Below are 44,086 nucleotides of genomic sequence, written 5' to 3' on the forward strand. Positions count from 1 at the left end.
TCCATTCTAACTTATTTTGGCCGTTTTGTCTGTCTTAATTTCTGGTATCATTATAATGCATACTGTTATAGTTAGTTATATTTAGCTTCAACTTACAAATAAGTAATTGACCTTTTACATGGAGGAGAAAAATGAAGTTTAATTTGAATGGCGAAAAAAAATTAAAATTTAAAATAGCATTACTTGCTTATATACTTTTGATTTCTGTTGTCCGCTTGGTAATTTTCTTTGCATCGGAGCCTATTATCTGTCCCGATACACAGTCTTACATAGATTTGGCAACTATGATTTCCAAGCTCGACTTTTCCGATTTCGACGGACTTAGAACCCCGGGATATCCGTTTATTATATTGTTATGCGGATTAAACCTAAAAATTGTTGTTTTTGCTCAGATGTTAATGGGGGTATTAATATCATATTTTATAGCTTCCACCGTTTACAAATTTACAAATAATACGGTATTATCCCTTATTGCTTCTGGCCTCTATTCGCTGTTTATACCGTTCTTATTCTTTGAAATGGCCATTTTAAGCGAAATTACGGCGGCTTTTTTCATACTTCTAAGCTTTGTTCTGTTTGCCAATATGATTAAGAATAATGATGAAAACAGAGTCTTGTTAAAAATGATATCTATTATAGTTATTTCATGTATGGCGGCATTGACAAGACCTATTTATTTTGTGTTGCCGTTATTGTATACCGCATTTTTCATACTTATTCTTGCAAAAAGAAAACATAAATTTCCAAGAATACTCTTATATTCTTTCGTGAGTCTGATACCCTTGTTTATCTCAATAGCGGGATGGTCCTTCGTGAATTTAAAATACAACAATACGTTTAGCATAGCCACAGGGCGCGGATTTGCCTTTATGGAAATGGCTGGTGATTACATTGAGCTTGCTCCCGATGATTATCCATATAATATTATCAAAGAAATATATATAAGAGAAAGAGATGAAAATATTCAAAACGGGAATCCCCATATCGATACTATATGGGGAATAACGGACGAGCTCATGGAGAAAACCGGACTTAGTTATGAGGAGCTGGCGCAAAAAGTCAAGGATATGTGTATAAAAGTTATGCTGAAGAAGCCGGATATATATATTAAAGCTATAATAAGATCGGAAATTAATTTCTGGAAGACATTCGGAATACTTATAAGGACAGAGACAAATGTGCCTAGGCCCATCAAGCTTGTTAATATTATCCAAAGATACATTTTGATTTTGGTGCAAGTACCTTTTATAATAGCGCCGGTAGTGTTTTTCATTAGATGGAGAAAAATAAAGGATTTTGCAAAGCATAAAGCTTTGATTTCTTTCTCTTTTACATACATTTTGATTGTGGGTGTGTCAATTTTGATATCCCTTGTCGAGGGCGGTGAAGGCAGATTTGCAATGCCGACATTTCCGCTTCTTATAATAAGCACTTTTGCATTTTACAACTTGGTTTTACAAGAAAAAAGTTATATTAAAATCATTTCGACATTGAGGAAAAATGCTGCTTGATATAAGCATTTTATGATAACAATCGACTTTTTGCAAAAAGCTTTTACCGATATATATTTAAACGCATATTCAAATTTGAATATGCGTTTAATAATTTGATATATAATTTTATAAAAATTTATTTGTTTCTCTCATATATAATTCTAAGACCCTCCAATGTGAGAAGTCCGTTGATTTCATCTATTGTTTCCGACTCACTGGCAATAAGCCTTGCCAACCCTCCGGTGGCAATAACTTTTATATTGTCTTCCTTCATTTCCTTCTTCATGCGCCGCACTATATAATCAACTTTTCCAACATATCCGTATATAATTCCCGACTGCATACTTGAAACTGTATTGCGCCCTATTACCGTATCAGGCTTTACAAGGTCTATTTTAGGAAGTTTTGCCGTCTTCTGAAACAATGCTTCTGCAGAAATCTTTATTCCCGGACAGATTACTCCTCCAAGATATTCACCCTTTGAAGAAACCGCACAAAAAGTTGTAGCAGTACCGAAGTCAACAATAATAAGAGGTCCGCCGTATATTTCACACGCCGCCACTGCGTTAATTATTCTGTCTGCTCCCACTTCTCTCGGGTTTTCATACTTTATGTTTATTCCCGTTTTGATTCCCGGTCCTACAATCATCGGTTCCAGCTTAAAATACTTTCGTATGGCATGCTCGATAGAATACATTATAGGCGGTACCACAGAAGCCACAACTACCGCTTCAATCCTATCAATAGCAATCTTTTCATAGTTGAGAAGACTTATAATAAACATGCCGTATTCATCGGAAGTCTTCCCCTTGCTTGTCTCCATTCTCCAATGATTCAAAAGCTTTTTTCCGTCATATACTCCAAACACAGTGTTGGTATTTCCAACATCTATAACCAAAATCATTTCAACCACATCTCCAAATGTCTAAACTCCAAGTCTCATACTCTTGATTTCTTTTATTTCAAGCATTATTTCCTTTTCAATTCTTTCGATATCCAGCTTAATATCTTCCACAGTTTCTTCAGACTTCATTCTGCCCGAATCCCTGTAAGAATATCCGCTGTTTTGCATACCGCCGGATCTCGCCTGCGCACTGTCTTTCCTGGCTCCGTTTCCTTTTAAAAGGTTGTTGTCTCTATAAGGGTTTTTTGCATTGGCATTTTCCCTGCCAAGCTTATTGTCTTTTGAATTCGGCTTGTTATCCTTTGCATAATTTCCATCTTTATTGTAATTGTCTTTGTTGCCGTTACCCTTGTTTAAATAATTACCTTTGTTTGGACCCTGCTCGCTGTTGCTTCTTCTATTGTTGTGATAATCCTTTCTTCTGTTGTTTCTGTTGTTTCCGGCATTTCTATTTGCACCGCTACTCCCACCGCCGTTATTGCCACTCTTTACGTTACTTACGCTGTCGCCGCTATTGCCATTATTACCGTTGATATTATCAACCACTATGAATCCCCCTTCTGGAATAAGTATCTCTCCCTGCTCTGGTCAAGATAAAATCTTCTTCAAAATTGCAAATCTTAATCATTATCGTCATAATCACAATTCCAATAAAGCTTTTGCATTCAAGCCTAAAATGGCATCTTCTGTATCCTTGTCAAGATTAAGGCTCTTAAGCTTTAAAAGCGACTCCTCCTGGTCCATCCATGGAGAATCTGTCGCAAAAAGAATCCTCTTTTTGTCATGGTTCTTAATAATCCTCTTTGCCTGTTCGTCATCCATAAAATCCAGACTGTATGAAGTATCCAAATAAATGTCGGTTCCCACCAAAAATCGTTCTACATCGTCCCAGAAGGAATAGCCTCCCATATGTGCAGCTACAACTTTGCATCCCGGAAATGTCCGAACAATCTTTTCAAGCCTTTCGGGTGTTGCATGATACGGCTCAGGAAGGCCGATATCCACACCTGCATGGAATATTACTATAAGGCCCAATCCAAAAGCTGTTTCATAAATCGGAAACATCTTTTTGTCATCCACAAAAAACTTCTGATAGTCAGGATGAAATTTAATGCCTTTAATTCCCATACCCTTTATCCTGAAAAGCTCTGTTTTCCAATTTTCATAATCCGGATGAATGCTTCCGAAAGCAATAATCTCCTCATCCTGAATTTCGGCGGACCAATCATTGATATTTTCAGTCTGCGTTGCCTTTGTTGCAATAGAAAGAACAACCGATTTCGATATACCGGCCTTTTTCATTGATTCCTTTAATCCGCCTATTGTCCCGTCAACTCTTGGAGGAATACCGGCGTTCGCAGCAAGCTGCGATATAGCTCTTGGAGCAAGCTTGTCAGGAAAGCAGTGTACATGAAAATCAATAACCACTGTGCAACTCTCCCCATATCTAATGTTAAGATAAATGATGTTTAATTTGTATAATCAAAATAATCAAATCTATCTATAGAAATCTGTGCACTATGTATATCCTAAAAGTCCCCTCACAGAAACCTCCCCAGACAAAACTTCTCTTACCGTTCCGTCACCTTGCTTTACTATAAGTCTACCATTTTGGTCTATATCCTCCGCAATTCCGGTATACTGATCTTCCCTGTACTTTATAAGCACTTCTTTTCCCAACGTCACGGAATACTTTTTCCATTCTTCAATAATTACACCGGCTTTGCCTTTATTAATTATGTCATATACTCTTTCCAGCTCCGACAATATTGCTTTTACAAGATGACTTCTTCTAAATTCGGAAATGTCGAGCCCTTTCTTTTCTTTTAAATAAATCCCCAAGGATGTGGCCCTGTCTCTTATCTCTTCCGGGAAATCGGATTTTTCATGGCTAAAGTTCATTCCAATTCCAAGGACAAGGAAATTGATTCTTTCCATCTCCATACTCATTTCGGTAAGGATGCCACAAACCTTTTTTCCGCCTAAAATTATATCGTTAGGCCATTTTATCCCGGCATCTATATCCATCTCCTTTTTCAATGCAGAGACTACTGCCACCGACGCAGCAAGGGTGATAATCTGAACATCCTCCAACCCTACAGCCGGACGCAGCACAACAGACATCCATATTCCCTTCCTGTCCATGGAATCCCAGCTTCTACCCAGCCTTCCCCTTCCCCTGGTCTGGCGTTCGGCCAAGACAACAGTACCGTCATCGCAGCCGTCTTGGGCAAGCGTTTTTGCATGGTTGTTGGTTGAATCAACCTCAAAAAAGCAGTGAATATCTTTGCCGATAATATTGGTGTCAAGACCTTCTTTGATCTCCCACGGATTAATTATATCAGGGACATAACATAATTTATAGCCCTTTTTTGAAGAAGAATCAATAACATAACCTTCCTTTTTTAGCTCATTTATACATTTCCACACAGCCGTCCTTGACACCCCAAGGATGCTGCTCAGCTCTTCGCCGGAAACATAATCATGTTTTGACTCTTTTAATTTTTTTATAATTATTTCTTTCACTTTTACCATCTCTCACTAAACCCAAATGTCAGGCTTTTTCGCCAAAAAGTTTTTGCCTGTTTTTTTATCCAGAAAAACAACTACTTCGCTTCCTTCATCCTCTATTTTTTCTAATTTGCCTTTATTTTCTAAATAATGGTAGAAATAGTACAACATTATATCATTAATATTAGGATAGTCTTCTTTTAAGTTTTCAACAGCATTGTTTATATATAATTCCTCAGAATTATCAAATAAAACAGGGGAATCCAGCCTTTTATTCAAAAGACTTATGTGTTCGCTTATAACAGTGCTTGTAACAAGGCACTCCGGAAGCCTGTACAGCCCAAAAGTATAATCTTTAATCGGCACAATCGAGTCAAGATAAAGCTTCATCACTTCCGGACGGTTAAGGCCAACCTCATACAAATATTTGTCAGCCACAAAGCAGTACTCGGAAGGCAGCTCAAGCTTAACACACCTTAATCCTTCAGACCTGTATTTCTCCATGTCGTCTTTAGGATTTAGAAGCGCTGATATGCATTTCATCTTGGTATTTTCTATAATTACTTCTTTGTCGAAATACTCTGACAGCTTCAAACCGCACTCTACAGCATTTTCAACTTCCTCTTTGGGGATGTAGTAGTATACTTCTACCATAAAGATACCTCCAAAAACCTTATCTTTGCAGCATACCGAACTAATTCAATTATCCTAATTATATTATTTTAGCAAGCTCCATGCAAATCAAAAATTGTTATTTTTTTGTATAACCTTACCCCGTCCCTGTCACTGCATTTATCCAATGCTTCCCGGATATTTACGCCATAAAGCTCTTTCTTATCACAAATCTCCATTAACGGAATTAAAACAAACGCCCGTTCAAACATTCTAGGATGGGGAACTGTAAGACGGGGCGTATCAAACTTCAAATCACCATAAGCAAGAATATCAATATCAATCGTCCTAGGCCCCCAGCGAATTATCCTTTCCCGTTTTAAAAGCTTCTCTATTCCCAAAAGTTCCTCAAGGAGCTCCTCTGCCTTACGAGATGTGGCAATTTGTGCGGCCATGTTTAAAAACCGCCCCTGCTCGGTATATCCCACAGGTTCAGTCTCGTAAATATTCGAAATTTTTTCAAGGCTAACATCGGAAATAGCAAAAATACAGTTTAAGGCATCAAGCAAATGTCTTTCCCTGTCTTCTATGTTTGAGCCCAAAGATAAAAATACCCTATATTTCATTGGAAAACCTCTCTATTTCCACTCCAACCCATTCAAACTCCCCTTCTATGGGAGCATCAGGCTTTCGAACCCGGACAACCACCCAGTCTATTTGCCTAAATGTCGACAAAATTTCCCGGGAAATGATATGGGCAAATCTCTCAATTAGTCGAAATTTATTGTTTTCATTTATATTTTTTATAATATCATATATTTTCGAATAATCCACCGTTTCTTCGAGGTCGTCGGTTTCTCCGGCTTTTTTCAAATCCAAAAAAGCCTCAACATCAATATAAAAATTTTGTCCCTTCTCCCTCTCCTCTGGGAAAACCCCGTGATAGCCGTAAAATTTCATGTCTTTTAATATTATTTTATCCATAACAGCCCTATCTCCATTTTATTCCATATTATGTAAAATCAAACCCTTACCATAGCATCGGTCATCCTTGCAACCCGCACCATTTCTTTTACATCGTGAACTCTTACAATATCCGCCCCGTTGGCAATACCAAGGGTAATGGTTGCGGCAGTACCCTCAAGCCTTTCATTTACAGGCAAATCTAAAACATTTCCTATAAGGGACTTTCTTGATGTTCCGAGAAGAACCGGAAGGTTTAGGGTATTTAGCTCCCTCATTCTTCTCATTACCTCAAGATTATGCTCCAAAGTCTTTCCAAATCCTATCCCGGGGTCAATGACCATGCTCTCTCTGGTAATTCCCGCCTTTTCAGCTATCTCAATACTCTTTCGCAAAAACCTTATAATGTCGCCCATAAGGTCCTTGTACTCCTTGGTATCGCTGTTGTGCATCATAATTACCCCAGCACCGTGCTTTGATACAACCTCTGCCATGCCAAAATCCCTCTGGAGGCCCCAAACATCATTTACAATACAGGCTCCTGCACAAAGGGCTTTCTCTGCAACCTGTGCCTTGCTGGTGTCGACCGATATAGGCACATTGAGCTCCTTTGACAGCCTTTCAATTACCGGTACCACCCGGTTTATTTCCTCCAAGGCATCAACCTGCTGATATCCGGGTCTTGTCGACTCTCCGCCCACATCAATTATATCGGCACCGGCCTCCACCATTTCCCTGGCCCTTTTTACTGCACTTTCAATCTCAAGATACTTTCCCCCGTCGGAAAAAGAATCCGGTGTGACATTGAGTATTCCCATAACATATGTTTTTTCGCCTATGGGCAATCTATACTTTCCGCATTCAAAATATTCCGGCTTCCCCTTTTCCAATCCCTCAAGGAGCCTTTGAATTTCATGGGCAATTTCCTTGAGACTTCCGCCATGCATTTGAAGCTTGTACACAAGTCTGTTAAACTGGCTATATGTACCCATCAAAAGAACATCGGAGCTTTCCGCGCTAAAATCCGCCACGCCTCTGTTTACTGCAACATCACCGCCCTTGCCCAGCATCTCCTGCTTGATTGTGTTCGCCTCAAAAGTGCTTACGTCTTCAAGCTTTACCGCAATAGATAATGCTTTGGGCGAAAGCCATGTCATGGCCGATGCATCCACACCGATTTTTCGAATCTCTTCTCTTGCTTCATGCATATCATTTATATAAACAATTCTTGCATTTATCATAAATCCCACATCCTTTTTTAAAAATGCTCGGAAACTAAAAATATCTGATTTCAGCCGAAATCCCCGAATCATCCACCTTTAAAAGTGCATATGAATATTGTTTCTGTGTCCTTTTGTCGGTGGGTGAGCCAGGATTTACGTATAATACGCCGTCTATTTTTTCGTTATAGGGTATGTGGCTGTGTCCGAATACCACACAATCCACCTTGTCCCTTGCAAACATTGCCATTGCCCTTTTTAACGCGCTGCCTCCGCCATTTCCATGAGTTATACCTATTTTAAATTCACCTACGCTTATTATCTTTTTAATGCCAAGCTTGTCGTGCATATAATAGTCATCATTATTTCCCGCCACAGCCTCAACCGGTGCTATCTCTTCGAGTTCATATATTACATAGTCCTTTAAAATATCCCCGGCATGAATTATAAGCTCAACACCACTAAGCCCGTCCAAAAGTTCTTTGGGCAGGTTCTTTATCCTTCCTCCTATATGCGTGTCCGATACCACTCCTATTATCATAAACCCTATTTCAACCATCCTTAAATGTATTTTTAAATATCTCTTCCATATCCTCTTTAACTACCGTCCGGGCGTTGGACAAAGTACTGTTTTGCTTCATTGCCAGGCCTGCATAAAGCTCAATTTCCTCCTTTGTCAAAAGAGGCTTTGTAGGAATAAGCCTGTCAATTATTTCCCCAAGGGCTTCAATAGAGGCTACACCCAAAAGACTTAAAACATTATCTATTTTTTCTTTGGCTGCCTCATAATTATACTTGAGATATTCCTTTACAAGCATTCCGTTTGCCCTGCCGTGGGGAATATCTTTAAAATATGTGAGAGAATATCCCATGCCATGTATTATTGTAGTTCCGGTGTGGGATATCACCATACCGCCCAGCATTGACATGTATAAAAGCTTTTCCCTCACATCATAGTCAAATTTGTTCTCTACAAGGTTTTGCAAGCATTCGCCGAATATCCTTATTGCTTCCACGGCTAAAATATCGCTAACCGGTGTGCTTCTTCTTCCCAGATAGCCCTCCAGCGCATGAGTAAAAGCATCCAGCGCCGTATCCACCGTTGTCTCATAGGACATGCTTTCGGTGTACCTGGCATCAATGAATGCCACAACCGGAAAAGTATCCTCATTGCCAAAGCTCTTTTTGGTCTTCATGTCATCGCGGGTGAGAATCGAATAGGGAGTAATCTCACTTCCGGTTCCTGCGGTGGTGGGAATAGCTATTATGGGAAGGGGCTTGTTTCCAAATACATTTTTATACAAATCCACAGGCTCAATATCGTTTTTGGCAAGCACCGCTACCGCCTTCGAAGCGTCCAAAGGCGAGCCTCCTCCGATTCCTATAATAAAATCGGCATTAAACTTCCTTGCCGCTTCAGCCCCCTCTTTCACATTTTCAAGAGTGGGATTGTTTAAAACCCTGTCATAAATCTCATAATCAATGCCGTATTCCTCAAGTACAAAAATAACATCCTTAAGGGCCCCGCTTGCTTTTGCGGAGTTCTTTCCCGTGACAAACAAAGCTCTTTTTCCAAAGTCTTTAAATATGCCCTTGTTTTCTTTCACACATTCTCTTCCGAACAAAACCTTTGTGCCTATTTTAAATTTAAAATTCATTTATTTTCCTTCTCCTCTATCGGTAAGTTTATTAACACAACTTGTACAATTTAAGCCAAGAAACTCTTGTTACTTAGAGTATATTAACTTTTGCATATTTATTATTATAATATAAGGGGCAGTATTTTTGAAGGCTTGCCTACGCTTTTTACGGGCTAGATTTATCGACTTTTTTCTATCAATTTTGCGTGAAATAAAATATATAATTTTTCTAAGGGAATAAAAGTCATTAATGATGTTTTATGTGGTATAATTAGATGCAAAAAGTTTCATGCATTACTTGAGAGTAAGAATTTATTAAAAAGAAATGTGGGATAAATCATGCCGAAAAAAATAGGAATAATTGACCTTGGTTCAAACTCTGTAAGGCTCGTTATATTCGAAATAATGCCCAGCGGAGCATTCAGGCTGATTGATGACATTAAGGAAACCATAAGGTTGAGCGAAAACATGATTGACGGCAGGCTGCTCAATGACATCGCCATGCACAAAACCGTCAAAACCGTAAAACTCTATAAAAAGTTATGCAATTCCTACGGCATACCCTGCAATCGCATTATAGGAGTCACCACTGCAGCAGTAAGGAAGGCGGAAAACCGGGATCAATTCCTACGGCTTTTAACCAGCTCCACAGATATTAATTTCAGGCTGATCTCCGGTGAAGAAGAGGCCTCTTATGCTTTCAAGGCAACAATTTATTCTCTTGATATCCGTGAGGGAATTATTGTTGACATTGGCGGCGGAAGCACCGAAATAATCTTTTTTAAGGACAACAGCATAATAAATTCCATATCAATTCCCATAGGTGCCGTCGTCGCAACGAAAAACTTCCTCGGCAAAGACGTTATTTGCCCGGAGAAGCTTTCCCTTCTTGAGGAAAGCATTCGGGAAATGCTGAAAGGTCAAAGCTGGCTTTGGCAAGAAGGAACGAGACCTCTTATAGGTTTGGGCGGAACAATCCGAAGCCTCGGCAAAATCCACAGAAACCGTGTTGGATATCCGCTAAACCATGCCCACAATTATGAAATGAGTATTGGCGATTTTCATATGATATATGATGACCTTGTAAGTATGGACTTAAAATCCCGCAGAAAAGTAAAGGGAATTTCATCTAAGCGGGCAGATATAATTGTAGGCGGACTTGCAATCCTTAAAACCATTATATCAATCTGCTCCCCGTCCCACATCGTAATAAGCGGATTTGGCCTTAGGGAGGGTATTCTCTTTGATTATATCGCCGGCACCAACCCCAAAGTAAAATTCACAGATGCTTTAAGCTTTAGCTTAAGAAACTTTATGGAGCTTTATGGCGTAAGGAAGAATCATGCAAAACACGTTTGCTTCCTTGCTCTTTCCATATTCGATCAGTTAAAATATATCCATGGTTATGGCGAAGATGTAAGAAAGCTTTTGGAAGTAGCTTCCCTGCTGCACGATATAGGTATTTCTATAAGCTATTACGAGCATCACCGGCATTCATTCTACATAATTTTAAACTCCAGACTTACCGGACTTACCCACAGGGAAACTCTGCTTACAGCTGCCATAGCTGCATCCCATTCCGACGACAGTTTCAATGAAGGCTGGCAAACGCGCTATGAAAAAATTCTTTTGCCGGGAGATATCGAGCTGTGGGAGAAGCTTTCCGTCTTCTTAAGACTTGCAGAATGTCTTGACAGAAGCGAGATGGCTGTAATAAAGGCTTTAGAATGCCAAATCCTCGAGGACACGGTCAAAATCCGGACAATAAGAGAAGGGGATGCAGAGCTGGAAATAAGTCTTGCCAATGAACACAGCAATACTTTCCGCAAAGTATTTGGCAAGTACCTTGTAGTAACATAAACAGTTAATTCTATTTTATCGTTGGAGGCGTTTTATGGGAAAGGAAATCGAAAGAAAATTTATTGTAAACGGTGACGCTTATAAAAGCCTGGCAAAAGGAGTACTGTACAGGCAGGGCTACTTTTGCTCGGACACAAGAAGATCTATCAGAGTGCGCGTATTTAATGACAGGGGCTACCTTACGGTTAAAGGACCTTCAATCGGTGCCACAAGGCTGGAATACGAGTATGAAATTCCTGCTGATGAAGCAAATGAAATGCTGGAGTTCCTTTGTGAAAGACCTATTATAGAAAAGCTTCGATACAAATTTCAATTTGAGGGATTCACTTGGGAAATTGATGAATTCCTCGGGGAAAATGAGGGATTGATAATTGCTGAAATTGAGCTTCCCGATGAAAGCACCGTCTTTAAAAAACCCGACTGGATTGGCAGAGAAGTCACCGGTGACCCTAGGTATCTAAATTCAAACCTTATTAAAAATCCTTACAAGAATTTTAAAGAATGATTTAGCATTAAATAATCGTTAAATAATCAGAGTAAATTGGAGCCTTGCCTGTATAAATTGTTTTAACAGGTTCAAGCTCTAATATTTATGCAAAAATGTGCATAAATAATCATTTACATACCGTTAAAATTTATACCCTCACCGGTTATAACGGGATTTACCAGCGGTATCGCCGTGGTGATTTTTTTGGACAGATAAAGGACTTTCTGGGGCTAAAAATTGATGAGGTTCCCTCTGAGTTCTTTCCAAAGCTTGCAAGCTACATATCCAACATAAGCACAATTAATTACCAAAGTGTGATAATAGGTGTAGTTTCCATAGCAATAATCGTCTTGTGGCCAAAAATCAACCGTATAGTTCCCGGCTCGCTTATTGCCATCATAGTAACCACCATTGCATCATTAGCGCTAAAGCTTGACGTTGAAACTATCGGAAGCAAGTTTGGAGAGCTTTCCTCAAAGCTTCCTCCGTTTACATTGCCTAATATTGATGTAAGCACTATTCCCCAATTTATACGTCCCGCATTTACAATTGCCATCCTCGCAGGAATTGAATCGCTTCTTTCGGCAGTTGTTGCAGACGGTATGATAGATGATAAACACTGTTCCAATACGGAACTTATAGCTCAGGGTGTGGCGAATATTGCGTCAGTATTGTTTTGCGGCATACCTGCAACAGGAGCTATTGCAAGAACTGCGACCAATGTAAAAAATGGCGGTAATTCACCGGTAGCAGGAATAGTCCATTCCCTCACTCTTTTGGTCATAATGCTTGTGTTTATGCCTTATGCCACACTAATTCCGCTGTCCACTCTTGCCGCAGTATTAATTGTCGTGGCTTACAACATGAGTGAATGGAAAAGCTTTTTAAGCTTCTTCAAGGCCCCCAAGAGTGACATTATAGTTTTAATCTTGACTTTTTCTCTTACAGTCATTGCCGACCTTGTTGTTGCTATCGAGGTTGGAATGGTCTTTGCGGCTTTTCTGTTTATGAAGAGAATGGCAGATGTTACTCATGTAAAACCCATATCGGATAAAATTGAGGATATGCCCATAGATACCGGCAACCAGTCATTAACGGCAAAAGGATTTCCAAGGATATAATGGTTTACGAAATTAACGGTCCTTTCTTCTTTGGTGCAACGGGAAAACTGGTTGAAAGTGATGGAAAAAATACAGAAAAAACCGCCTAGAGTAATGATACTTAAGATGAGAAATGTTCCGGCGATTGATGCGACGGGGTACTCCTCCTTGTATCAACTTTACAAGAAATGCAGAAAAAATAATATAAGGCTTCTTCTGTCCCATGTTCAGCCTCAGCCAATGAAGGTTCTTGAAAATTACGGATTTATAGAGAAGCTCGGAAGGGAAAACTTATGTCTTGATTTATCCCATGCCCTGTTGGAAACGGGACAGTCTGCATAGTTAATCGGCGCAAGCTTCTTTATTCTTGCGCCAAACTCATCCAATACTCTTTTACATTTCCCACAATAGACTCAAAATGCTCCTTCGGTTTCTTGCTTTCCCATTCTTCAAAATGACTGAAAGTATGCCCTTCGGCAAGCGTAGTTGGAGAATTTCTTTTATCAAAAGGTCCGGACAGCCCCGCCATCCATCCCTTGTCCTTCCATTCATTGTTGCTGTCGCATCTGAACCGGAAAAGATAATATTCCTTATCGTCATCATCAAATATATTCATAAGCTCTATTTCATCCGGCACTCTGCCCAGTTCGGTAGGATAGACAAGCCAGTCCACCATGTTTGACTCTGCAAAGCATTTCTGGTTTCTAAACTCTTCAGGAAATATTTCACTCCTTCCCATTTTCGCAAGAGCATTATAAAACCAGTTTCTCACCTCACTGTTTGCGGCAATATCCATTATATCCTCTTTGGCCGGCTCACACCCGTGTCTTAGCAGTGAAACTGCGGCAAACATCTTCAGTTTCATATCTTTCAGGCTCATCAGTCTCTTTAAGGCCATGGTTATCTCAGGAGCTTTGATATAACCTGCAAGATCAAAATAAACTCCTGCATTGCCCCGCAGCTCAAGGTACTTGGTGTCATCCCAAATAGAGCTGTTTTTTAAAGTGTAGTTCACAACCTTGTCCACCATTTTCAAAATGTCCTGGACTATTCGGCCTTTATATTCACCCAATGACTCTTCGTCAACCAGGTCATTATTAAAATAATATAAGAGAACAAGATATATTTGACATTCAATATCCTTATTTTCGGCAAATTTCAAGATTCCCGGAAACAGTATCTGAGGAAATCTCGGATTCTCCAAAAGGTTTCCGCAAGGCAGATTTTTTAAATTGAGATAGTCTTTTCCCAATACTTTTAAATATGCAATCAGTGCCTGCTCATTTCCATATGTGGCCAAAAATTGCATCACAGATATCTTTGCATTGGGATTTAGCTCATCATATATGTTTTCCACTTTTTTTATGTATTCCACATAGGGTTTATCTGCACAAATATCCACCAATCGCGCAGATACGTCCTGCCATTCATAGGTTGCAGGCGGAAATTTATTCTTAGCCATGTCCAAAACCTTTAAGCCCTGCTCGACGCTGAGCTGCATATTTTCAAGTTTGGATATTGCCTCTTCCCTAATCTCTTCCGATGAGCTGTTAAGTTTTTCATAAAGTTCGTCAATTTCATCTCTTTTCTTGAAAAAATTTATAAGCCCCATATACATCTCTCCCACTTACTTTGATGCAACTTCTACAATCTTTTTTGAACATGTGCATTTTTATACATATAGTTTATCACATATAGTTTATCATGGATGTCATTAACCGAAAATAGAAAAATAATAAAAATTTGATATTAAATTAAAAAAGCAGAATTGCATGGTTTCCCACACAATTCCGCTTTCTTGCTTTTAGACAAAATATTCTACTTTTCAAAATTCTCCATAGCTTTTTCGGCAAACTCTGTTGTTACTATCTTTTTATAGGGTGCTTCTTTTTTAAGTTCCCCAGCCATACTCATTACTTTTTGAAGAAGGTCCAAGGACTCCTTGTTCAATATGGGGTCTTTGCTCCATGCATCCGTCTCCTTGTACCTTTTTGCCACCGTTATCAGAGTCTCCATATCCGAATCTGGGAAAGAGGGCTTTATAACCTCGGCTATTTCTTCCGGTGTGTGGATTTCAACCCATTTCTGGCCTTTGTAAATAGCGTTGGTGAATTTCTGGATTACATCCTTGTTCTTTTCTATGTAACTTTTGCTTGCGTAGTATGCCGTATAAGGAATCTCTCCGCTTTCTTCTCCTATGGAGGCAATTATATATCCCTTGCCTTCCTTCTCCACTGTAGATGCCACCGGCTCAAACAGCGTGACATAGTCCCCCTGGCCACCGGTAAATGCTCCTGCCATCAACGCAAACTGAACGCTTGTGTCAATATATACATCAGTCCCCGGCATCAGGTTGTTTTTCTTTAATACATACTCGAGGGTCATTTCAGGAACTCCGCCTTTTCTGCCTCCTATTATGGTCTTTCCTTTGAGGTTTTCCCATTTGAAGTCCGTTTCCGGCTTTCTGCCCACCAAAAACGAACCGTCACGCTTTGTAAGCTGCGCAAACACAACAGCATAGTCTTCCCTGCCCTCATTGTACACATATATTGCTGCTTCCGGTCCGGAAAAACCTATGTCTACCTGCCCGGACAAAACCGCTGTCATTACCTTGTCTGCGCCCTGGCCGTTTGTAATGTCTATTTTTAGCCCTTCTTCCTCAAAGAAACCCTTGTTTAACGCAACATACTGCGGAGCATAGAATACCGAACGGGTAACCTCGCTTAACCTTACAGTAGTATAGTCCCTTTCTCCGCACCCTGCCAAGGACATCATTAATACTGCTGAGACAATCAGAATCAAAGCAATTTTTTTCATATCAACACCTCCACATATTTTATTTACTTACTCTTTACAACAAGTTTTTCAAGCCATGCTACCATCCTGTACATTAGAAATGCCGCTGTGGCAAGTATAATAACACTCGCCATCACAAGGTCTAACTGAAACACCTGACCCCCATAAACAATCAAGTAGCCCAGCCCTGCCTTTGAAACCAAGAATTCTCCCACAATAACTCCAACCCATGACAGCCCGACGCTTACCTTTAAGGCATTTACCATAACCGGCAGTGAAGACGGAAGAACTACTTTTGTAAGTATCTGAATTTTACTTGCCCCAAAGGTTTTTACAAGCTTGATTTTGTCATTGTCCACGCCAAGAAAGCCATTTAAAACTTCCAGTATAGTGACCACAACGGATATGGTCATTGCTATAACCACTATTGCCAAGGGTCCGGCGCCTATCCAGACTATAAAAATCGGGCCCAAGGCAATCTTCGGAAGGCTGTTTAGTACAACAAGGTAGGGTTCCAAAACCTTTTCTAAAAAGTCGGACCACCAGAGAATTACCGCTACCAATATCCCAATAAGAGTACCAAAGACAAATCCCAGCACTGTTTCAACACATGTCACGCCAACATGGTTAAACAGCTGGCCGTTTTTGTATAAATCTCCAATAGTACGTATAATTCTCGACGGCTGGCTCGAAATAAACGGGTCTATCAAACCGATTTCGGCAACCAATTCCCAGAAAGCAAAAAACAATACCAATAGAGCTATCTGTGTAATTAAAATGATTTGCTTTTTCCTCTTTACTTTCCTCAAATACCTAAGGTGCTCCGGGGATACGTCCGGCTTGTTTTTATCAGACATAAATATCAAGCTCCTTCCATATCTTATTGAAATACTCCCTAAATTCCGGTGCTTCTCTGGAACTTAGCGGTGTCCGATTTGCGCAGCTTAGCTTGATATCGTGGATTGACTTGATTGTCGCCGGCCTTTTTGTCAGCACAATAATCCTGTCAGCCATGCTTATTCCCTCGGATATATCATGGGTAACAAGTATTGCAGTCTTATTCTCCTTTTTAATAATTGAGTATATGTCTTCCGTAACTGCCAGTCTTGTCTGGTAATCCAGGGCCGAAAAAGCCTCATCAAGGAGCAGTATTTGAGGCTTTGCCACAAGAGTTCTTATAAGGGCCGCCCTCTGCCTCATTCCTCCCGAAAGCTGTGAAGGGTATTTGTCTTTGAACTCATAGAGTCCGTATGTATCCAAAAGTTTTAGGGCATATTCCTTTGTTTCCGAGTTTAGCGTTCCCCTTATTTCCGGTCCCAAAACCACATTTTGATAAATGGTCCTCCACTCAAAAAGATGGTCCTTTTGCAGCATATAACCCACCTTGTCGGAAGTCTCCGAAACGGGCTTTCCATCCATCAATATTTCTCCCGAGGTTGGAACCATGAGTCCTGCAATAAGCAACAATAGTGTCGATTTACCGCAGCCGCTCGGCCCTACTATGCTTATAAACTCACCCTCCGAGACCGAAAAGTTGATATCGTGGAGGGCATCGATTTCTCCATTAAGGGAGTGGTATTTCATGCCCAGGTTGCGTACCGATACAACATAATTCATTTTATCACCTCAAACCAATGGGCTTTGTATATTATATTCTCCGTCTTTTAAATTTGGGACCGTTTAACATAAAGAAAAATGAGCCATAGTATCGGGTTTTTGGCTCATTTTACAAAGAATTACAGACATTATTAATATGTTTTTTGGACAATAACCGGCTTCAATATCACTTCATTATATAAATCAGCATCCAAATAAGTTTCTGTGCAATAAGCATATCTTCCCTGCATTTTTCCATTCTGTCTTTCTCAATGCCGTCCTTATGGGCCACCCTGTTTCTATAGCTGTTTTTGACATATTCCAAAGCCCCGATAAAAACCTTGCGGTTGTATTCCGCGTCATCTCCCAGTACGAATTGTTGAACAGGAGGCTCTTTGTCAAAACTGTTCCAATTTAGCCTTGTCCCTTTAAAATCCTTCAATAGGCTCCAATCAACATAGAAGTTACCCTTCCATTCTTCAAATCTGGATTTGTCATTCGGCAGAAAATAGCTCGAGTAAACAGGACCTCTACCGGAAGACTTCAGAAAACCGTCACTAAGAACTCTTATAGCCGGACCCATCTCAAGACATGTTTTGGGCTCAGACTCATTCCTTTCTTTAAAAAACCTCACCGAATTGGAATCTACATTCATTTCCGGTCCTTCAAACACAATATTGCACTTTATCTTGCTGTATATATCATTGAGAAGATATTCTATCACCTTGGTAAGGGGAATCATTGCCGGAGAATAGTCGAGATTTTCCGCATCCGCCCTTGAGCTTAGAGTTCTGTATACTATCTCTGACGTAATCATCATGTTTTTGCATTCTTCATCCAGCTTGTCCCAGCAGCCTTTATCGTCGAGTTTGATAAAAAAGTCCACTATTTGCTCACGGTCAATATATTTGGCAGAAATCCGTTTTGTCAATGACAGGATGCGAGGCTCGACTGCTGTAAAAAATTCATCCTCCCTGTCCTTGTAGTTGGCCTTTTCTCTAATCTCCCTGATGGATGTAAGCATGTTTTCAATATCCTCATGCAGCTTTTCAAGCAAAATATCCTTGATAACGATATCCACTCTCTCAAAAAACGATCGGTTTCTAACAGAGGTTGCGCCCCTGTCAACATCCCCTAAACGCAAAGAAAGATTCTTTGCCCTGTCCACATCGTCCCATGATATAACCATGGGAATCTTGTCATCGTGATGTATATTTCTAATAAATGCATTTGTCATGTAGTTTTTACCATAGGTTTGCGCAATGAGAGCTATATAAATTCCTTCTTGGTTGGAAAGAGCCCTCATTACATTGTACAGCCTCCGGAACATATCGGATTTGACGTTGTCCTTTGAGCGCGCATACTGGTTCTTGATGTTGCGGATGTCTTCAATCATTCCCCATTCTTCAAATACCGTTTCTTTTACAAAGCATCTGAGAGAATCGAAAAATTCATTTTCCAGCGGTATGCTTATTTTAACATACAGTTCTTCAATAAATTCACACGACCTAATCACTGTATCATAAATATCCTTGTAATTTCTTTGATACAAGAGTTTTTCTTTCTGCAAATCCGCATATAGAATATTCATATACTCATAATTGTCACAAAGGAGAATAGTCTTAAACAAGAGTATCAGAACATAGGCACATTGGTAATTGTCCTCGTTCATGTCGGAATAATTGTCAATCATGAATTCTACAGCTTCTTCGTTTCTTTCTTCTCCCAAAAGTGCAAAAATGACAAGAGCGGAAAACATGGGGAAATAATTGCTGAAGTGGGTTTTGTACCTGCTCTTTAGCATATTCTTGTTCAGTTTATACAGTTCCGATAGCTTTATTCCTATCCCGTTTGCCTTTTTTAGCTTTTCATTTGCTTTACGGATACATTCAAATTCCCCAGTCTTTTGAAATTTCATAATTACTTCGTTCCATGTTGTGTTACCGGGAATTGAAGTGATAAATACCTGTCCCAAACCTCCCACATAAATAATCAGCTCTTCTATATAACCGCACATGATAGTGCTTAGGGCATCATATCTATCCAGATTTTCGGATTCGCTCAATTCGATAAAGGCCGGCAAAACATACTTTGTGTAGATATATAAGAATACTTCCTCATTTTTCGCGTGGGTTAACCACATTAACGGATACAATACTCCTGGAATTTTTATTTGCTCAATACCTTCAACGAAACCATCAATATCTGCACAGGTGAGGTTGTCATAATCCAAACTCTCTCCTATTATCTCTTCACAAATAAATTTATATTTTAGATTTGCGGGTATTTGAAAATCTCCGTCATCTTCCATTCCATAATTCTCCATATATATTTTTTTGAGTAGTTTAATTTTATCGCAAATTTCCCTGCATTGGTACTTTTCCGAAAGCAGCTCCATAAGTTCATCGGAGTCGATTCCAAAATAGAATCTACTCAAAGTGAGTTTTTCAATCACTTCCGAGTAAATGCCGAATTTGTATGCATCCTTTAAATATCGTGCAACTTCATTCATACATTTTGCTTTTACTTCGGGTGACGGATACCTCATATCTTTTTTTATTTCATTTGGTGCCCTCATGGACACACCTCCCCGGGATAGGTTTTGTATGAGTTGTTCAATTTTAAGCTGATGAGTTGTATATATACTAATGTAACATCAAGAGGCCGGGAAGGTAAACGGAAAAATGAACCATAGTGTCTTATACTCTGTTAGTATTTTTCCCTACTTAACAAGTTCTTGCTCTATACATTAAAAATAAATCTTGTCTATTATGGTAACAACTTGATATAATAAATTTATACAATTATGTCTGAAATTGTTTTTAAACTTTTGCAGTAACCGACTGTATTTTTATATTGATATACATATAGTTGCATTGCGGAAATATAATAGTTCTATAAAATTTAAACTTACAACATTAATACAAGGCAGGAAAATAATATGAATATTATATATCTAGAGGGAAAAGAAGAGCTACTGGTATATGTTAAGCCTCTTTGGGAAAATACCCGAGATTATCACAGTAGTATTTCAACTTATTTTTCGTCAAAACTTTCTTCACAGAATTTTGAATCGAGGAAAAGGGAGTTTAAAAATAAGTCGGCGGACGGACAACTGAAAGTAAATAGAAGCAATAATCTTCTGTTAAAAGCATTAACATCAAATAAATAATTGCTTTTGACACTTATCATTCGTATTGCATATTACCAAATTACTGAGGTGTTAAAATGATACAGAAAGTTAATTTAAAAGCAATTGCGAACGAAATTCCCGATTTATTTCAATATTTCAAAGTAGGGCAACTAAATGACCATATGTTGAATGTTGTATTGGCAGAAAATAGAATTCTTGATTTTCATATTCACGAAGAATCAGATGAAATGTTTTATGTAATAGAAGGAAAAATGCAAATTGAATTAGACGACAGTATAATTGATCTGGATACCGGAGATTTCATTATTATTCCCAAAGGAACGAGACACAGACCGGTATGCAAAACATTAGTAAAGTGCCTATTAATTGAAAAGTGCGGTACATTATCCAAAGATAACACCGGTGGTACATATAAAGAATAAATTTACGGTAACTGGATTGGAGCCTGTAAAGCACAAGTATGTAATGGAAATTATGGTTGTTTTTATAAACGGAAAGGTTGATAATATTATGCCAACTTTATTAATGGTTACTCCTGAAAACTCGGAAATTAAAAGATTCAGAGCATATCAGCTCAACAACTTTATGCAGCTGACTATGCCCTATCTTGCAGGCTTCGTCCCAAAAGAATATGACATAAAGCTGTTGGATGAACATACAGAACCAATTATTTTCGAAAAATTCGACTTGGTTGCAATTACTGAGAATACTCCAAATGCTCCCCATGTTTATGCTATCTCAAAAAAATTCCGCGAGCTGGGATCATGGGTAGCTTTAGGCGGACCGCATGTGACCTTGAATCCCGAAGAAGCAGCTTTGCATTGCGATACTATTTTCATAGGAGAAGCTGAAGAAACCTGGCCTCAATTTTTAAACGACTTCCTTTGCAAAAAAAACCAAAAAGTTTATACAAGTTCACGTGCTCCCAGTCTTGACGATCTTCCGATACCCCGCAGGGATTTGATTGTTGGCAATAGATTTATAAGAGGTGCTGTTTTTGCTTCCCGTGGTTGCCCGCATAATTGCAGCTATTGCAGTCTTAAGAAAATCTATCACAATACGTTTAGGACTCGCCCGATTGACGAGGTAATAAAGGATATAGCCAGTATGCCGAATAAGTATTTCGTATTTTGGGATGATAATTTCTTTGCCGACCCAAGCTACACAAAAGCCCTGTTAAAAGATTTGGCAAAGCTAAACAAAAAATGGGCGGCGCAAGTAACAGCGCATAGCTGTGAGGATGAAGAATTACTCCGTCTGGCAAAATCCGCAGGGTGTTTATATCTGTTTCTAGGCTTGGAATCGTTTTCTGAGCAGGGTCTTAAAGATGCAAATAAGAATTTTAATAAAATTGAGCAGTATGGAAAGATTGCAGATAAACTTCACCGACATGGAATCAGCATCCAAGCCGGTATTGTTTTTGGGTTTGACTCCGACACGCCGGATGTGTTCGAAACAACCTTAAAAGCGTGTAATGATATCGGAATTGACGGAGTAACTGCAAGTATATTAACTCCTTTCCCCGGAACCGGGATATATGATCAATATAAAAATGAAGGCCGGCTACTTGATGTTGGTTGGGATTATTACAACGGCAAAACAAGGGTTGCATATGTACCGAAGCAAATGAGTCCCGAGGAATTGCTAAACGGCTACAACGAATTTCGAAGAAAGTTTTATTCGTGTAAAAGCATAATAAAGCGAATATGCAAATCACGAGCAAATATCTTTTATAATCTGGCCATGAATTATGGTTACAGACAGGCATATCGTAATTTTGCCAAATTGAATATTGGAGATAAAATTAATGAAAGAAACACTCCTCTTTATAGATACTTGACACGGTAAATGAAACAAGATTTTTTGCCGCATGAACTTAGATTGAAGATTATCGCTTATTTTTATTCAAATTTAAAGAAAGGAGTAAAAATATCAAAATTATTAAAAAGATCTTAATTTTATAAAATTGACGATATAGTATTTATAGCCATTCTATTGTTTTATCCGGTATTGCAATAGTTAATGTCGACAAGCTTGCATTTTACAAATATAAGCTGCAAATTGTTTTAGTTACTTCACTTTTCAGTATTGCAATGATTGTATTCAATAAATGCAAAATTAGGTGGTTTGCAATAACCATCAAGCTAATAGGTGTGTGTATTTTCATTTTTTCTCTCGCATTATTGGCAGCAGGAATATTAAAGATTATACCCGGCCCCTATACTGATGTCAAGCTTTATCCTAAGATATTTACAAATGGTGAAAATTATATATCTGAGATGGAGCACTTTCCAAGGGAAATCCCTGAAAATGCAGAAGAAGTTGAAAAAAGAATATCCTTTTATGAACGTAATTACACGACGATTTCGAAATACACTGCGAAGTATGGATTATTTCGAAAACGACGAAATTGATCTAAAGCCTTTTGATGAAGAAAACAACCCTTTTTATTCGTATGATATATCCCATTTCTCAGGAATAGGCTTTAACAGCAGTACAAACGAAGTATTCCATTGGTCAACTTTGTTGCTTTGCTCCTGTTATCATCAAGCAACAGATAATAAAATTGATATACCTTCAACGGTATTGTCACAAGCTTCACCTACTATATTGCCCGATAATACTTCTTATGCATATAATACATTTAAACCGATTATTGACGCATATGCAGAACTTGAGCAGAGCAACTATATTTCTTTCAACGAAGATATTATTGGGGATTCAATATTGACAAAAAACGGAGGAAGAATATACAACTTTGGAACCAATCCAACTCTAATGTATGCCTTTTACGATATAAACAGCGACGGTTTACCTGAGTTATTAATTGGGGCAAATGAGACTATATCAAAAAAATAATACACTTCATCCGTTTTAAATACCATATTGCAATCGTGTAAGGGAATACCATTCGAATCATACAAAAGCCCATAAAAAGATATAGCGGGTAATAGCTCGATATTTATTGTCTGGGTTCTATTCTCTATTAATAATGAATTATTATATGGCTGGCCGTCATTATTATAGCCAGCTTTTATAACATACTCTGTAAATTCATTTGGTTCCAATTTAAATTTAAATTTACCATTCTCATCCGTACTCACAACTATAGAAAATCTGGGATTACTTGTTGCTTTAAGTTTTACAGAAGCATTTGAAACTCCAATGCCTCTATCTGTCACAATTCCCTCAATTACTACATAAGAATTAATATTATTGAAAATAATAAAAATTGTCACTAATGCAAACGCAATCACAATCAAAAGCAATGCTATTAAAATTTTATTACGTAACAAGCTTATCACGCCCCAGAAATCTAATCTTAATCAGCCTCGTTTTTTATAAATGACCTTTGAAAAAATAGATGCGTTACTGTAAAATTTGAAATGTGAGTTGCGGCCAAGGAGCCACAAATCAAAAAACACAGGAAGCATCCAATGTAAACTATACACAAAATAAAAAATTTGCAAGCGAAAGAAACAATGCTGAGGGAATTGCAAAGCCCGAAGAATGGACAGCGAAGATAGCAAAATCCAACGGCTTTGCAGCGGTGATACTCTGAAATGGAGGATTTTAAATGTATAGTGTAGCCGAGGACTGGAATCCAAAACAAAAGCAACTTAAAAATATAATATTAAATGAAGAGAAGTTTAACGAAACGATTGGACTAATACAAGACCTGCATTCCATGGTGCATTCGCACGATGTTTATGGCAGGGATATACCAACACTGGAAGATGAGCTTTGGGATGGCCTGGACAAAAAAGCTTTTGTCACAATGCCAACCAAAAAAGATGTAACCATAGCCTGGAACATTTGGCATATTACAAGAATAGAAGATTTGACAGTTAACATTTTAATTGCAGATGACTTTCAAGAATTCAAACGTCAGAATTGACCTGCCAGACTAAATATCGAAGTAAGCGATACCGGCAATGCAATGAGTGACGATGAAATAATGGACTTAAGCCAAAAAATCAATATGAAAGAGCTTGAAGAATACAGAAAGGCAGTAGGAAAAAGAACCAGACATCAAGTTGTGCACCTGAACGATTCATTAAAATTGAAGAAAAAGTGTTGTAAATTGATATAGAAATTGTAAATCAACTGTGTCGGCACTTGCTTTTTTACTAAAGAATTGCAATATTTAATTATAATAATATGAATGATATAGCTGTCCATAATAATTATTGCCCCATGCCCATACCGTACCGTCGCTTTTTAATACCAAATAGTGGTCGGATCCTGCCGAAATTTTACTAACATTATTTAATCCTTCTACTTGTCTGGCTGTTCTTGAACTGTTTGCCCATGTCCACACAGTTCCGTCACTTTTCAATGCAAGGCTATATTCTTTACCTGCTGATATAGCGATAATACCGTCTAAATTTTCTATTTTTACAGTTTCTTTTCCGAAAGTCCATACAGTTCCATCACTTTTAAGTGCAATATTAATATTTTCTTTAGCTGCTATAGCCACTACGCCGCTTATATCTTTAACCTGCTCAGACTTGTCTCTTAAATACCATACGGTTCCATCACTTCTCAGTGCTAGCCTATAAGTCCCTACCGATATATCAACCACATTATTCAAATCGGTAAATTTAGTGATTTTACCACTCCATCCCCATACAGTTCCGTCATTTTTCAATGCCAAATTATAGTTATTCCCTGTTGCAACAGCCACTACATCGTAAATGCCCTTAACTTGTTTTGGAATTGTACTGGTTTTGGTTGAACCATCGCCCAGCAATCCTTCACTATTACTCCCCCATGCCCATACCGTTCCATCCTTTTGAATATGCAGACTATTAGATTCAGCCGCCAAAGGAACAGATTTCAATATGCCGGTTTTTACTTTTAATTCGTTTCCTTCTTCCGAAAGATTGGAAGATTTGTCATAGGCCCTTACAATATATGTATGTGTAGTATTGTGAGGCACCGTCAAGTCTGTGTAACTTAAATCTTTTGTATCGCCAATCTTTTCTCCGTTTCTATAAACCTCATAACCTTCAACCCATAAGTTATATGTGGAAGCATCCCATTCCAGCGACACACTTGTAATCGTTTGAGAAGTTACCCTTAGATTCAAAGGAGCAGAAGGAGGCTCAGTATCATTCAACACAGTACTTTCTGCTTCGGATAGATTTCCTGGAGCATCAACAGCTATCACTTCATATACATAAATTTTATCCAATTCAGTTACAGTATCTTTATATGTCGTCCAAGTTGCAGTACCGATTTCCTGCCCGTTGCGGTAAATTTTGTACTCTGTAACTCTGTGCCCGTCAGATGATGCGCCCCAACTTAAAACGACACTTCCATTACTATTGATAGTTGCCGAAACATTTGTCGGCTTTGTTGGTGGGATAACATCTTTTGCTAAAACAGGTTTATTTGTATCGGTTCTTGTACCGTTTCCAAGCTGTCCATAACCATTATATCCCCATGCCAAAATATCGCCGTCTTCTTCCAAGGCCAGACTATGCCTTGAACCTGCCGATACAACCGTCGTATCCCTTGTATCCATTATCAATACTGGAGTATTTCTATTTGTTGTGGTACCGTCACCAAGCTGTCCATTATCATTGAGACCCCATGCCAAAACAGTACCAACACTTGTTATCGCTATACTATGAGCTCCACCTGCGTCTATAGATGATATATCCTTTAAGCCTTGTACCATAATAGGCTCTGTTTTGCTTATATTTGTTCCATCCCCAAGCTGTCCGTATGAATTACTTCCCCAAGCCCATACCGTTCCATCATTCTTTATTGCAAAGCTATAGTTACTGCCTGCTGCTACAAATCTAACATCACTAAGTCCCTCTATTTGGACAGGAAATATCTTATCTTCTTTTGAGCCATCTCCAAGCTGTCCAGACCAATTATCTCCCCAAGCCCATACAGTTCCATCGCTTTTTATGGCAAGACTATAGTTGCTGCCTGCTTCTATGTATATGACATCACTTAGTCCTTGTACTTGCACCGGTATCTCGCTATTTTTTGTGGTTCCGTTGCCAAGCTGCCCGTCTGAATTATATCCCCAGCTCCATACCGTTCCGTCTTTCTTTAGGGCAAGGCTGTGTAATCCTCCTGCTGCTATACTTTTAACATCATATAAATCTTTTACCTGAACGGGATTTGTTTTTGACGAACTTGTTCCGTCTCCAAGCTGTCCATTATTATTATTGCCCCAAGCCCATACTGTTCCATCGCTTTTTAAGGCAAGATAATGTCTCTCGCCTGCTGCTACAGAAATTACATCCCTCAATTGGCCAACCTGCTCAGCTACTGTGCGGTAATCATATCCCCACACCCATACCGTTCCATCATTCCGCAGAGCAATACTATTATTTCCTCCTGCCTCTATAGATACAAACCTAAACTTTTCTGTTGTTACACTCACCGTATTACTGTCTTTTGAATAGTTTCCCGAAAAGTCATAAGCTTTTACAGTGTATGTGTGGGTTGAATCGTGCGGAACATTCAAATCGGTATACTTTGTATCCTTTGTATTGCCAACCTTCTCTCCATCCCTATAGATCTCATATCCTTCAACCCATACATTGTCGGTGGAAGCCTGCCATTCCAATGAAACTGTAGTAACTGTCTGAGAAGTTACTATAAGGTTTACAGGAATAGACGGTGCTTCGGTATCGTTTACAACTGCAGTTGCAGCTTCCGACGTGTTCCCCGAACGGTCACAAGCTATTACTTTATATACATGGATTTTATCCAAATCAAGTCCTGTGTCTGTATAAGTAACATCAGGAACGGTCTGAATCTTAACACCATCACGGTATATATCATACCCTGTAACAATATCTCCATCTCTAGATGCAGTCCAACTGAGCACAATACTATTGTTGTCTATGACAGCAGCAAGGTTTGCCGGAGTTGTTGGCGGATCTTCATCCTTCGATAACACAGGTTCATATCTGTGAGTTGTAGTTCCATCACCAAGCCGTCCACTGTAATTATTCCCCCATGCCCATACTGTTCCATCCTTCTTCAGTACAAGACTGTGTGATTCTCCGGCTGCTATATCGCATACATTACTTAATTTAACTATAAGTACCGGTATATTACTGTCGTAAGAATTCGTTCCGTTTCCAAGCTGTCCATACCAGTTATCTCCCCATACCCATACTTCTCCTTCTTTATCTAATGCAATGCTGTGATTTGCACCGGCTGCAATTAAAGTTACAGCATCCAGATTCTTTACCTGAACAGGAGTGTTTTTTTGGTGATTTGTCCCATCTCCAAGTTGGCCATCGCTATTACGTCCCCATGTCCATACTGTTCCATCTTTTTTAAGGGCGATGTTATGATTCCCACCTGCTGCTATTGCAATTACATCGCTTAGTTCCAAAACCTGCACAGGCTTATCATGGTCTTTAGTAGTTCCATTACCAAGCTGTCCATTGTTATTATTGCCCCATGCCCATACTGTTCCATCGTCTTTTAGAGCAATACTATGATTTTCTCCTGCTGCTATTGCAATTACATTGCTTAAGTTATTGACCGTTACAGGTTTATTGCTGTTGTTCTTCGTTTCGTTTCCCAGTTGACCATATCCATTATATCCCCATGTCCAAACGGTTCCATCTTCTCTTAAAGCCATAACATGATGTTTCCCGGATGCTAAAGCAACTACTCCATACAAATCCTTAACCCTGGTCGGCACATTTTTATTACTATTTGATCCGTCTCCAAGCTGTCCATATGAATTATATCCCCATGCCCATACTGTTCCGTCATTCTTTAATGCAAAGCTGGTATTGCCCCCTGATGCTACAGCAACTACATCTTGTATCCCTTCAATATGTACAGCAGCAGTATATCTTGTATTTGTTCCATTTCCAAGCTGTCCATAGGAATTACTTCCCCACCCCCATACTGTTCCATCACTTTGCACATGTAAACTGTGTTCGCTGCCTCCAGCTAAAGGCACCGGTTTCAGTGATTTAGTTGTTACATTCACAACATTACTTGCTTCCGATAAGTTAGAAGATTTATCGAAAGCCTTTACAGTATATAAATGAGTTTTATTTTGAGGTACAGCCATATCCGTATATTCTGTATCTTTTGTTTCGCCAATTTTTTCGCCGTTCCTATATATCTCATATCCTTCCACCCAAAGGTTATCGGACGATGCCTCCCATTTAAGTGAAACTGTTGTAATTGTTTGGGAAACCAATGTAAGGTTAGAAGGTGCAGAAGGTGCTTCAGTATCATTTATAGCAACACGCTCTGCATCAGAAGTATTTCCTGAACGGTCAAAGGCTTTAACCTTATATATATGTATTTTATCCAACGCAATACCGGTATCGATACAAGTTGTTTGAGACACGGTATCAATCAAAGTGTCATCGCGATATATTTCATATCCTGTAACAATATCCCCATCTGTTGACGGCGACCAACTTAGAATTACCTTTTCTCCCTCAATGGAAGCTGACAGATTTGCCGGTTTTGTCGGTTTATCCTCATCTTTAGAAATAATAGGAGTATATTGGTCTCTTTTAGTTCCATTTCCCAGTTGACCGTAATCGTTACGACCCCATGCCCATACTGTTCCATCAGCTTTTAATGCAAGACTGTGACTTTCTCCTGCCGCTATTGCAATTACTCCGCTTAAATTCTCTACCTTTATAGGTTTGCTATTATTTGCAGTCATTCCATTTCCCAACTGTCCATACGCATTAGAACCCCATGCCCATACTGTTTTGTCATCTTTTAGCGCAAGATTATGACTTCCTCCGGCGGATATTGCAATAATTCCGCTTAATTCTTCTACCTTTTCCGGTTTTGAACTACCGTTAGATATCCACGACCATACTGTTCCATCGCTCATTAATGCAAGACTATAGCTGTCTCCTGCCGCTATAGCAGTTACTTCGCTTAAATTCTCTATTTCTACCGGTTTTGTAGTACCATTTCCTCCCCAGGCCCATACCGTTCCATCACCCTTTAGTGCAAGGCTGTAGTATTCTCTTGCTGATATAGCAATTACTCCATCTAAGCCTAATACTTTAGTCGGATATTCACAATATGAGGTAGTACCATTACCAAGCTGTCCTTTATCATTACCTCCCCAGGCCCATACTGTTCCGTCACTTTTCAATGCCAGACTAAAGTTCCGCCCGGCTGCTATTGCAATTACTCCCTCTTGTATTTTTACTGCCGGCATTTTCCCTGAATAATAACCGCTATTACTTACCCAATATGCACCCCACTCAAATACTTTTCCGTTATTATCCAAAGCAAGGCCCGTATAATCTCCTGCTGCTACAGCCACTATGTTATTCAAGTCTTTTATTTGCATAGAAACAGTCCTACCTACATTTGTACCGTCACCAAGCTGTCCGGAATTATTACCTCCCCAGGCCCACACTGTTCCATCACTTTTTACTTGTAAACTATAGCTGCCTTGAGAGTTAAAGCTGCTATTAGTACTGCTTGCAGCTAAAGGAACAGGTTTTATCATATTGGCGGTTTCCCCCAAACCATATACTTGTTCCGTAGCCAAAAGATTTTCTGCTTCTCCAAAAGGCAATAAAACAGCATCAAATCCCTCATCAGCTCCATAGACTTGGTCTATAACCGAAAATTGAATTGAATCTTCATAGAACCGATCATTTTTGTCATTTGAAATCCCTTCTTTGTCATTTCCATTACTTGATTGGCTTTCACCATAGCCAGGTAATAATGTTTCTTCAAAGGATTCTTCCTTTGACTTTCCCTCTTCTTCATTAAGCAATTGAGTATCGAGGGCGCTTAATGCCGATATTTGCGGCAAAAAATTATCCGCTCCTAAAGTTACCCCCTTAATCCCATATGCCTGTAAAGCTTGTCCAACCGCCATAACTATGATGATTAAAATGGACAAAAAACTCTTCAAATGCCTCCTTTTCACATTTTACCCCACCTTTTTGTATAATTAATAATGTTTATTTACAATAGAGCTAATTGTCGTCATGGTAAAATAATACTACAAGATATTTAGTACTTTCGTCCTATTTTTTATAAAATCTAATTAATTACGTTGATTATTTTGAAATTGCAAAAAATTAAAGGAATTATCCATGGCAGAATAATTCCTCACAATGATTTCTTCACTTAGAAAAAGTAACAAAAAAAGATTATTCTCACGCTCTACAGCAGATTTTCATTCGCACAGAACAGCATAAACGATACTATATTTTTAACACCAAGTTTTTTATAAATCTGAGTAATATGATTCTTTATATTTTGCTCAGATTTGTTCAGAATTTCGGCAATTTCACCAGAATCTTTTCCTTTTGCAAGGAGCTCAAATATTTCCAACTGTTTATTTGTTAAATTGTAATGTATTCTATATTTATCAAGCCTATTTTTAACATCATAAGTTGGATCAATCAGTTTTTCACCTGCAACAGTTCTTTTAACATAATCAATCAAAATATTTTTATCTGTACCTTTGAGAAGATATGAATCGGCTCCCTTTTTAAGAGCTTCTTCAAGTCTTTGATCTTTAAAAACCGTTAAGATCAATATTTTTATTCTCTTAAACTGTGCCTTTATTAGCTCCGTTGCTTCAATTCCACTCATACCATTGGGAAGCCCAATATCCATGAGCACCAAGTCCGGCAGTAATTCCCGGCACAATTTTACCGCTTCCCTTCCTTCTGAAGCATGCCCTACAACTTTTATTTCCGGATCACTTTCCAAACTATCCGAAATTAGCTGGTTAAACAGCTTCATATCCTCAACAACCAATACTCTTATCATGATACCAATACCTCTCTATAACACTCTTGAGTATACGGAAATATAATATTAATATAAAAACCTGCATTAACATCGGAATGACACTGGATTTTTCCTTTTATATTGGCAACTCTGTTTTCTATACTTGCAAGCTTTTTTATAACACTACAGCCTTTCCCGTCATCAATTATTCGCAAACTAATATTGCTTCCATCGTTCTTTAAAATGAAAAAGACATTTTTTGCTTCTCCATGCTTTATTGAATTAGTCAATGCTTCAGTACATATCATCGTAAGTTCTTTAGTGTATTGAGCATTGAAATTCAAATCTCCTTCATATGTAAAATGAATTTTTTCTATTGCTCCTGAAGCCTCATGTTTTTCAAAAACTTCTTCAAGTTGGACAATAATATTTCTATTATTATCTTTGGAATAGTTGTTGACTTCTATCTTTTTGCATATCTCTCTAAGAACCTCCAGAGCTTCTTTTGACTTATCGTGAACATCCTTAATTTTTTCTATTGTTCTCGTATCTATTTCATATTTCTCTTTCACGATATTCTCTGCCAATTTCTTTTCACTGTCATCCTTCACAGATACTATTACAGAATTTTCTAATTTTTCTTTCAATATAATTTCTATTGATGATTTTATCAAAACAATTATATTTCCGATCTTATCATGCATGTCCGACTTTATACGTGTATTTTCAATCTGTTTGGTTTTCTTATAGTTTTCTTTTTGAAGATTATAAAATTCAGTAATATCATAAAAGGTCATTACTTTCATAACAAGATTATTACTCTTATCAAATATTGGCGAAACCAATATGTCATAATACAAGCTTTTATTATATTCGAATCCTGTATATTTAATATAATCCGTTGTATTTTCCAGTTCTCTTAGAAAATCCGTTGCTTTATCGTTATTTATAAAACCAATTTTATATAGAAACTGTTCAATATTATCCGAATTTGCCGGTGCACCGAAATTTTGCTTAATTTTATGGTTGTAATTAATAATCTTGTTTTTGCCATCAATAAAAAGTGTAGCTTCCTGCAAGTTATCAAAAAATTCATATCCATAAGGCATTATTTCAAAAAAATCATAATAGTTTAGAGAAATTGATAAGACTATAAAGAAAATTGAAAAACTAATAAGCGTAAAGTCGATAAACTTAGGCTCTACAATTACTCCGTACATTTTTAATACATTTACAACAAACGGAATTAAGGTGCTACCTATCATTATGTAGTATTTTGCTCTTATACTTTTTGGCTCTTTCAGAGACTTTTTAATCAAAAGAGCTGAGCTGGCAATATATAATGATACCAGAAATTAAGACTGATTTGCACATCCAAAGAATTAATATTTTATCAAAATTTCAATTATGTGTTAAAATCAAAATAGCCAAAGCTTAAAATTGCTCTGGCTAAAATTGGTGGATTGCTTTATGAAATTGCCTTGCACTAGAATCAAGGATAGTCAGTCAGAACGGAAATTCCTTTAATAATTTGGGAGTCCATCTCTGTTACTAAGTCAATAATGACAAGCCCCTTTTGGAATCTTGTTCTAAGAATTCCTTCACGATATATATCTTCCATTGACTTTGTCCTTTTATATCCTCTTTGTTTAAGCTTTTCTGACGCTTGTTCAACACTGTCGCCTAAACGTATCCCAAAAACGTGATAGTCTCCACCGTTAATATTTATTTGTGTCAGTCGCCTGTCGCTTGCGTCTTTGGGAATCTTAAAATAATAGCCCCGAACATAACCGTCATCTGTTACTTTTGACCCAGGCATATCATCATTAAAATATTTGGCTTCTTCCTCTGAAAGTCCGGCAAATTCAAGGTATTCCATACCCATAAAGCTGTTAGCATTTATCGCTTGCGCTTCTTGTATTGTTTTTTCAACCAGCCTTATGTTTGCACTTTCTTTATATTTTACAAAAACCAGAGCACTTATTAATAAAAATAAACATGTTAAAACAGTAATCGCTATTGCCTTTTTCATAATTATTCTCCCCTAATCTCCATATTTATTTTAACTGGTATTTCATCTTGCATTAATTATTGCTTGCATACATTTACTTAGATAAAATATACCATAACCCACTATAAAAATCCATCCTTTTGATTATTATCCGAAAAACAAAGCTCATCTTCAAAGAATTCCGCCTGATATATTACATCCTATCAGAACTGCTTCTATTTTAATATCCTGCACCGATACTGTGATACAGATAAACCACAATATGGGCACGGGGTGCTTCCTGTATCGGATTAAAGTCGGTTTGAGCGGCGGTAAAGAAGCCGTGGGTATCCGCCCATGCCACCGCATCGGTGTAATAGTATTCACCCAGCCCTGATGCCAGCTCACTTCTTCCTGCAGCATCGGGCCGGTTTTTCGAACGCCACAAGAAAGTAATTATCTGTGCCTCACTACAAGGTTCGTGAGGGCTGAATGTTGTGTTCGAAGTACCTGAGGTAATCCCCCTCTCCAGTGCCCAGAGGACAGGCTTGTAAAAATAATCGGTTTTGGCCACATCGCTGAAAGGATTCTTTGTAATTCTCGGTTCAGGGCATCCCGCTGCCCGCCAGAGAAAGGTAACAGTCTGGGCACGGGTGCAGGTCATATCGGGAGAAAAAGTAGTGGTAGTGGTGCCACCGGTTATGCCGTTTTTCAGCGCCCACTCCACTGCATCCCGGTAGTAGGTATCCTGGGCCACATCACTAAAAGGCAACGGTTTTCCGCTTTCAGCCTTCAATTTCGCCATTGCCGCAGCCAAATCCACAATCCCCCATCCGGATTCTTCATCATAGCCCACAGCACCAATATCCCGGGCAGTATTGCACAAAAGCTGCCGAATCCGGTAAGGAGTCAGGGTCGGGTCGACAGTTAGCAGAGATGCAGCTGCGGCGCTGACCCAAGCAGTGGAATAGCTGGTGCCGTTTACTGTCACGGCTTCCCCTTTGGGATTAGATGTCTTTAGTTTTATGCCCGGTGCCAGTAAATCTACCCCGCTATGGCGGTTGGAAAAGATAGCAGGGCCATCTTCCGTAAGGTTGACTGTTCCGGCACAAAGCACAGTGGGAAAGGCACCCGGATAATAGGTCGTACCGTCTCCATCATTACCGGCACAGGAAACCACCAGTACTCCACGCTGTTCTGCCCATGCTACTGCATCCCGAAGGGCCGGGGTATCAACCTTCGCTCCGGAGCTGATGTTAATTATACGGCAATTATACACATCCACTGCATCTAGGATAATCTGTGCCAGCATTGGTAGGTCGCCTTTGACAGCCGCATCATTCCCGTTTTTGCTGTAATAGACCAGCGGTACCAGCGTTGCCTCTGGGCAAAGACCATTAACTCCTGCTTCTTCGCTACCCACAATGATGGCAGCAACGGCAGTACCATGACCGACGGTGTCCTCGGTATTAGCACCCGACAGAATGTAGTTGCGTCCCTCGTCCAGATTCTTTTCATCTATCGCAGCAGAGGAGATTCCGGTGTCAATGACGGCAATGCGCACCGGTTCAGACTCGGCAGCCAAAGCCGGTGAAGTCAAAAATATAGATATGATTAGTGTTGTAAAAAATAATCGCACTTTCATATACTCACCCTTCCCTTAAGAAAAATCTTTAGGCATCAAACCCTCACTTTTTTCTTCTTTCGCGACATTCAAAAGAAGTGGTTCAAAAACTCTTGGCATCGAGCCCTTCAGTTTTTCTTTTTTATTCCAAAAGCTTTAAAAGGCGGGGTCTCCCCCGCCTCAATTTAAAGCTTTACTGAACTGTAGCAAATATATACTTGTAGTTCCGATACTGATATTCTTCGGTCTGTGTTACAGATTCTGCATCTGTACCATCGTAGTCAATACCGCCAATATAGGTATTAACCGCTGTAAGGAAGCCTGTATAAGGAAAACTCGGATCACCGCTATATACCGCGCTATCATACCCATGTGCCTCCAAAGTAGCTTGGTTCAGGAATACCTTATATTTCATATCCAGTGGTCCAACGCACACACCATAGCTGCTGCCATTATTTCCAGCAGTACCTGCAAATACTTCCACTTTGAGTCCTTCAATTGTTAAGTGGGCTCCCGAGAGACCAACTCGAATTCCGCAGTTATATTGGGCTCCTCCTTGTCCGCTGGTGACAGTCAGAGTACCGGAACCTTCAATGTTTGCAATGCCGCCTATATAGATACCATATACATTGTTATTTGTAGAAAGATCATCAAATGTGTTTGTAACAGTACTATTACCTGTGTTAACAATAGTCATTGAATATGAAGTATAAATGGCTGCATTATTTGATGAGTAGTAACTTGTTCCTGATATCGTTGCGTTGTTAAGATACAGATTACCGGCATTAGAAATACTTCCGCTTGTAGTAACAACCGTTGAATTAGGATCAAATTGCACGCTTCCGGAACCGTCTCCAAGAATATCATTCATATTCTCAGTAGTTACTTTTATTCCGGCAACATAAATTGTCAAATTCGGATAAACACTTCCGGTAAAGCCTGTATCAGCCCAACAAGCATACAAGGTATGATTAGCAGCAAGCTCAACAACTGTTTCGCTGGTGACTTTAGTTCCACCACTTTTTGCTGTATACCATCCAAGGAAGAACTTATCGCCATTATTCGGAACAGGCAGCTCACCATAAGTCTCGCCTTCATATATATACTTGTCGGTTTGGCCAACCGTACCACCGTTGGCATCAAAGGTTACTGTATAGGTAGGTACATCATCCCATACAGCCACTAATATGATATCCTCTGCAGGCATGGTGGTAAAGGTATAATCCTCTCCATTTAACTGCCAGCCCACAAATTTAAATCCAGCTTTAGTTGGCGCTGTAGGTGCTTTAACTACTGTACCGTAAACCTGTGTAATAGTTGCCACTTCACTGCCGCCGTTACTGTCAAAAGTAATGGTGTATTGTTTTGCTGTCCAATTAGCAGTAAATGTGATATGTTCTGCAGGCATAGTCATGTTTACAGTATATCCGGACCATCCACTAAAGCTATATCCTGTTTTTGTAGGATTATTCACAGGGCTAGCAATTGTCGCACCGTACTTCACACTGCCAGTGGTTGCACCGGTAGTATCCACATCGCCGCCATTGCCATTCCATGTTACATTATAACTATTTCGTTTGTAATACAACTTTAACACCAAACTGCCATCTTCGGCAACAATACCGGATGAAACTGTGCCGCTTACATTAGGATCATAGGTAAATCCGGTATAACCCTTGGCATTTGCATTCACCACAGCTCCAGTCATTCCCTTCAAGTGATCAGTATCATCAGGCATTGAAGGATAGGTTCCGTCCAGTTTCTCCATATAGTATTCCACAGTATATGGAATATTGATATCAATCATCCATTCAGCAACCAGAGTGATATCTTCAGCTGGCATTGTTGTAAATGTGTAATCTACACCATTCAACTTCCAGCCAGCAAAAACATAACCTTCTTTGGTTGGATCTGCAGGAGCATTAACTACTGTACCGTAATCCTGCATAATTGCCGCTACTGCACTACCCCCATTGCTATCGAAAGTAATTTTATACTGATTTACCTTCCACTCAGCAGTAAATGTTATATCCTTCGCAGGCATAGTCATGTTATTATCATATCCCGACCATTCTTTAAAGGTATAACCTGTTTTTGTAGGATTATTTGTAGGGCTGATAATAGTCTCACCAAACTTCACGCTTCCTTTAGTTGCTCCTGTGGTGTCAACATTGCCACCATTACCATTCCATGTTAAATTGTAACTGTTTCGTTTGTAGTACAACTTCAATACTAAGCTGCCGTCTTCCTTAACTATGCCGGAGGAAATTGTACCGCTTACATTAGGATCATAGGTAAATCCGGTATAACCCTTGGCATTTGCGTTCACCACAGCTCCGGTGCTGCCGTTCAAATGATCTGTATCATCAGGAGTTGAATCATAGCTTCCGTTCAATTTCTCCATATAATGTTCTACAGTATATTGTATATTACTGAGAGCTGTCCACTCGGCAACCAGGGTGATATTTTCAGCAGGCATAGAAGTAAATGTATAATCTACGCCCTTCAGCTTCCAACCTGCAAAAGTATAACCTGCCTTAGTAGGTGCTGTAGGTTCTTTAACTACTGTACCGTAATCCTGTGTAATAGCCTCTACTGCACTCCCCCCGTTACTATCGAAAGTAATTTTATACTGATTCACCTTCCACTTAGCATGAAGGATAAGTGAAACATCGGGCATTGTTGCTTTATCCTCTAATGGTGCAGTCATCGCTTCATCCTTATACCATCCAACAAAGGAGTAACCGGTACGACTAGGTGTATCAGGCAACTTAATAGTTGTACCGTATATCACATCTCCGTCGGTATATTCTCCTGTCAGAGAATTTCCTCCATTCACATTCCATGACAGGCTATTAATATTACGATCATAGTATATCTCCACAACAGTGCTTCCGTCAGGCAAAATAGTCTTTTGGTCAAATTTCTTAGCTGTAAATCCGGTATATGTTCTTGCTTTGGCAGAAGTATATTGTCCTGTGGTTCCGAACATTCCATCCACCTGTTCCAGCTCATATTCTCCGTTCAGTTCTTGTTTATAGTGTTTCACTATATATTGCGTATCGGTCTTTTCTGTCCAAATTGCTGTGAAGGTAAGTGCATTTGCAGGCATCACATCAGGTATAGCAACATTCCAACCGGCAAAGTTGTAACCTTCTTTGGTAGGATTGAAGGGTTCTACAATGGCAGTACCATACGGCACCTTTAATGCAATGTCATTGCTTCCGTTGCCATACACGAATTTCAAATCATATAGGTTGCGATCATAGTAAATCGCAACAAAAGTAGAGCCGTCAGAAGCAATGGTTTGCTGTTTTACCGCTTGAGCTGTAAAACCTGTATAGTTCTTAGCAACAGCAGTAGTCTGTTCTCCCACTTTACCTGTCTGAGTTCTGTCGCTATCTATTAACACATACTGACCGTTCAAAGCCTTCTGGTAATGCTCTACAGTATATTTTACAGTGTTCGGTGTCCATTTGGCATATAGTGTGGTATTGCCCTTAGGCATTGCTGTAGCTGTAAAAGAATTCGATAAAGCTTTATCGGTATACCATCCGGCAAAGGTATAACCTACTCTTGTAGGTGCTGCAGGCATCTTACCGCCTAGAGCAGTTCCTGCAAGTAAACGTAACATCGGAACAGCTGAACCGCCATTTGAGTCAAAGGCAATAGTACCGGCATTTGCCTCATTGCTCCATTTGAGCTTGATAGTCCGGCTAAGTGTCTCAGAAGACTTAGACAATGATAAACCTTTCCATGTGATCTTCATTTCGCCGCTTTGAGTCACTTCACCGGAAGAAGTATTTACAGTAATCTGATTGTTAACAGGATTATATTTGAAAGCCGGGTTAGTCAAATCCACAACAAAGTATGCTTCATCATCTCCGTTATGGGCTGTATTTCTGTCGTAATTTTTGGTCTTATTCTTGAAGCCTTCCTCTGTATTCCCGGTCTTAATGTCCATCCAATACATATCAAAGACAGTTTTAGGTATGGTATAGGTATTTACATTTAAGATGTTATAGATCGGGTCTTCCTCATAGGCAAAGTCATAGACATTTTCCCTTTGTCCTGCCGACCACAATGGCCATTCTTTTGTATATATGGACGGAGTATAGGAATATTTACCGTTGAGGGCTTCGGCAATGAACTTCACATCCAAATATGCACCAATTTCGACAAGTAGTGCACCTGAATAGCTACTATTCTTTTGCCATGTGCCATTTGTTTTCCAGTTTTCCAAATGGTAATAGAAGTAGCCCCACATTCTAGCGTAGGCTCCCGTTTCAAACTGCAATCCAATGCCTGCCAGTTTTGTACTGAACAGCCCCATTGTAACCTTTACTCGTACACCGGCTCTTATACCGATAGTACCCATGACATATAAATCAAACTGATAGCCATTGGTGGATAAGTCGATGGTTTCGCTCTCCCCTTTCTTGCTTAAGAGAAGCAGAGTAAAGGAGTGACGCTTGAAGTTTTCGTATTGGAAGGTCATTCCAAGAGCTACATTTAGGTTTGCAGAAACCACAAAATCCACCTGAAGACCATAAGCCAAAACGTGGAGCGGATCTACCGCACTGCGTAAGTCTAAAAGTTTTGCTGATACCAAATCCACCCATTCTTCGTTGGCATCTTCCATAAATCTAGCATATTTCTCAGCTAGACCACCGCTTGCTGTACCCTCTTCTTCGGGAAGAAACTTCTCGACGTCATCCACTAATTGCTTGATGGATTGACTCAAGCTAAAGATTTTTTTGGTAGCTTCAGCTTCCCTGGCACTTTTTGGCCATGGCATACCCCAAGGTTCTTTTGCTTCCTTCAATTTAGCTGTAGCAGTAATACCAAGGCCTGTGTAGGTACCAAGGTCTAGGTTACCGGTCATACGATAGTCGGCAATATAAGGGATAATCCATTTCCATTTCCAAACGGCACCACCACTGACGTTGAAACCGAAAGTAAACTCCTGCTCAAAGAAAGCTGTTAGATCAACTTCCAAGACATTGTTGCTGCCTTTTTTCTGAATCTTGAACTTATAGTTTACCGCAACCTCCGCACGTAAGCCGGAACCTACAAGTTTCGGGTCAAAATGTACTGTTTTGGTTGAAATGCTGACAGAAAACTTCGGTTTCTTACCGTCCTGTTCCTTGTCTATGATATTGCCCATAAGCATCAATTCATTAGCACCTAGAGGTGTTCCGTCTGCATAAGTAATATCACAATCGGACAAGTCCAAGTCATCACCAAAGATCTCTCTAACCTCAGCCGTCTTGAGGGCTACCTTTGCAAGATATTCACCCGCTTCATCAAAGAAGTCACTCTCCCTCAACTGGGCTTCAATGATTTCTTGTATTTCATCCTTGTTTTCTTCAATAGCTCCCTCGAGTTGACTTTCGGAAACTTTAGTTTCGTCGTACAAATCCATGGCTGCCATAATTTGATCTTCTTCCACATCTTTATAGGTAATGGTAGTGGTACCGTCTCCATTAACTTTGATGGCTGTTATCACACCATAGGCTAAATCCTGTGCACCATTTTCACCAAATTCACCGGTAAAAAACACCAAGAAGTCGCCTACATCCACAGTGGTTTGGGAATTTAACCCCACACTTTCATATTTGGCATCTGAAAAGTTCAATTTACTGTTTTGGATATTCACCGATGTTCCATTATTGACCCAACCGGTAGTTCCGTCACCTGCATCCACATCAACAGGCAGCACATCAGGCATAAAGAGCACATCCTCAGCTTCTGCCTCTTCATAATAATAAGTACTGTCATCTATATCGATTATTTTCACATAAGCAACATCACCGTTATCCGTCTTGTTTTGAGTTCCTTTTTGTGGTTTTCTTTCTGTAGGTATGGTCCCGGAATAAACAGCAACAGTATCGCCTACCTGTATTTCTTCGCTGCCGTTGTATGTAAAGCTACCACTGCCATTACTTGCTGTATAGGTAGTATTACCCTGTTCATCGGTACTGGCAAGATACAAACCGGCATAGTCCATCAAACTCAAACCGTCTGATTCATTCAGATCACCCACAGGAATATACTTGATGCCACCATTTAGCTTCAAATTCATAGTACCGTTTTTCTCTATACTAAAATTGAAGAAACGAATCTTTGTAATATCATATCCGTCACCCATTGCTTTCAATCCATTAAAAGCATCTGCACTGTCATCATATATAACATCATCATTGAGCAACTCGATCTGATAAGTATGGCCTGGAGTAAATGCTCCACTTACAGCCGAAATGGTCCAAACGCCATTATTGTCTACCACTTTTATGTTCTCTATATTAACTGAGTCTTCCTCAGAAACCGACTCTTTGGGTGTTTTTTCAGGCGCGGTAATGTTACGGAACTTAAAATCAGTTCCCAGAATGGGCGCACTACCAGTTTTCTTCACCGATACGCTAAAATCGGCTTTTTAATCCATTGCACTTACGAAGTCGGGTATACCATCTTCATCTAAAGCGATGCCATCGGTAAGGCGTGCATAAAGTGTTAAATCGGAATTTAGTATATCATTGCCGTTTATAGGTTTGGTTTTTTGCTCATCATAATACCAACCTAAAAACACCTTTCCGGAAGGCATGGCCGGAATGGACAGGGTGCTTAGCAAAGTATCCTTTTTATAAACCTTCTCTTCCCTTGTTGAATCAATCACAAAGGTTACTTTATAATAAGTTGTCTTGTTTTGGTTTTGAGAGCCACCCGTATTCTTTCCTGTGTCGGAATCTTTCTCATTTTCATCGTTGCCGGAATCACCGGTAGAAGAATCCGGTGTTTCAGTACTCTGCCCGTTGTTCGGATCAACACTGACCCTGTCAGACGGAACTCCTGGCTCACTATACCAAGTTTCTACTGCTTTATCAGTACTCATACAAAGTGCTGCTGCCTGTGCACGGCTTGCATTGCCTTTAGGATTAAAGTTTGTGCCGTCGCCGGCCAAAATCCCGGTGTTCCAAAGCTTTAAAACCGCCTCCCGCGCCCATGGTGCTACAGTATCCAAATCTGCCGGGACAGTTGTAATATCGGCTCCAGTATCATAATCAACGCCAAAATTTTCAAAGTAGCGAACAAAAAACACTGCCATCTGCTCCCGGGTAACAAGACCGTTAGGATCAAATTTGCCGTTTCCGACACCGGCAGTGATACCGTGCTTAAATGCCCACTCCACATATGGGGCATAATAGGCATCTTTAGGTACATCGCCAAAGGAAGACTGTCCCTTGTATTTAGTCTGATCCACGCCGGCCATTCTCCCCAAAACGGTAACAAACATGGCTCGGGTCATTGTTCCGTCAGGACTAAAAGTATTTTCACCGGTACCGCTGAAAAATCCGTTTATGAATGAATATTGAACAGCATCATAGTACCAGCTCCCTTCCTTGACATCCGCGAAGGGATTCTCAATCCTCTTCTGCCACTCTGTATTTACCGATGTACTAACATTATCAGTTGCAGCAGACATTGCCCCCGCAGGAAGCATTGTGAATAACATAGCCACTAGAAGAAAAATAGATATAAATCGTTTTCCCATTGCAACCTTCCTTTCAAGTTTTTTCGACACATTGTAAATACAAAACTTCGTTTTAAACGTTCAGATACACCATCTCTTAGGGTATCTGAACATTTTGAATGTTGTGTGTATTAGTAGCGATTAAATAAGAGATTACTCCAAAGAAATGCTGTTGATAATAGTGTCCAAGTTAGTTTCCAGCGAGGTGTTGACCCCTGTATTATACGTAAAGACAATCTCTTGCTCGCATGCTTGACCGTCCACGGTAAAGAATAGATTGATATAGCAAACGGTATTGTTGTTATTGCTCGAGTTATCGTCTCCTGTAAACAAGAAGTACACAGCATCTGTTCCCCCAATGGTGGCAGCATTGTCAAATTTCAACACATTAACGTTGGAATAGGAGTCTTTTACCAATTCAACCATATAGTCTCTAGTAATCTCTTTAATACTTACAACCTGCTCAATAATAGGAGTTATAACAATACTGGCACCTTCAGCTTTTGCAACAGTAAAACCTTCAAAATCTTCAAATTCGGTAAAATCACTGGGAACAAGCAAACTCGTGAAATTTGCTTCTTTCCTGACAAGTGTAACATCTGAGGCTGCCAATCCTGTGTTTCCACCACAAGCCGCAAAGTTTAGTGCAAAAACCAGTGCTAAAATAAGTGCTGATAATCTTTTCATGTAAAATTCTCCTCTCGTATAGTATAATCTCATTCACAACATGCCTGTGTTGGTGAATTAATTATTTCAATTTCCAGTACTTAACTGGAAAAATTTTCTACAATATTGCAAGAAATTAAATTTCTTTTTGTCTAAGCAGGAATATAAAAACTGTGACCATTCATAGGCCACTCGTTATGTGAATTTGTAATTTTATCCGGTGTGCAAAATAATTTTGATTTCTTTAATATCACGTTGAGATATTTCCGAAATAATATATGTTAACTTGTATAATAAAAAATCTTTATCAAATTAATTGTATCAGTTACCGTTGAAGAAAAAATAAATTTTTCATGAATCATATTTTTTTTGACATGAAATAGTGCAGTGCATCCAACTTCTGTGCAAAAATGAATAATGAGAAAACGGAGGAATATTCATGCTGCAGATTGCTCTTTGTGACGACAATATGAACGACCTGTCCAATATGGTACATCTCTTGGATGAATATAAATCATCAAAGCATTTGAATTTTGAATACACAGTTTTTTCAAACGGATTTGAGCTGACTTCTGCTCTAGATAAGGGCAAGCTGTTTGATATATATTGCCTGGATATTATGATGCCTGGTTTTACAGGTATTGATTTGGCAAATGAAATCCGTGATTTTGACAAAATCGCCCCGATTTTATTTTTTACCTCATCGTCTGAATTTGCCTTGGAAAGTTATTCCGTGAGGGCCACTGACTATGTATTAAAGCCTGTCTCGAAAGAGAAATTGTTTTTAACTTTTGATGAACTTTTAGAACAGATAGAAGCACAAAGAAAGGAAAATGCGATTATTGTAAAAAGCAGCGATGGCATCCAAAAAATATTAATTTCAAATATAGTTTATGCAGAGGTAATTGGAAGAAATGTGTTGTATCACTTGATATCCGGTAAGGTAATTGAATGCACGGAATCCTTTTCTGCCGTCTGCAGCACTCTTTTAAAATATGAATGTTTTATCAAAACTCATCGCTCGTATATTGTGAATATGCAGTATATAGATATTATAGATAATCATAAAGTGACCCTGCAAACCCTTGATTCTGTTCCTATTGCCCAAGGGAAAGCAAAAGAAATCAAACAACAATATCTGAATTATCAAATGGAGCATTCCTGTAATGAAACAAAATGATCTTTGAAAAAGAAGATGCCAG

At 39.2% G+C, this 44,086-nt stretch carries 37 protein-coding genes; 13 read left to right on the top strand and 24 right to left on the bottom strand.

Annotated elements, in window-relative coordinates:
• Window positions 1-131 precede the first annotated feature (131 nt).
• Window positions 132-1,511 carry a hypothetical protein gene (locus PLH43_RS03480; protein WP_324360128.1) on the top strand — a complete coding sequence of 460 codons (1,380 nt, stop codon included), beginning with the start codon at window positions 132-134 and terminating at the stop codon, window positions 1,509-1,511.
• Window positions 1,512-1,629: 118 nt separating this feature from the next.
• Here the strand turns inward: PLH43_RS03480 and PLH43_RS03485 are convergent, their stop codons facing one another.
• The 10 genes from PLH43_RS03485 to PLH43_RS03530 form a co-directional block, all read right to left on the bottom strand.
• Window positions 1,630-2,397: a type III pantothenate kinase gene (locus PLH43_RS03485; protein WP_324360130.1), complete on the bottom strand. Its 768-nt coding sequence runs from the start codon at window positions 2,395-2,397 to the stop codon at window positions 1,630-1,632.
• 21 nt (window positions 2,398-2,418) lie between these two features.
• Window positions 2,419-2,943, bottom strand: coding sequence for a hypothetical protein (locus tag PLH43_RS03490; RefSeq protein ID WP_324360132.1), 525 nt, complete (start codon window positions 2,941-2,943; stop codon window positions 2,419-2,421).
• Window positions 2,944-3,036: 93 nt separating this feature from the next.
• Window positions 3,037-3,825: an amidohydrolase family protein gene (locus PLH43_RS03495; protein ID WP_324360134.1), complete on the bottom strand. Its 789-nt coding sequence runs from the start codon at window positions 3,823-3,825 to the stop codon at window positions 3,037-3,039.
• 90 nt (window positions 3,826-3,915) lie between these two features.
• Window positions 3,916-4,932 (bottom strand): biotin--[acetyl-CoA-carboxylase] ligase, encoded by a 1,017-nt coding sequence (locus PLH43_RS03500; protein WP_324360136.1) that lies wholly within the window; start codon window positions 4,930-4,932, stop codon window positions 3,916-3,918.
• Between the two features lie 6 nt (window positions 4,933-4,938).
• Window positions 4,939-5,562 carry a hypothetical protein gene (locus tag PLH43_RS03505; RefSeq protein WP_324360138.1) on the bottom strand — a complete coding sequence of 208 codons (624 nt, stop codon included), beginning with the start codon at window positions 5,560-5,562 and terminating at the stop codon, window positions 4,939-4,941.
• Window positions 5,563-5,630: 68 nt separating this feature from the next.
• Window positions 5,631-6,146, bottom strand: a complete 516-nt coding sequence (folK, locus tag PLH43_RS03510) for a 2-amino-4-hydroxy-6-hydroxymethyldihydropteridine diphosphokinase (protein ID WP_324360140.1) — start codon at window positions 6,144-6,146, stop codon at window positions 5,631-5,633.
• Window positions 6,136-6,504 carry a dihydroneopterin aldolase gene (gene folB / locus PLH43_RS03515; RefSeq protein WP_324360142.1) on the bottom strand — a complete coding sequence of 123 codons (369 nt, stop codon included), beginning with the start codon at window positions 6,502-6,504 and terminating at the stop codon, window positions 6,136-6,138. The genes folK and folB overlap by 11 nt, the downstream gene beginning before the upstream one ends.
• 38 nt (window positions 6,505-6,542) lie before the next feature.
• A complete protein-coding gene (folP, locus tag PLH43_RS03520; RefSeq protein WP_324360144.1) occupies window positions 6,543-7,724 on the bottom strand; it encodes a dihydropteroate synthase in 1,182 nt (393 codons plus the stop codon).
• Between the two features lie 34 nt (window positions 7,725-7,758).
• Window positions 7,759-8,244, bottom strand: a complete 486-nt coding sequence (locus tag PLH43_RS03525) for a metallophosphoesterase family protein (protein ID WP_324360146.1) — start codon at window positions 8,242-8,244, stop codon at window positions 7,759-7,761.
• Between the two features lie 10 nt (window positions 8,245-8,254).
• Window positions 8,255-9,361, bottom strand: a complete 1,107-nt coding sequence (locus PLH43_RS03530; protein ID WP_324360148.1) for an iron-containing alcohol dehydrogenase family protein — start codon at window positions 9,359-9,361, stop codon at window positions 8,255-8,257.
• Window positions 9,362-9,682: 321 nt separating this feature from the next.
• Between PLH43_RS03530 and PLH43_RS03535 the strand changes: the two genes are divergently transcribed.
• The 4 genes from PLH43_RS03535 to PLH43_RS03550 all read left to right on the top strand — a co-directional run bounded on the left by PLH43_RS03535 (window position 9,683) and on the right by PLH43_RS03550 (window position 13,132).
• Complete coding sequence (locus PLH43_RS03535; RefSeq protein WP_324360150.1) at window positions 9,683-11,203, top strand: Ppx/GppA phosphatase family protein; 1,521 nt, start codon at window positions 9,683-9,685, stop codon at window positions 11,201-11,203.
• Between the two features lie 34 nt (window positions 11,204-11,237).
• The gene (locus PLH43_RS03540; RefSeq protein ID WP_324360152.1) at window positions 11,238-11,708 is read left to right on the top strand and encodes a CYTH domain-containing protein; all 471 of its coding nucleotides are present in this window, start codon (window positions 11,238-11,240) and stop codon (window positions 11,706-11,708) included.
• A gap of 95 nt (window positions 11,709-11,803) precedes the next feature.
• On the top strand, window positions 11,804-12,811 hold the full coding sequence (locus PLH43_RS03545; RefSeq protein ID WP_324360154.1) for a SulP family inorganic anion transporter: 1,008 nt from the start codon (window positions 11,804-11,806) through the stop codon (window positions 12,809-12,811).
• A 60-nt stretch (window positions 12,812-12,871) separates the two neighbouring features.
• A complete protein-coding gene (locus PLH43_RS03550) occupies window positions 12,872-13,132 on the top strand; it encodes a sodium-independent anion transporter (protein WP_324360157.1) in 261 nt (86 codons plus the stop codon).
• Window positions 13,133-13,151: 19 nt separating this feature from the next.
• On the opposite strand, the gene PLH43_RS03555 is transcribed toward PLH43_RS03550, so the two are convergent.
• The 5 genes from PLH43_RS03555 to PLH43_RS03575 form a co-directional block, all read right to left on the bottom strand.
• The gene (locus tag PLH43_RS03555; protein WP_324360159.1) at window positions 13,152-14,402 is read right to left on the bottom strand and encodes a hypothetical protein; all 1,251 of its coding nucleotides are present in this window, start codon (window positions 14,400-14,402) and stop codon (window positions 13,152-13,154) included.
• 206 nt (window positions 14,403-14,608) lie between these two features.
• Window positions 14,609-15,607, bottom strand: coding sequence for an ABC transporter substrate-binding protein (locus PLH43_RS03560; protein WP_324360160.1), 999 nt, complete (start codon window positions 15,605-15,607; stop codon window positions 14,609-14,611).
• Between the two features lie 23 nt (window positions 15,608-15,630).
• Window positions 15,631-16,443, bottom strand: coding sequence for an ABC transporter permease (locus PLH43_RS03565; RefSeq protein ID WP_324360162.1), 813 nt, complete (start codon window positions 16,441-16,443; stop codon window positions 15,631-15,633).
• A complete protein-coding gene (locus tag PLH43_RS03570; RefSeq protein ID WP_324360164.1) occupies window positions 16,436-17,203 on the bottom strand; it encodes an ABC transporter ATP-binding protein in 768 nt (255 codons plus the stop codon). The genes PLH43_RS03565 and PLH43_RS03570 overlap by 8 nt, the downstream gene beginning before the upstream one ends.
• Before the next feature lie 166 nt (window positions 17,204-17,369).
• On the bottom strand, window positions 17,370-19,760 hold the full coding sequence (locus PLH43_RS03575) for a hypothetical protein (protein ID WP_324360166.1): 2,391 nt from the start codon (window positions 19,758-19,760) through the stop codon (window positions 17,370-17,372).
• Between the two features lie 363 nt (window positions 19,761-20,123).
• On the opposite strand from PLH43_RS03575, the gene PLH43_RS03580 reads away from it, so the two are divergent.
• The 4 genes from PLH43_RS03580 (at window position 20,124) to PLH43_RS03595 (ending at window position 23,195) form a co-directional block, all read left to right on the top strand.
• Window positions 20,124-20,354, top strand: a complete 231-nt coding sequence (locus PLH43_RS03580) for a hypothetical protein (protein ID WP_324360168.1) — start codon at window positions 20,124-20,126, stop codon at window positions 20,352-20,354.
• 56 nt (window positions 20,355-20,410) lie between these two features.
• Complete coding sequence (locus tag PLH43_RS03585; RefSeq protein ID WP_324360170.1) at window positions 20,411-20,758, top strand: cupin domain-containing protein; 348 nt, start codon at window positions 20,411-20,413, stop codon at window positions 20,756-20,758.
• Between the two features lie 52 nt (window positions 20,759-20,810).
• Window positions 20,811-22,184: a radical SAM protein gene (locus tag PLH43_RS03590; protein WP_324360198.1), complete on the top strand. Its 1,374-nt coding sequence runs from the start codon at window positions 20,811-20,813 to the stop codon at window positions 22,182-22,184.
• Window positions 22,185-22,646: 462 nt separating this feature from the next.
• Window positions 22,647-23,195 carry a hypothetical protein gene (locus tag PLH43_RS03595; RefSeq protein WP_324360172.1) on the top strand — a complete coding sequence of 183 codons (549 nt, stop codon included), beginning with the start codon at window positions 22,647-22,649 and terminating at the stop codon, window positions 23,193-23,195.
• Here the strand turns inward: PLH43_RS03595 and PLH43_RS03600 are convergent.
• Window positions 23,126-23,632: a hypothetical protein gene (locus tag PLH43_RS03600; RefSeq protein WP_324360174.1), complete on the bottom strand. Its 507-nt coding sequence runs from the start codon at window positions 23,630-23,632 to the stop codon at window positions 23,126-23,128. The two genes, PLH43_RS03595 and PLH43_RS03600, sit on opposite strands and share 70 nt — an antisense overlap.
• A gap of 92 nt (window positions 23,633-23,724) precedes the next feature.
• Here PLH43_RS03600 and PLH43_RS03605 point away from each other — a divergent pair, with 92 nt between their 5' ends.
• The 3 genes from PLH43_RS03605 to PLH43_RS03615 are packed head-to-tail and all read left to right on the top strand — an operon-like array spanning window position 23,725 to window position 24,429.
• On the top strand, window positions 23,725-23,898 hold the full coding sequence (locus tag PLH43_RS03605) for a hypothetical protein (RefSeq protein ID WP_324360175.1): 174 nt from the start codon (window positions 23,725-23,727) through the stop codon (window positions 23,896-23,898).
• Window positions 23,899-23,913: 15 nt separating this feature from the next.
• Entirely contained in the window at window positions 23,914-24,234 is a 321-nt protein-coding gene (locus PLH43_RS03610) for a hypothetical protein (protein WP_324360178.1), read from the top strand.
• Window positions 24,235-24,276: 42 nt separating this feature from the next.
• Window positions 24,277-24,429, top strand: a complete 153-nt coding sequence (locus tag PLH43_RS03615; protein ID WP_324360180.1) for a hypothetical protein — start codon at window positions 24,277-24,279, stop codon at window positions 24,427-24,429.
• Between the two features lie 54 nt (window positions 24,430-24,483).
• Here PLH43_RS03615 and PLH43_RS03620 read toward each other — a convergent pair whose 3' ends face one another.
• The 8 genes from PLH43_RS03620 to PLH43_RS03655 all read right to left on the bottom strand — a co-directional run bounded on the left by PLH43_RS03620 (window position 24,484) and on the right by PLH43_RS03655 (window position 42,905).
• On the bottom strand, window positions 24,484-30,243 hold the full coding sequence (locus PLH43_RS03620) for a hypothetical protein (protein ID WP_324360182.1): 5,760 nt from the start codon (window positions 30,241-30,243) through the stop codon (window positions 24,484-24,486).
• A gap of 254 nt (window positions 30,244-30,497) precedes the next feature.
• Window positions 30,498-31,112: a response regulator transcription factor gene (locus PLH43_RS03625; RefSeq protein ID WP_324360184.1), complete on the bottom strand. Its 615-nt coding sequence runs from the start codon at window positions 31,110-31,112 to the stop codon at window positions 30,498-30,500.
• Window positions 31,109-32,425, bottom strand: a complete 1,317-nt coding sequence (locus PLH43_RS03630; protein ID WP_324360200.1) for a histidine kinase N-terminal 7TM domain-containing protein — start codon at window positions 32,423-32,425, stop codon at window positions 31,109-31,111. Before PLH43_RS03630 ends, PLH43_RS03625 begins: the two co-directional genes overlap by 4 nt.
• A 140-nt stretch (window positions 32,426-32,565) precedes the next feature.
• On the bottom strand, window positions 32,566-33,105 hold the full coding sequence (locus tag PLH43_RS03635; RefSeq protein ID WP_324360186.1) for a hypothetical protein: 540 nt from the start codon (window positions 33,103-33,105) through the stop codon (window positions 32,566-32,568).
• A 199-nt stretch (window positions 33,106-33,304) separates the two neighbouring features.
• Entirely contained in the window at window positions 33,305-34,708 is a 1,404-nt protein-coding gene (locus PLH43_RS03640) for a S8 family serine peptidase (protein ID WP_324360188.1), read from the bottom strand.
• A gap of 172 nt (window positions 34,709-34,880) precedes the next feature.
• Window positions 34,881-41,102 carry an InlB B-repeat-containing protein gene (locus PLH43_RS03645; protein ID WP_324360190.1) on the bottom strand — a complete coding sequence of 2,074 codons (6,222 nt, stop codon included), beginning with the start codon at window positions 41,100-41,102 and terminating at the stop codon, window positions 34,881-34,883.
• A gap of 21 nt (window positions 41,103-41,123) precedes the next feature.
• Window positions 41,124-42,239, bottom strand: coding sequence for an S-layer homology domain-containing protein (locus tag PLH43_RS03650; protein ID WP_324360192.1), 1,116 nt, complete (start codon window positions 42,237-42,239; stop codon window positions 41,124-41,126).
• A gap of 132 nt (window positions 42,240-42,371) precedes the next feature.
• Window positions 42,372-42,905: a hypothetical protein gene (locus PLH43_RS03655; RefSeq protein ID WP_324360194.1), complete on the bottom strand. Its 534-nt coding sequence runs from the start codon at window positions 42,903-42,905 to the stop codon at window positions 42,372-42,374.
• 418 nt (window positions 42,906-43,323) lie between these two features.
• Between PLH43_RS03655 and PLH43_RS03660 the strand changes: the two genes are divergently transcribed.
• Complete coding sequence (locus PLH43_RS03660) at window positions 43,324-44,064, top strand: LytTR family DNA-binding domain-containing protein (RefSeq protein WP_324360196.1); 741 nt, start codon at window positions 43,324-43,326, stop codon at window positions 44,062-44,064.
• Window positions 44,065-44,086 lie beyond the last annotated feature (22 nt).

This window comes from Acetivibrio sp., from assembly GCF_035371925.1.
Lineage (GTDB): Bacteria > Bacillota > Clostridia > Acetivibrionales > Acetivibrionaceae > Hungateiclostridium.

Coding starts and splice junctions, on each gene's coding strand:
- PLH43_RS03480 (WP_324360128.1), top strand. CDS start 132: ATGAAGTTTAATTTGAATGGCGAAAAAAAATTAAAATTTAAAATAGCA.
- PLH43_RS03580 (WP_324360168.1), top strand. CDS start 20,124: ATGAATATTATATATCTAGAGGGAAAAGAAGAGCTACTGGTATATGTT.
- PLH43_RS03610 (WP_324360178.1), top strand. CDS start 23,914: ATGTATAGTGTAGCCGAGGACTGGAATCCAAAACAAAAGCAACTTAAA.
- PLH43_RS03530 (WP_324360148.1), bottom strand. CDS start 9,361: ATGAATTTTAAATTTAAAATAGGCACAAAGGTTTTGTTCGGAAGAGAA.
- folK (WP_324360140.1), bottom strand. CDS start 6,146: ATGAAATATAGGGTATTTTTATCTTTGGGCTCAAACATAGAAGACAGG.
- PLH43_RS03660 (WP_324360196.1), top strand. CDS start 43,324: ATGCTGCAGATTGCTCTTTGTGACGACAATATGAACGACCTGTCCAAT.
- PLH43_RS03570 (WP_324360164.1), bottom strand. CDS start 17,203: ATGAATTATGTTGTATCGGTACGCAACCTGGGCATGAAATACCACTCC.
- PLH43_RS03655 (WP_324360194.1), bottom strand. CDS start 42,905: ATGAAAAGATTATCAGCACTTATTTTAGCACTGGTTTTTGCACTAAAC.
- PLH43_RS03625 (WP_324360184.1), bottom strand. CDS start 31,112: ATGATAAGAGTATTGGTTGTTGAGGATATGAAGCTGTTTAACCAGCTA.
- PLH43_RS03575 (WP_324360166.1), bottom strand. CDS start 19,760: ATGAGGGCACCAAATGAAATAAAAAAAGATATGAGGTATCCGTCACCC.
- PLH43_RS03590 (WP_324360198.1), top strand. CDS start 20,811: ATGGTTGTTTTTATAAACGGAAAGGTTGATAATATTATGCCAACTTTA.
- PLH43_RS03585 (WP_324360170.1), top strand. CDS start 20,411: ATGATACAGAAAGTTAATTTAAAAGCAATTGCGAACGAAATTCCCGAT.
- PLH43_RS03500 (WP_324360136.1), bottom strand. CDS start 4,932: ATGGTAAAAGTGAAAGAAATAATTATAAAAAAATTAAAAGAGTCAAAA.
- PLH43_RS03595 (WP_324360172.1), top strand. CDS start 22,647: ATGCAGAAGAAGTTGAAAAAAGAATATCCTTTTATGAACGTAATTACA.
- PLH43_RS03545 (WP_324360154.1), top strand. CDS start 11,804: ATGTGCATAAATAATCATTTACATACCGTTAAAATTTATACCCTCACC.
- PLH43_RS03650 (WP_324360192.1), bottom strand. CDS start 42,239: ATGGGAAAACGATTTATATCTATTTTTCTTCTAGTGGCTATGTTATTC.
- PLH43_RS03540 (WP_324360152.1), top strand. CDS start 11,238: ATGGGAAAGGAAATCGAAAGAAAATTTATTGTAAACGGTGACGCTTAT.
- PLH43_RS03525 (WP_324360146.1), bottom strand. CDS start 8,244: ATGATAATAGGAGTGGTATCGGACACGCATATAGGAGGAAGGATAAAG.
- PLH43_RS03640 (WP_324360188.1), bottom strand. CDS start 34,708: ATGAAAGTGCGATTATTTTTTACAACACTAATCATATCTATATTTTTG.
- folB (WP_324360142.1), bottom strand. CDS start 6,504: ATGGATAAAATAATATTAAAAGACATGAAATTTTACGGCTATCACGGG.
- PLH43_RS03485 (WP_324360130.1), bottom strand. CDS start 2,397: ATGATTTTGGTTATAGATGTTGGAAATACCAACACTGTGTTTGGAGTA.
- PLH43_RS03555 (WP_324360159.1), bottom strand. CDS start 14,402: ATGGGGCTTATAAATTTTTTCAAGAAAAGAGATGAAATTGACGAACTT.
- folP (WP_324360144.1), bottom strand. CDS start 7,724: ATGATAAATGCAAGAATTGTTTATATAAATGATATGCATGAAGCAAGA.
- PLH43_RS03505 (WP_324360138.1), bottom strand. CDS start 5,562: ATGGTAGAAGTATACTACTACATCCCCAAAGAGGAAGTTGAAAATGCT.
- PLH43_RS03635 (WP_324360186.1), bottom strand. CDS start 33,105: ATGAAAAAGGCAATAGCGATTACTGTTTTAACATGTTTATTTTTATTA.
- PLH43_RS03615 (WP_324360180.1), top strand. CDS start 24,277: ATGAGTGACGATGAAATAATGGACTTAAGCCAAAAAATCAATATGAAA.
- PLH43_RS03565 (WP_324360162.1), bottom strand. CDS start 16,443: ATGTCTGATAAAAACAAGCCGGACGTATCCCCGGAGCACCTTAGGTAT.
- PLH43_RS03535 (WP_324360150.1), top strand. CDS start 9,683: ATGCCGAAAAAAATAGGAATAATTGACCTTGGTTCAAACTCTGTAAGG.
- PLH43_RS03550 (WP_324360157.1), top strand. CDS start 12,872: ATGGAAAAAATACAGAAAAAACCGCCTAGAGTAATGATACTTAAGATG.
- PLH43_RS03560 (WP_324360160.1), bottom strand. CDS start 15,607: ATGAAAAAAATTGCTTTGATTCTGATTGTCTCAGCAGTATTAATGATG.